The organism is Okeania sp. SIO2C9, from assembly GCF_010672455.1.
Taxonomy (GTDB): Bacteria; Cyanobacteriota; Cyanobacteriia; order Cyanobacteriales; family Microcoleaceae; genus Okeania.
Map to the genome: position 1 here is coordinate 34,063 of NZ_JAAHGO010000020.1, position 57,671 is coordinate 91,733.

34 protein-coding genes and 1 tRNA gene are annotated in these 57,671 nt (G+C 35.5%); 23 read left to right on the forward strand and 12 right to left on the reverse strand.

Annotated elements, in window-relative coordinates; translation table 11 throughout:
• Positions 1-126 precede the first annotated feature (126 nt).
• The 3 genes from F6K23_RS17550 to F6K23_RS17560 form a co-directional block, all read right to left on the reverse strand.
• Positions 127-294 (reverse strand): hypothetical protein, encoded by a 168-nt coding sequence (locus tag F6K23_RS17550; RefSeq protein ID WP_293158118.1) that lies wholly within the window; start codon positions 292-294, stop codon positions 127-129.
• A gap of 381 nt (positions 295-675) precedes the next feature.
• Entirely contained in the window at positions 676-1,104 is a 429-nt protein-coding gene (locus F6K23_RS17555; protein ID WP_293158121.1) for a KGK domain-containing protein, read from the reverse strand.
• Between the two features lie 353 nt (positions 1,105-1,457).
• Positions 1,458-3,950 carry a dynamin-like GTPase family protein gene (locus F6K23_RS17560; RefSeq protein WP_293158304.1) on the reverse strand — a complete coding sequence of 831 codons (2,493 nt, stop codon included), beginning with the start codon at positions 3,948-3,950 and terminating at the stop codon, positions 1,458-1,460.
• A gap of 2,979 nt (positions 3,951-6,929) precedes the next feature.
• On the opposite strand from F6K23_RS17560, the gene F6K23_RS17565 reads away from it, so the two are divergent.
• Positions 6,930-7,610 carry a glutathione S-transferase family protein gene (locus tag F6K23_RS17565; RefSeq protein WP_293158124.1) on the forward strand — a complete coding sequence of 227 codons (681 nt, stop codon included), beginning with the start codon at positions 6,930-6,932 and terminating at the stop codon, positions 7,608-7,610.
• 565 nt (positions 7,611-8,175) lie between these two features.
• Complete coding sequence (locus F6K23_RS17570) at positions 8,176-8,865, forward strand: glutathione S-transferase family protein (RefSeq protein ID WP_293158127.1); 690 nt, start codon at positions 8,176-8,178, stop codon at positions 8,863-8,865.
• A 1,046-nt stretch (positions 8,866-9,911) separates the two neighbouring features.
• Here the strand turns inward: F6K23_RS17570 and F6K23_RS17575 are convergent.
• The 3 genes from F6K23_RS17575 to dnaK all read right to left on the reverse strand — a co-directional run bounded on the left by F6K23_RS17575 (position 9,912) and on the right by dnaK (position 14,573).
• Entirely contained in the window at positions 9,912-10,055 is a 144-nt protein-coding gene (locus F6K23_RS17575; protein WP_293088335.1) for a hypothetical protein, read from the reverse strand.
• Between the two features lie 996 nt (positions 10,056-11,051).
• Entirely contained in the window at positions 11,052-12,050 is a 999-nt protein-coding gene (locus F6K23_RS17580; protein ID WP_293158130.1) for a J domain-containing protein, read from the reverse strand.
• A gap of 507 nt (positions 12,051-12,557) precedes the next feature.
• Positions 12,558-14,573 (reverse strand): molecular chaperone DnaK, encoded by a 2,016-nt coding sequence (dnaK, locus tag F6K23_RS17585; protein WP_293158133.1) that lies wholly within the window; start codon positions 14,571-14,573, stop codon positions 12,558-12,560.
• Between the two features lie 1,076 nt (positions 14,574-15,649).
• Here dnaK and pds point away from each other — a divergent pair.
• Entirely contained in the window at positions 15,650-17,107 is a 1,458-nt protein-coding gene (pds, locus tag F6K23_RS17590) for a 15-cis-phytoene desaturase (RefSeq protein ID WP_293158136.1), read from the forward strand.
• On the forward strand, positions 17,091-18,029 hold the full coding sequence (gene crtB / locus F6K23_RS17595; RefSeq protein ID WP_293158307.1) for a 15-cis-phytoene synthase CrtB: 939 nt from the start codon (positions 17,091-17,093) through the stop codon (positions 18,027-18,029). The genes pds and crtB overlap by 17 nt, the downstream gene beginning before the upstream one ends.
• Positions 18,030-18,678: 649 nt before the next feature.
• Here crtB and F6K23_RS17600 read toward each other — a convergent pair.
• From F6K23_RS17600 to F6K23_RS17610, 3 genes are all read right to left on the reverse strand, one after another.
• Positions 18,679-19,146: an RNA-binding protein gene (locus F6K23_RS17600; RefSeq protein ID WP_293158139.1), complete on the reverse strand. Its 468-nt coding sequence runs from the start codon at positions 19,144-19,146 to the stop codon at positions 18,679-18,681.
• A gap of 2,693 nt (positions 19,147-21,839) precedes the next feature.
• The gene (locus F6K23_RS17605; protein ID WP_293158142.1) at positions 21,840-22,025 is read right to left on the reverse strand and encodes a hypothetical protein; all 186 of its coding nucleotides are present in this window, start codon (positions 22,023-22,025) and stop codon (positions 21,840-21,842) included.
• Between the two features lie 321 nt (positions 22,026-22,346).
• Positions 22,347-24,905, reverse strand: a complete 2,559-nt coding sequence (locus tag F6K23_RS17610) for a M48 family metalloprotease (protein WP_293158145.1) — start codon at positions 24,903-24,905, stop codon at positions 22,347-22,349.
• An 811-nt stretch (positions 24,906-25,716) separates the two neighbouring features.
• On the opposite strand from F6K23_RS17610, the gene F6K23_RS17615 reads away from it, so the two are divergent.
• Complete coding sequence (locus F6K23_RS17615) at positions 25,717-26,523, forward strand: putative nucleotide-diphospho-sugar transferase (protein ID WP_293158148.1); 807 nt, start codon at positions 25,717-25,719, stop codon at positions 26,521-26,523.
• A gap of 399 nt (positions 26,524-26,922) precedes the next feature.
• On the opposite strand, the gene F6K23_RS17620 is transcribed toward F6K23_RS17615, so the two are convergent.
• Positions 26,923-27,963, reverse strand: coding sequence for an acyltransferase family protein (locus F6K23_RS17620; RefSeq protein WP_293158151.1), 1,041 nt, complete (start codon positions 27,961-27,963; stop codon positions 26,923-26,925).
• 154 nt (positions 27,964-28,117) lie between these two features.
• Between F6K23_RS17620 and cysS the strand changes: the two genes are divergently transcribed.
• From cysS to F6K23_RS17700, 17 genes are all read left to right on the forward strand, one after another.
• Positions 28,118-29,587: a cysteine--tRNA ligase gene (gene cysS, locus F6K23_RS17625; RefSeq protein ID WP_293158154.1), complete on the forward strand. Its 1,470-nt coding sequence runs from the start codon at positions 28,118-28,120 to the stop codon at positions 29,585-29,587.
• Positions 29,588-29,804: 217 nt separating this feature from the next.
• Complete coding sequence (locus F6K23_RS17630; protein WP_293158157.1) at positions 29,805-30,914, forward strand: AI-2E family transporter; 1,110 nt, start codon at positions 29,805-29,807, stop codon at positions 30,912-30,914.
• 1,122 nt (positions 30,915-32,036) lie between these two features.
• On the forward strand, positions 32,037-33,167 hold the full coding sequence (locus tag F6K23_RS17635) for a transposase (protein WP_293158160.1): 1,131 nt from the start codon (positions 32,037-32,039) through the stop codon (positions 33,165-33,167).
• A 153-nt stretch (positions 33,168-33,320) separates the two neighbouring features.
• Positions 33,321-33,698, forward strand: a complete 378-nt coding sequence (locus tag F6K23_RS17640; RefSeq protein WP_293158163.1) for a response regulator — start codon at positions 33,321-33,323, stop codon at positions 33,696-33,698.
• Positions 33,695-34,753 carry an adenylate/guanylate cyclase domain-containing protein gene (locus F6K23_RS17645; RefSeq protein ID WP_293158166.1) on the forward strand — a complete coding sequence of 353 codons (1,059 nt, stop codon included), beginning with the start codon at positions 33,695-33,697 and terminating at the stop codon, positions 34,751-34,753. Before F6K23_RS17640 ends, F6K23_RS17645 begins: the two co-directional genes overlap by 4 nt.
• A 457-nt stretch (positions 34,754-35,210) precedes the next feature.
• Positions 35,211-35,741, forward strand: a complete 531-nt coding sequence (locus F6K23_RS17650; RefSeq protein WP_293158169.1) for a Ycf51 family protein — start codon at positions 35,211-35,213, stop codon at positions 35,739-35,741.
• 57 nt (positions 35,742-35,798) lie between these two features.
• Positions 35,799-35,951, forward strand: a complete 153-nt coding sequence (locus F6K23_RS17655; protein WP_293158172.1) for a hypothetical protein — start codon at positions 35,799-35,801, stop codon at positions 35,949-35,951.
• A gap of 333 nt (positions 35,952-36,284) precedes the next feature.
• Positions 36,285-37,631, forward strand: coding sequence for an AAA family ATPase (locus tag F6K23_RS17660; protein ID WP_293158175.1), 1,347 nt, complete (start codon positions 36,285-36,287; stop codon positions 37,629-37,631).
• A gap of 1,155 nt (positions 37,632-38,786) precedes the next feature.
• Positions 38,787-39,752 carry a tetratricopeptide repeat protein gene (locus F6K23_RS17665; RefSeq protein WP_293158178.1) on the forward strand — a complete coding sequence of 322 codons (966 nt, stop codon included), beginning with the start codon at positions 38,787-38,789 and terminating at the stop codon, positions 39,750-39,752.
• Complete coding sequence (locus F6K23_RS41895) at positions 39,753-40,058, forward strand: tetratricopeptide repeat protein (protein ID WP_367267739.1); 306 nt, start codon at positions 39,753-39,755, stop codon at positions 40,056-40,058.
• Complete coding sequence (locus tag F6K23_RS17670; RefSeq protein WP_293158310.1) at positions 40,059-41,102, forward strand: tetratricopeptide repeat protein; 1,044 nt, start codon at positions 40,059-40,061, stop codon at positions 41,100-41,102.
• 466 nt (positions 41,103-41,568) lie between these two features.
• Positions 41,569-41,712: a hypothetical protein gene (locus F6K23_RS17675; RefSeq protein WP_293158181.1), complete on the forward strand. Its 144-nt coding sequence runs from the start codon at positions 41,569-41,571 to the stop codon at positions 41,710-41,712.
• Positions 41,682-41,819, forward strand: coding sequence for a hypothetical protein (locus tag F6K23_RS17680; RefSeq protein WP_293158184.1), 138 nt, complete (start codon positions 41,682-41,684; stop codon positions 41,817-41,819). The genes F6K23_RS17675 and F6K23_RS17680 overlap by 31 nt, the downstream gene beginning before the upstream one ends.
• Before the next feature lie 635 nt (positions 41,820-42,454).
• Positions 42,455-43,993 (forward strand): carboxypeptidase M32, encoded by a 1,539-nt coding sequence (locus F6K23_RS17685; RefSeq protein ID WP_293158188.1) that lies wholly within the window; start codon positions 42,455-42,457, stop codon positions 43,991-43,993.
• A 2,397-nt stretch (positions 43,994-46,390) separates the two neighbouring features.
• Positions 46,391-47,233, forward strand: coding sequence for a peptidoglycan-binding protein (locus tag F6K23_RS17690; RefSeq protein WP_293158191.1), 843 nt, complete (start codon positions 46,391-46,393; stop codon positions 47,231-47,233).
• 825 nt (positions 47,234-48,058) lie between these two features.
• On the forward strand, positions 48,059-51,688 hold the full coding sequence (gene amt / locus F6K23_RS17695) for an ammonium transporter (protein WP_293158194.1): 3,630 nt from the start codon (positions 48,059-48,061) through the stop codon (positions 51,686-51,688).
• 207 nt (positions 51,689-51,895) lie between these two features.
• Positions 51,896-51,977: transfer RNA gene (locus tag F6K23_RS17700), tRNA-Leu, on the forward strand.
• A 547-nt stretch (positions 51,978-52,524) separates the two neighbouring features.
• Here the strand turns inward: F6K23_RS17700 and F6K23_RS17705 are convergent.
• Positions 52,525-53,214, reverse strand: a complete 690-nt coding sequence (locus F6K23_RS17705; RefSeq protein WP_293158196.1) for an SDR family oxidoreductase — start codon at positions 53,212-53,214, stop codon at positions 52,525-52,527.
• A gap of 876 nt (positions 53,215-54,090) precedes the next feature.
• Between F6K23_RS17705 and F6K23_RS17710 the strand changes: the two genes are divergently transcribed.
• Entirely contained in the window at positions 54,091-54,996 is a 906-nt protein-coding gene (locus tag F6K23_RS17710; protein WP_293158199.1) for a glutaminase, read from the forward strand.
• Positions 54,997-56,017: 1,021 nt separating this feature from the next.
• On the opposite strand, the gene F6K23_RS17715 is transcribed toward F6K23_RS17710, so the two are convergent.
• Positions 56,018-56,500, reverse strand: a complete 483-nt coding sequence (locus F6K23_RS17715) for a PleD family two-component system response regulator (protein ID WP_287239426.1) — start codon at positions 56,498-56,500, stop codon at positions 56,018-56,020.
• Positions 56,501-57,671: the final 1,171 nt, after the last annotated feature.

Genomic DNA, 57,671 nt, shown 5'->3' on the forward strand with positions numbered 1-57,671 from the left:
AGTTGTGAGACTATCTGAATTTTTGACGGAATATTTTGGTTATATTATTTCTTGTCTCCTCCAGAATCAGAAATTTATGGAGAATTATCTGACAGATATAAATGTAGTTTTTGCCAAGAAGATTTACTACTGATTATTTTGACTAAAGTTTGGCAGTAAGTAATTGAGCGGGAATGTTCTTAGTTCGAGATATTCAGAAATATTATGGTGAGTCAAATTCTGGTTTTTGACCAAAATTTCATGGTCGTAAATAGAGAAAAGTAGTTCTTGAGCTAGAAATGTTTTTTGATTCATTATTATTGAGTATCTGCGCACCTTACAAGAAATTTATGAGTGGAGTTCGTTGTGAAATTGTCTGAATTTTTAGCAGAATATTTTGCTTGTATTATTTCTTGTCCTTTCCAGAATCATAAATTTATAGACTAATTATCCGACGGATATAAATCAAGTTTTTGTCAGTCAGATTTACTACTGATTATTTTGACTAAATTTTGGCAGTAAGTCATCTAAGGGAGACACTTCAGTTTCGATACTTTCTGAATTATTATCCCCAGAATTTTCTATCTAACTTGATTCAACTTCTTCAGTTTCTGTTTCAGCTTCATTGGGACAAAATTATACAGTAACTTTTACCTTTATTTTCTCTGACTGCCATAATTTTCACCCAGAAAGTTTCTACTTATTTTCCTGATTAAATTTTTGTCGTAAGTCATCAAGTGGCGATACTTCATTTTCCAGTTCTTCTGAATTATTATCGCCAGAATTTTCTGCTTCATTTTCTTCTATTTCTTCTTCAGATTCATCAGGGTAAAATTTGACAGTAAGTTCTACCTTGATTTTTCCTTTTTGCCAACTTTGAACGCCTAATCTCAAAACTTCACACTCTACACCATCATAATCATCATAAAATAGTTGATTTTTTATTTTCTCATCCCGAATATCTACTCTACTAATAATTGCTGATTGTAAGTTGGAAATTATCATATGTAAATATTTAAAGTTGTTTGAATTCAGAGCTAAATATGTACCGACATTTGCATCAATTTCAACAACTTCGTCCCAGTTTAATACAATAAATTCTTGATTACCTGAATTGTCTGCCATTTTTTAATTCCTCTATTTCCAATAAATTCTTCAGTAGGGATATGTAGGGTATTTCAGCAAGACACCCTACATTTTTCTGGGTAAGACTATCCCTAACTATTCAACTTCATCTGCTGAGGTAAGTGATCAAGTGGGGATACTTCAATTTACATATTTTCTGAATTATGATTGTCAGAAACTTCTATTTCATTTTCTGACTGATTTGATTCAGTTTCTTCAGGTTCATCAGGATAAAATTTATCAAACTGGTATTACTTTTAACTTTTGACTTTTGACTTTTGCCTTGCGCGAAGCATTATAACTGTAGGATGCTTCAACAACACACCCTACATTTTTCTGAAATAAAGCTACCCCTAACTATTCAAATTCATCTGCTGTTTTAAATCATCAAGTGGAGATACTTCTTCACTCTCCAATAATTTCTCATTTTCATCACTTACTACATCCAAATCATCCTCACCTTTCCCAAAATTAAACCCAGAAATAATTGGCAATTTTCGCTCATTCAACAACATCGTATGTAAACAACTATTAATACTAGAAACCGACTGATTATAAACTCCAATTTTCTCCTCAACCTCAGTTTGTAAACGTAAATTTAGTTGAATTTTATCCGCAGCTTCAGTCTCCAAACTTTTCTCTAAATATTCCCGCGCTTGATTATATTGCTGCATAATATTTTCCCCTTGTTTTTCCGCCATAGGTAATAAATTAGTCTTCAAAGTTTGATTCACAGTCTGACGAAAAGTCTGCCGAATTGTCTTAGAAACTTTAGGCTCAAAATCCAACTTCAACAATTGCCTAATTGCCGGTTCAGCTTCTACCATACTGCTACAATCAAAACTTTGAGAAGTCTGCAACAAAGTCTGCCGAAACTGATAGATAGAAAAAGTTCCTTCATCATAAAAACGGGGACTTTCTCGCACAAACCTGTCACATTCTATCCGCGCGGCACTTATTAATGCCGTAGTAACTGCTTTTTCTACTTCCTTTAAATGTTGTTCGATACCTCCATCATTTCCCAACAAACGATAAAGTTGCCGATAATATTCTGACTTACGAACTCGGTCAATTAAACGTTGGAAAAATCCACTTACCACTGACTGGGTAGAATCAACTAAAATATCCTCCAATTGATTCGCTAAATAATAAAGTGCTTCGACCAAAACTGCTAATAAAGGTGCCGTTGCATTCCGTGGATGATTAATAGTTGCCCGACTATAAGCAGCTTCTACAGAAAAAGTATCTAATAATTCATCTAAACGACGAATCATCCGAGATTGGAGTTGATTAAAATCTGCTTCAAAACCATCACATTTATTTGTGACTAGGAAATTTACTTCCTCAGAAATATGCTCGCTAAACTCCTCCCCCACTTCCTGAAGTTGAGAATTCAACAATGATAATTCCTGGATTTTCATTGCCTCTATTTCCTGGGGTTGACTTGCCAAGTTTTGTTGAGTAGCTAAATAATTTTTCTGTAATTGAATACAGATATTTTGCAAATCGTCTGCCAAATTTGCAAATAATTGTGGACGTTTTTCCTCCTTCAGATACCTAGTAACTCCATCCCTAAATTCTTCTATTCCACTATCTTTTATTAATTGTTCGATTAACGGTTTTCCCCACTCACCTAAAATCCGGACATAATTTTCATTAGGTGACTCAAAACCATTAATACTTATCCGAAAATTACTCGGAAGTTTGCGAGAAGTACCACAATAATTGTTAAAAGCATAGACAAATTGTGGCGTTTCCTCCTCCTCATCTAAACCTTTAACACTATTAGCAAATATACTATCTAAACCAAAGCGATCGCTTGAACTTGCTTCTTTAATTAAACTGCCATAAAAACCTAACAACCCACTGGTTTTATAAATCCTTTCTGTATCCCGAAAATCAGAAATAATCAAACTTTCTAATCGTTGTCTGAGTTGAGAATTGTACCAAGTTTCATCAATACGATTAAACACATAAAAAACCCGGTCTCTAATTCCAGGATTTTCTCGCATTTTTTCCAGTAATTCTGTTTCTTCAGTTGTCATATCTCCCGCAGCAGCAGCTTTTAAAACACAAACAACCGCAGAAATTTCTGGGTTTTCTATTTTGTCATAAGTAACTTGAGCATCTTTCTCAACTGGTGCATCAATTCCTGGCGTGTCAATAATCACATTTCCATCTTCTAAAAGAGGATGATGACAATAATATTCTACCCGCTTCAACACAGCACTATTCATCCCTCGTCGTGCATAACTTGCTGCTTCTTTCAGGTTAGAAAAATTAAACTGCTCCATAGAATAAATAGCATTTTCAGCAGAATGAATACATTCTTTATTCGCCTCAAAACCATCTACTAATAATTTCAATGCTTTTGCTTGTTTAGCCCGCTCCGATTTATTTTCGCCACCTTCATTTTTAATAATTGCGTCGCATTGTTCCCGAATAATTTCTATTACTTCTGGTTGTTGAATTTTAGCACTGGGGTCTAAGCCTAATTCCTTTCGTAAAATTGCTACTTGTTCTTGAATTTCTGCCCCGCTTAAAAATGTTAAAACTACTCGTTCTTTTTCAGGTTCGGCATATTCAATATAACATTCTGTTCCTGTAGCGTGTCCCTCTGCACTATAAAGTAATTCCCGCCCTAATAAAGCATTAATTAACATCGACTTACCCGCACTAAAAGCTCCCGCAAATACTATTTCAAATTTGGGATAAATTACTTTATTTAAAGAAGCACGAACTGCTGTTGTATCTTGTTGTCTAAGAGTAGATTCTTGATGCAATAATTGAAGTAAATTTTCTACCTGATTTTGTAAGTCTTGACATTGAGTAGGAATTATATTCATTTCTATTTTATGGCGTGAGTAAATTTCTGTTATTTTATTATTAATTATTTCTCGATCCACAACAATAGTATTTTCACTGATTAATATTTCACTTGAATCAGCATAAGACCTTCATTAATGGATAATTGATAATTGATAATTGATAATTACCTCTGGTTAAAACCGTTCTTGATTGAATATAAGGAAATATTATTTCTTTTCTTGGTCGATTGGATATAGTTAGGAAACCCATCCATCCCACCCTTGGGGAAGCTACGCTAACGACCGCTTTTTTCCCCTTAAAAGAGGAGGCTTCAAGGCGCGAATTATTTAATTATTAATTATTCGGTAATTTGAGGGATAAATCAAAAAAATATTCATTGGTAATTTTTAAACAAGGAAATGTATATAGTAATTATCGAGTAAGCATTCAGCCGTCAGCTATCAGCTATCAGCTATGAATTATTAACTCATTTCTTACCAAAAATTGCATGGGTTCACAACTCAAGCGAGTCTTTCTTGTACTTCAATACTCTGGTTAAAAATGTAGTAGAAGTTAAAATAAAGTTGGCTTCATTCATTAAAAAAATGTTTGTGTAGCATTCCGAAAGAAGAGCTGACTACTCATAGCTAAATGTTTATAATACTCTGGTTAAAAATGTAGTAGAAGTTAAAATAAAGCTGGCTTCATTCATTAAAAAGCTGTTTGCGCAGCATGACCTAGGAAGAGCTGACTACTAATAGCTGAATGCTTACATTCTCGACGCAGTTTTGTAGAAAATATAAGTACTTGTGCAAAATTAATTCAAAATTTGTAAGTAGATAGTAGGTAGTAGGGAACAAAAAATATACTTGTCTACTTCAGCAGTTAATCTAAAAATACTTTTTCCGTAAATATTCAGCTAGCTCGCATTCAGCTTTTAGCTGTTTCATAAATAATGAATATACACTGCTAAAGTCAAGGTTAGTTATTTTTTCAATACTTTGAATTCTCCTTAAACCGTTCAATACTAACTCCTGTTATAAAGGCAGTGAATTAATAGCTAATTGCTAAATGCTTACTTTTTCCTATCTATAGCAATCCTAAATAGGTTGCGACAAATCAAAAAGTAGATAAAAAAGTTGAAACTCTTACCTGTTACCTGTTGCCTGTTGTCTGTTGCCTAAAAAGCAGTAAGATTTTTGCCACGAATAAAATAGGATTGCTATATTTAACCAGACCATCAAATAAACAATTAATTTGGCTTAATTAGGGTTTGCCTATCGAAAGTCTTTTTGCTCTTTGTAGGAGACAGGATAAATGGATCGGGAGCGAGGAGGTAGGAGTAAGAATTGTCTCTCAATTTTTATGCCATAATCATCCCAAGATACTACAGCAATATGGTTTGAGTTGTGAGATATTGGAGATTTTTAGGCAACAGACAACAGGGAACAGAGAAGAAGAAAAAAACGAATATATATAAGTAAGATAACTGCGATACTCTATGCTTTAAAAGAACATCTCAATTCTCACATCTGATTCCTGATTGCTATAGCTTTTTGAGCTTTTTCCACCGAAAATCTGGTACTTTTTTCAAAAGTAAAACGCTAAAATATTTATCTGTAAATACTTTTATAATTAATCAGTAAGCCCTAATTATTTATTTGCAAAAAAGAACAGCACCCCAAAATTAATATAGACTTTAAAGCCAACTTTGGTAGTAAGATTTACTGAATAATTAATAATTAATAATTAAATAGGGCTTGCTGATTAAATCTAAAAGCATTGACATATAAAGGTTGAGCGCATTTTTTAGTAAAAAAAAATCCAAATTTTTAGGTCGTAATGGTTGAAAAAATCAGCATTTTAGGCGGATAGTTGTGCAGAATAATCAAAGGATGATTCTTTCTCCTACCTCCTCTATAATTCCCCGTTCCTCCTGTCTCCTGTCTCCTACCCTTACCTATAATACTTTTTCAGCAAACCCTAAATAATTCGCGCCTTGAAGCCTCCCTTTTTAAGAGGAAAAAAGCGGTCGATATTCGCAGCGCACCCGTTGGGTGGGATGGATGGGTTTCCTAACAATATCCAATCGAGCAAGAGAAGAAATAATATCTCCTGATATTCAATTCCGTAGCGGTTTTAACCAGAGGTAATTATCAATTATCAATTATCAATTAATGAAATCTACCTCAATTAGTAAAGCTTTGATCTAAAGCTAAAAGCAATAGCTGTTTGCGTAGTATATCGTAGGGAAGAGCTGATAGCTGACTTCTAAATGTTTACTAATAAAGTCATTTATATCTGACTAATTAGGGCTTGCTAATTAAATATCAAAGCATTGAATGATATTGGTTTTAGTATTTTTCGGGTCGAAAAAAGTGCGTCTGTTTCAGTCTAAAACGCTCAAAAAGTTAGTATTTGAGGCAAGAATTGGGCAGAAAAATAAAGGGACAATTATTATTCCTACCTCCTCGCTCCCAAGCCATTTCTCCTGTCTCCTGTCTCCTGTCTCCTTACCCCTACTAAAATACTTTTTCAGCAAACCCTAATTATGATTGTGAAATCGACTTAAATCACCAACAATTTCTTAACTGATAAAAATGATTGTTGGAAAAATTTTGCCAAACACCATACTCGCATCTCTAAAATTATCTCCATCTCTCTTTTATCAAGAATAAGAAAGATTTACCTTCTAAAAGATAAGCATTTCCTGCGGAATACTGCGCAAACAGGAGTCAGCTATAATTTTTATTACCTTTCAAAGAGAAAAAAGTAATTTTATCAAAGCTTCAGAGTACGAATATCTCGCTGAGAATGTAGTAGAAGTTAAACGAATGCTGGCTTCATTTACAATCCAAATAAAATCTAGTATGACTTATTTATAATTACCTAAAAATAGTTAATTCTTGCTGTAAAAATAACTCAATTTTGACAAAAAATATTATTTATTAACAAGCAAAAAATCTGTTATCCTTAATAGAGCAGTTGCAAGTATGATGCCATCCATGAAAATCAAAATGTATGATCTAGTAGGGGCAGAAAATAACAGAGCTTTTAGCCCCTACTGCTGGAGAATTCGTATGGCTCTAGCCCATAAACAACTAGAAGTAGAAAGAATTCCTTTGCACTTTACTCAAAAAGAAACAATCGCTTTCTCAGGTCAAGAAAAAGTACCAGTAATTGTTGATGGCGATCAAGTAGTTTTTGACTCTTGGAATATTGCCAACTACTTAGAGGAAACCTATCCAAATCAACCTTCTTTATTCGGCTGTTCCCAAGCAAAAGCTCAAACTTTATTTATCAAAAATTGGGATGAAAAAGTTTTGGCTCCAGCCTTACTACCAATACTCATCTACAATGTATTTGAACATATAGATGCCAAAGACAAAACCTATTTTCGAGAAACTCGCGAACCAAAATTAGGCAAACCACTAGAAGAATTTAAAGATGTAAAACAATCTCAAATTGATAATTTTAGAACCATCCTCTCTCCTTTAAGAGAAACTTTAGATAGGCAGCCTTTCTTAGCAGGAGAAAAACCAAACTTTGCCGATTACATTATATTTGCTAAGTTTCAATTTGCTCGTTCCATTTCCCCCATTAAATTATTAGAAACCAACGATTATGTTAATATGTGGCGGGAAAAAATGCTCGATTTATTTGACAGTCTGGCACGTCAAAGTCTTGGTTACAATTAACTAGTGCAAGATGGCGGAAATAACTAACCAGTTACAAAATCCTAAAACAATTACAAATTAAAAATGATTGACTTTTAACTTCTGTGTAGCGACACTAGCTATCAGCAATTAGTTATCAACTATCAGCCTAAAAATTTGCCCATATAATTAGGACTTGCTGATTAAATATAAAAGTATTTACAGATAAAGGTTTTAGCCTTTTTGGAGCTTTGAAAAAGTACGCCTGTTTCAGCTCTTCACGCTCAAAAAGGAGCGTATTTTAGGCTCATAGTTGGGCAAAACAATATTGGAACAATTCTTACTCCTATCTCCTCTAAATTCCCCGTTTCTCCTGTCTCCTACCCCTACCAACAGACTTTCCATACGCAAACCCTAATTAGGTATCTGTTTGTGGAGAATTCCGGAACAGAAAAGCTTGGGTTTAAATCTCCGACTTCTATTAAGTCGCTTAATTTTAGGAATAATTTAAATCCCCTTATCAAAAGCTGACTGCTGATTGCTGAAGTACTTAATTGCTAAAGGCTTTTTAATAGCAAACTCAAGAAAAATTGGAGCTTTTTAAACTATGACTATCGACTTATATTATTGGCCTACTCCTAATGGCTGGAAAATTTCTATTATGTTAGAAGAAACAGAAACCCCTTATAACTTAATTCCAGTTAATATTACCGCCGGAGACCAATTTCAACCAGAATATCTGAAAATTAGCCCTAACAATAAAATGCCAGCCATTGTTGACCCCAATGGACCCAATGGCAACCCTATTTCTCTCTTCGAGTCAGGAGCTATTTTGCTTTATTTAGCAGAAAAAACAAGTCGCTTTATTCCCCATAACCCAAGCGATCGCTACACAGTCATTCAGTGGCTAATGTTTCAAATGGGAGGTGTTGGCCCAATGTTAGGGCAAGCTCATCATTTTCGTCAATATGCACCCGAAAAAATTCCCTATGGAATAGAAAGATACACCAATGAAGCATCGCGTTTGTATGGAGTATTAAATCGACAATTATCTCAAGTAAAATATGTCGCGGGAGATTATTCTATTGCCGATATGGCAATATATCCTTGGATAGTACCCCACGAAAAACAAGGGCAAAATTTATCAGACTTTCCTCATTTAAAGCGATGGTTTGAAACTATTAGTCAGCGACCTGCAGTGAGTCGTGGTTTAGCAGTTTTGAGTGAGAGTCGGACAAAGAAGTTTGATGAAAAAGCCAGGGAAAATCTTTTCGGCGCTCGTCAGTTTCAGCAGTAATTAATAACTATTAAGTAGAAAATGGTAAATTTTGGATGCTATTTATCAAATTGTAAATTAGCTAAAAAGTTTATATTAAATAGCTTTAGGGGTTTTTTGATTAAATATACAGTGTCTTTTTTTTAGTCTGCTCTACTTAGTTTTAGTAGGGTAGGTAAAAATTTACTTACCCTACCTAACCTAGTTTTGATAGTAGAATTTGGTACGGTACTATTTGACTACTCCCCGCAGCTATTGCCGAGGGAATTCTAAGTTGATACTACGCAACAGGATCAATCCTTGTTGCTTTGTTACTCCTTAGCTGACCAAAGATATATTCTTTGGGGACAATTTCCGCGGTGCCACTACACAGTCGGCATAGCGTCTAAGCCATGCTTTGCTGCTTACTTTTGTCTAAACGTTTGTATATCCAGATAATAGCACAGGAAAACTTTAGAAGTCTTGTCTAAACGACTCGCTTGTTTTCATCCCCCGGTTAAAACACGGGGGCTTTCAACGTCGCTTTTCGGTAATATTTTCACCAGTTCAATTTTATGGCTAGTTTAAAAGGAGAAGTATTTATTTTTGAGGTAGTTACTATCAACAACTCTGGCAAAATAGTCAACCGCACCTCTACCAGTGCTAAACAAAAAATACCACAAGCAAGTTTCTAATACAGACTTCCAGCTACTTACCACAAAACAGTCAATCTATCAATCTACCGAAAAATTAGGAGAGAAAAATTAGTCATTCATCGTCAAATAAATTCAGGCGATCGCCTCTAAAAACAACGACACAATAGGTATTTGCAGCCTCAAAATTCTTTTAAGTAATACTTACCCTTGGATTTTTCTACCATTTAGAGTATCACACAACCGAGTAAAAGCGCTAAAAATATTGAAACTTCGTTAGCTAATTGGGAAAACTTCTCTCTGATTTTGTCAGAGGTTGATGACAAAATTCAAAATTTTTAAACTAAAATACTAAAACCTATAATTAAAACTTACCGAATAATTAAGGTAAATGCTGACTTTGACATCCTCCCCGGCCTAAAGGCGCGAGGATTCCTACTGAGCCGTAGCTCTTCGGCGGGTTGACGCTTCACAGGGTGCTGCTTCCTTGGCGGTAGTCTGATGCTTCCCTCCACGTCCGTTTAGAGTTTCCGAGTGCCCCCCGGCAACTAATAAGAGTTTAGCATATATCCAATTCACTTGCAAATCAAATAAAAAGTCGCCCTACAAGGGCGAGGCTTTAAACCCAATTTTTCGGTAAATATTGGATTAAAAAAAAACCTGAATGAGTTTACCCCGCACAGACTCTTAGGCATCGCTAAGGGTCAAAATTGACGTGAGGAAAGTCCGTCAAATTCATTCTGATTAAGAGTTCCCATGACTTTAGTCTGGGGAGAAGTCAATTAGCATTTAGATTAGATAAACAATATAGTTATAGCTCTTCAACAGTCAAAATAAATAAACTATTAATTATTCAAAACACCTACGACGTGATTATCTGGTATGTACCGATTGATTATTAGTATTAGAGGAAAATTATGAAATTAGAAAGCAAGAATACAAAGCCTTAATCAACTCATTAGCTGTTGTCAGAATGTTACGTTTTATCGAACAATTTGAAGCAGGTTAGGTCGATTATACTAAGGAAAAATATCAATTAGATAGAACTTACATTAGAGGAATTTCAAGAGTTTGTTAGACAAAAAAACAAAACAAATAGTATAGCAGTCGAAGCAAAGGTTAGGACATGAATAGAAGCTGAAACCCTTTTGTATTACCCTATTGCCTGTTGCCTTGCGCGTAGCGCTATCAGCCGAAAAACCCAGACCCCCATCAACATAGATGCGTTTTGGAAAAGGTTGTCTGAATTTCTTTTCCAAAACTTCCCTCCGCTGCAAAAAAAAAATCATCCTCAATAATAGAAATATTGCCCGATCGCTTCCTATGAGTATAGATAGTCAAAATATTGAACCTTGTCATCTTATGGAGCTCAAAAAAAAATCTGAGGAAAATGAGGTTGCATTCGCTCAAAAACTCCGATATAATTTATATATTGGGAGTTTTTCGCCCCTACGCATGATTTTTTATTCAACAAAAAAAAGGAAATCCAAACGTATACAACATAAAGTTAGAACATATCAAAAGCTCAAAACTCAGACAAAGCAAACTTCTTGCTTCGCACAGCCAAAACTCAAATTAAACAGGCAAATCCTTCCTCGGCTTAAACCTCTCAACCTCCCGTAACCTCTGATAAATCTCCAACTCCTCCTGACTAGGCTCCTTCGGAGTCACAATCTTAATCTCCACCAACTGGTCACCACGCTCACCCTTCCCATCAGGATACCCCTTACTCGCAAGTCGTAAACGTTGACCAGAAAAAACCCCCGCCGGCAACTTCATCTTCACCCAACCATCCAAAGTCGGCACCTCAATATCCCCACCCAAAACAGCCTCCACAGGAGTAATAGGCAACTCACAAAAAATATCCGGTCCCTCCAACTGATAAAAATCATGAGGAGCGATCGTAATCTTCAAATACAAATCTCCCCCACCCAGACCTTGATTTTTCAGACGAATTCTTTGACCACTAACCATAGCCATCGGCATATTCACCTCTATCGAACGGCCATCCTCCAAACGTATTTTTTCAACCCCTCCCACATAAGCCTTTTCCAAAGGTAAAGTTAATCTAGCCTCAATATCCTTCTTTACTTCCCGTTCTGTAGCTCTATAAGTATTCTTTTTCTGACCAGGACGATAAACATTAGAAGTCTGAGTTTTTGGTGCTGTCGAAGCAACTGGAGTTCTAACTTCACGGCGACGACCCAATAGTTGGTCTACAAAAGTATTAAAATCTGAAAAATCACTAACATCTGAATTTTTTTCATTTTTTCGCCCATTTTCATCACGATTATCCCAATTCCTAAAATCAGGAACTCGTATCCCTACCCTACCCCCAATTCCTTTAGGCTTCCAATATCTAATAAACTTATCGTACTCTGTTCGTTTTTCTATATCCGATAAAATATCATAAGCTTCATTAATATCTTTAAATTTTTCTTCTGACTCCTTATCACCAGGATTTACATCTGGATGAAACTGTCGTGCCAGTCTCCTATATGCTTTCTTAATTTCATCCACCGAAGCATCTTTAGAAACATCTAAAATCTGATAATAATTCCGAAAATTTTGCATGTGTTAACTTAAACTTATAAGTTTTAACTATAAATATTTTCTATAACTCTTTAAGGCAAAACGGTAGGATACTTAAGAATTCTTACCGAAAAATTTTGGTTATGCGCCTCCCCTTTCAAGCTATGCTTTATAAACATCTTTCTTAACATAAAAATTGACAAAATAGACAAGTTATGTATAAGTATTTAAAAGGTTTTTGCCAGAGAAAAAATGTATTAAAAAGTACATTTTTTTTGATGACTTAAGTAGTTTTTCCTATCTACTATAATCCTTTCTCCCTTCTCCCCTGCTCCCTACTCCCCTGGTCCCCACAAAGTTTTCAGGAATTCCCAATCGGGGATAGCCTTTTAAGGGGATAAAGAAAGAGAAGATTCCAAATTTCAACCCCAATGCTTTCCTAGGTCATGCTGCGCAAACAGCAAGAGGTACTGATAACTGATAACTGACTATTGATTAGCTATATCTTGCAACTAAATAACAAACTATCTCCCGTCAAATCTAAAATAATTACAACCAATCATCATCATCATTCCAATCATCACTCTGATAATAACGATTAGGTCTAGTCGGTCTGTTATAATTAACTCGATCCGAAGACCTACGATCTATCCTACTATCATAATCATAACGTTCCCTGCGCTTGCGGTCATCTCCAGAAATACTCCGACGCACAGACCCAAAGAAATCATCATCCTCAGATTCAGAAGTATAAATTGAAACTTCACGATTCAAATCGTACAGAGCATCCTGTAAATCAACTCCCACCCGATCGATACCCCGCTCATCATCCCTCTCCAGGCTATCCCGCAATTCTCTAATCAACATCTCAATCCGTTGACGACTCCTAGCAGCAAATTGCATACCATAATCCAAGGCCACCTCCCGGAGTTGTCGTTCAGCTTGAAAGGCCAAAGCCTCAGCACGATTACGCTTTTCTACTTGCTCCCGTCTAAGTCGGTCTGTCTCAGCAAATTTTTCAGCATCCCGAATCATCTGACTAATTTCTTGCTGAGTTAAAGTCGATGCTCCTTGAATAGTAATACTTTGAGCCCTACCAGTAGTTTTGTCCATTGCAGTCACCTGCAAAATACCATTAGCATCAATATCAAAAGCCACCTGTACCTGTGGCACACCCCGTGGAGCAGGAGGAATACCCGTCAGCTTAAATTTTCCCAGAGACTTATTCTCCGCCGCAATTTCTCGTTCTCCCTGAATAACATGAATCTCAACAACAGTCTGGTTATTTTCTGAAGTAGAAAAAATATCAGAACGTCGTACCGGGATAGTAGTATTTCGGGGAATAAGTTTTTTCATCACTCCACCAATAGTTTCTAAACCAAAAGATAATGGAGAGACATCCAAAAGCAGCACATCTCGTACATCACCAGCTAAAATTCCCGCCTGAATAGCAGCTCCCACTGCCACAACTTCATCAGGATTAACCCCTTGATTTGGTTCCCTATCTATCAGAGAGTAAACTAAATCTTGGACAAAAGGAATCCGAGTTGAACCGCCCACTAATACTACTTCATCAATCATAGAAGGACTAATACCCGCATCTTTTAATGCCATTTTCACAGGGCGTCCAATTCTAGGAATTAAATCCCCACAAAGTCCTTCAAATTGAGACCTAGTCAATCTAGTTTCCAAATGTTTAGGACCCTCTTGTGTAGCCGTAATAAAGGGTAGGTTAATTTCAGTCACTCCAACCCCAGATAATTCTATCTTAGCTTTCTCTGCAGCCTCCATCAAGCGTTGTAACGCCTGGCGATCGCTTGTTCTTAAATCTATTCCTTCTGTCTCTAGAAATTGTTCTGCCAACCAATTTACTATTCGTTGGTCAAAGTCATTACCCCCTAGTTGGGTATCTCCACTTGTAGATTTAACTTCAAATACTCCATCTCCCACCTCTAATATTGATACATCAAATGTACCTCCACCCAAGTCGAAGACCAAAATCACCTGATTATCTGTATTCTCTAATCCATAAGCCAAAGATGCAGCCGTTGGTTCATTGAGAATTCTTTTAACTTCTAAACCCGCAATTGTCCCTGCATCGCGAGTGGCCTGTCTTTGGGAATCATTAAAATAAGCTGGTACGGTAATTACTGCCCCTGTAACTTCTTCTCCCAGATAGCGACTTGCTTCATCCGCCAACTTCCGCAATATCATTGCTGAGACCTCTTCCGGAGCAAAATCTCGTTTCATCCGAGGACATTTAATTTTGACATTGCCATATTCATCCCGGCGAATTGTATAGGGAACCCGCTTTGACTCTGGAGATAGTTCAGAGTATTTACGTCCAATGTATCGTTTGACCCCATAGAAAGTGTTCTGAGGGTTCAGAACAGTTTGTCTTCTGGCCATTTGTCCTACTATTCGTTCTCCTTCCTTGGTGAAGCCAACTACAGATGGAGTTGTCCGCATTCCTTCTGAATTGGCTATCACGATGGGTTTTCCGCCTTCCATGACGGAGACTACGGAGTTTGTTGTACCCAGGTCTATGCCGACTACTTTGCCCATGCCTTAGTTTTCTTTATTCTGTCCTGTTGTTGATTATTCTATCGTTTCAAACTTCTCAAGCTTTGAGGATAGCCTCACCCTCTCAAAGGAAGACATAAGGCCAGAAGCAATAGATAGGAGTCATCAAATATATTTTTGCCTTCTGTCTGCCTATATAGTTGTTTTCAACTAAATTTATTTATGAATTATGGACCAAGTTAACGAAGTCAGAAGTCAGAAGTCAGAAGCGGTGCGACCCCGCGTCGGCGACAGACGCAAGGGAACGCGCACCAAGAGAGTCAGAAGTTATTTTTGTAACGGGGATTTAAGCCCCGCTCCAAAAATATTACGCCTTAAAAGGCGGGGTTGCGCGACCCATATTATTTTGATAATTTTTTTGAGATACACAACTATGCTCAAGATTCCCTTGCTCACACCCTCAAATTTATTTAATTTATGGGGTTTACATTCTTCTCTCTGTCGCCTTATTCCTTACTTGGCCTTTTTTTCTATGGCTACATACTTAACTTAAGATTTTTGACATCCTCATCCAGTTAAATCAAAGATTATAACGGGAGATTCCCAAACCTCACGATTTAAGTTTACTGCTTGAATGGCACTTATCTAGACTGTTGGGGGCTGGCAACAGTACGCCAACGAGCGTCAATTTATTCTACGATCTGCAAAGGCCGCAGTGAAACCTCAATGATGGAGTGCTGATTGTTTGTTTGGTCGCGATTCCGAACCCGGTAAATCAGAGATTATACCGGAAGTCCTCTCGCTCCATTTTTGATAGATTTAATTTTTTTTGATGATCGCCTCTTACCCTTAGTCTGTTAATCTTAAATCTGTTATTGATATTCAAAAGCAAATTTAAGTATATATTTTTAAATTTTATTAAGATAATCAGATTATATTACTTATTTTGCTGTAACATTACCACACTTGTCTAGTTTTTGTCAAAAGTACATATAGCAAAAATTGAGACAAATGGAATTAAAAATAACAAATGAGATGTTGCTGAAATTTGTAACAACTTGTAAAGTAATAATAATAAAAAAGAAGTAAATTGAATTAAAGAGGTTTTTACCAAGTAAATGCGAGTTGCGATCGCGGGAGCGGGACTAGCGGGTCTTTCTTGTGCCAAATATCTAACAGACATGGGTCATACTCCAATACTCCTAGAAAGGAGGGATGTTCTTGGAGGTAAGGTAGCCGCCTGGAAAGACGAGGAAGGAGACTGGTACGAAACTGGTCTACATATATTTTTTGGAGCCTATCCAAATATGTTGCAGCTATTCAAAGAACTAAATATAGAGGATAGACTGCAATGGAAAAAGCACACGATGATTTTTAATCAGCCAGAAAAACCAGGAACATACTCTAGATTTGATTTTCCTGACATTCCAGCACCTTTGAATGGAGTAGTGGCGATTCTCCGCAATAATGATATGCTAACCTGGCCAGAAAAAATTAGATTTGGCATAGGTCTGATTCCAGCTATGCTTCAAGGCCAGGAATATGTGGAAAAAATGGACAGATACACCTTCTCAGAATGGTTGAAAAAACAGAATGTTCCTCCCAGGGTAGAGAAAGAAGTATTCATCGCCATGTCAAAAGCATTGAACTTTATTGGGCCAGAGGAAATATCCTCAACTGTAATTCTCACAGCTTTAAACCGTTTTCTCCAAGAAAAAAACGGATCTAAAATGGCCTTTTTAGATGGTTCGCCGACAGAGCGATTATGTCAACCTCTGGTAGATTATATTGCTAAGGGAGGTGGAGAAGTAGAGTTAAATGCACCGATCAAGGAATTTTTACTGAACGATGATGGTAAAGTCAGTGGATTTCTCATCAGAGGATTAAATGGAGCAGAAGATCGAGTCATAACTGCTGATGCTTATGTATCAGCAATGCCAGTCGATCCCCTAAAAGTAATGTTACCCAAACCATGGCAGCAGATGGAATACTTCCAAAAGCTCAATGGTCTTGAAGGTGTACCAGTAATTAATCTACATCTATGGTTCGATCGCAAACTAACAGATATAGACCATTTACTGTTTTCACGCTCACCTCTACTAAGTGTCTATGCAGACATGAGTAACACCTGTCGTGAATATGCTAATCCCGATCGTTCCATGTTGGAATTAGTATTAGCACCCGCCAAAGATTGGATTAATAAATCCGACCAAGAAATAATCGCAGCCACAATGGCAGAGTTGGAAAAATTATTTCCCCATCACTTTAAAGGAAATTCTCCAGCTAAGTTGTTGAAATCTCACGTTGTCAAAACGCCGCGCTCTGTATATAAAGCTACCTCCGGTCGCCAAGATTGTCGCCCTTCCCAAGTAACACCAATTGCAAATTTCTTCCTTACAGGAGACTATACTATGCAGCGCTATCTAGCTAGCATGGAAGGAGCTGTACTTTCTGGAAAGCTGACAGCGCAGGCAATTACTAAGGCAAGTTCCGCTAACGCTTCTACTCACCTTGAATCTCATGCAAACCTGCAACCAACAACTCCAAAGCCAGCAAAGAATGCTGCAACGGTCTAAATTTTCTCAGCGCATGACTCGTTCATCCCTGGTATCACTAGAAGAGTCTTATGAGCTGTGCCGTCAAGTCACAGCTACCCATTCTAAAACTTTTTACATGGGTACTCAGTTAATGCCAGAAGCTAAACGTAAGGCGATATGGGCAATATATGTCTGGTGTCGTCGTACAGATGAACTGGTTGATGGACCCATGTCAAGTACTACAACTACAGAAACTCTCCAAGAGTGGGAAAAACATCTAGAATCTATCTTTGCTGGCTATCCACTAGAAGATACAGATGTAGCTTTAGTAGATACTCTATCCAGGTTTCCTGTAGATATACAACCATTTCGAGATATGATCGCGGGTCAGCAAATGGATCTGTACCGCAGTCGCTACGAAACATTTGAAGAACTGGAACTTTACTGTTATCGAGTGGCAGGTACAGTTGGTTTAATGACTATGCCAGTAATGGGAGTTGATCGCTCTAGTTTTGCTGCTCCCTGGAATAAAAACCAACAGATGAAATCTCCCACGTCAGAGGCGATCGCTTTGGGAATTGCCAATCAACTTACCAATATTTTACGAGATGTAGGAGAAGATGCTCGTCGGGGTCGGATTTACATTCCTCTAGAAGAATTAGCTTTGTTTGATTATACCGAAGAAGATTTATTCAATGGTGTAATCGATCGACGCTGGCGAGAATTAATGAAATTTCAGATTAACAGAGCACGCAAGTTTTTTATTGATGCAGAGAAAGGTATTAGGCGTTTGAATCCTGATATTCGTTGGCCTGTTTGGTCAGCTTCCATGCTTTACAGTAAAATTTTAGATGCTATTGAACGCAATCAATATGATGTGTTCAACCGTCGAGCTTACGTTTCTACCCCTAGAAAGTTAGTATGTTTACCCATAGCATTACTTAGATCGAAAGTGTTATAAGTTTTTGAATTTTTTCTTATAACATATAGTTATTTTGAATCATAGACTGTCTTAAGTGTGGTATATCTATCTATAGATCGTGTATGAGATGCAAGTATTAATTTAAGGGCGTTGCACAGTGACGAATGATTTTAGATTTTTGATTGAATTGAATTTTGGATTAATCATTCTAGCAATTGATTAATTAATAGTTTTTTAGTCAAAGTATAAACTAATTTTTGGCAATATCATTCCATAATGTGCAACCCCAATTTAAGAAATGCGGTTGGCTTGACCGTTGCGTTGATGTCTGTGGACGGAGTGCTGCCGACAGTTCCGTAAGAAGCAGGAAGTAAACATTAAAAAGTCACTTGTTTTGACGTTTTATATCAGTTTTATGAAGCAGGTAAGTTTAGCTACAAAGATAGTGGTTCCAAACTTATTAAATATCAAAGTTACGATCGTGAAACCGATAACTAATCAACTGAAATCTTTCTTGTCTTAGTCAAAAATTAAACTATAAAAAAAGCCTTTGATTTAATAATAAATCAAAGGCTTCAAAGTAATTGTATAAACTTTTTGAGATTGTAGATATAAGTACAGTTGCTTGTAAATCTATATCTACAATCATCTTAAATTGATAGTCTGATTGCTTTAGTTATTTGTTTTCTTAAGAATTAGTAGTAGCTGCTAAACGCTGCTTCAACTCTGCTAAGGCATCTGCCCAACGGGGGTCTGGCTGAACTGCATCATTTCCACTAGGAGTACTGCTGGTAGTTTTAGATGCTCCTTTATCCTTTTCACGACGAGACTTTTTGATCTTACCGCTACTTTTGTTGGCTGGTTTTGACTCATCCTCAGTCTTTTCTAAATCGCTCTTATTCTTAGAGCGGGGCAAAGCCTTTTCAATTTTCAAAGGACTTTCTTTAAACTGATAACCATTATACTTTTCAATAATTTGGTCAGCTTGTTCATCATTTTTGACTGTTACAAAGCCAAAACCACGACACTTTCCAGTTTTACGGTCTGTAATCAATTTAGTGATCACACTATCACCTTCTTCGGCAAAAACTTCTTGCAGTTCTTGACGTTCCATTACTTCTTTAGGTAGATTACCTATATACAAACGAATTGACATACTAATTTCCTCCAGACTTTGACTTGCTTAATGACAATAAAACAAAAACTTTGTTAACTGAGATTGACTGAACACAAACAAAAGAAGAGGGCGCTCAAAAAAAACTGCTCCTGACTCTGAAGTGCGAAAAACCTGAGACAAATATTACTATTTACCGTTCTACTAAACTTACCCAAACTTACCCAAAAGGGTTTTAGAGCTAGCTTCCTGCTTTGCTGACGCAATACTGCGCGAACATTGAAGACCACTGACAGCAGTCTGTAACTTATCTTGTCCACAGGCTTAAAATCGGCGGGAACTCCACCTACTAAAATCTATTAATCTACTATGAAAACTTTGCTACTTGATATTTTCCGGACATTCACTTAAGGTTAATGGATTTCTCAATCACCTTTTTACAGGCCACCTACTCTTAAGAGTTTTGTATAGGGTTTCAAGCCTTGATCTAAATTAAATTAGCTTTATTTTTGCTTTTATGTACCCTACCAGACAATCAGTTTTTTGTCAAGATTTATTGAGATTTGTCCAAATTTATCCAAATTATTTAACTTCAGTAGTTAGCCCTTAATAAAAAGTGAAATGATCTCCCATTTTCCAATTTGGTTAACTTTAGCAGATAATCTGATTTTATCAGGTTGTTTTTAAACTCTTTAGTCACCACTCAGTAAACAAGGCTATAGGTCTTGCTAAATTACTTCTTTTTGATATTGATTTGCTAAACGCTTATAACCCTAACTTATAAATATAACTTTAAAGCCTGCTAAATTCAAGCAACTCAATTACTATATATTACATTTATTTTTAGTATACTCCCTACTATTGAAGATCAACTCTTAAGCATAATTTTTACCTTATTTTCCAAGCAAACCGGAAATGTTCATATTAGATATTTTACTTTTTAGCACACAACATTATATCTGACTAGTATAAACTTATCACAACCCTAAGTCAATAATCTACATATTTTTGAAAAATTTGGCTACTCATATTTTCTTACCAAAAAATTCGGTTTAAAGCCCTATCCTAAAAGAAAAGTTCTATATTATCATCAAGAATGGCTTGAATTGTCTGAGTGTTTCATTAAGATTAACATTAGGATTGACATACCAAAATCCAAAGTCTTAGACTAAAGATACATCAAGATTTATTTATCGTGATAATCAAGAAAAACATACTTGACATATTTTAAATATAGGAGTTGTCTGTTCAAGATCAGATTCACTAGCGCTAACGCTAAAAAGCTAGAGAAAAAATGACGTTATATTGTCATGGTAATTATGAGGATAAAACTCAAGCTAAGGAAAAGGCAAGTTAAGTTAGAATGATCACACATAATACCGCAAGTATGCAAAGTCAAGAAAAATCAAACAGCTAAACTATTAAGCAATGTCCACTTTTAAGATCGCGAAGGTTCTTAATTTAAAAAAAACCAGCCACAAGAACTAGCTGGCAGAAATTACTGTGTTGGGATATTGACACTTACCATGCAAGAATTTTAGCCGACAATGAATTTTAGAACTTTGCTGCTGATTCACTAAACCATTATATAGAACCCCTGATCGTATCTTTTGGGGAAAAAGTATATACTTAAGCATCAAGTAGCCTACACCAATTATCATAACCAAGACCAGGGTAAATGCCAGTCTTCAACTAGTTTAACAGACAAAGAGTGGGTTCTGATTGAGCCATCCCATACCAAAAAAAAAGAAACCTTGTCCCACAAAGTGGAGCAAAAGAGAAATATTAGATGGTATTTTGTATCAATTAAAGAATGGTTTTCATTAATGGATAATGGATAATTGATAATTGATAATTACCTCGGGTTTTAACCGCTACGGAATTGAATATCAGGAGATATTATTTCTTTTCTTGGTCGATGGTCGGACAGCTCCGAGACCTCGCCATCCCTCGACCGCTTTTTTCCCCTATCCAAGGGGAGGCTTCAAGGCGCGAATTATTTAATTATTAATTATTAATTATTAATTATTCGGTAATTGGTGTGACTTACCCTGCATACTTGCCCCCTTATTCAACAGTATTTTGGCAGCTACATTCGGTAGCGAGCATCAGAGGTAACCCTTGAATATTAGAGATGTATTGCACTCTCAAGTACGCTGCTCAGGTAAAAAAAAGCGATCGGGGACAACTCTAATAATTATTGATTCACTTATCTGTAAAAAATACTTGCAATGCTGGTATCAAGTCAATCATAATTTTGTTTTGACAAAGCTACCAACGGCATTAAAAGACCGGAGTGCAGTTTTATTGTCTCGGTTTTCCTTCTTGCTCCGTCCTTACTCTGAGGAAACCGAGAGAGCGGGCGGTGCGCTTTTTTTACCGAAAAATTGTGGGTATGCGCCTCCCCTTTTAAGGGGATAATAAGCGGTCGTTTGCGCAGCATGACCTAGGATGGGATGGCGAGGTCAAAGGAGCTGTCCGACCATCGACTCCTGTGAAAAAAATTTTCATGAATTTGTCAATCCTCTTCAATTCATAGAGAGGTAATTATTCATTATTCATTATTCATTATTAATTGTTGAACCATTGTCAAATGGCATCAGTATGGGATGATGTCGGAAGTATAGAAATGTGATCAGACAATATTGACTACTTTAAATCTCAACCTGTAAACATTCCTAAAATTACTATTTTACTTGCTCATGGATACCAAGAGCGAAAAAATCATACAGGAGTTAAAAAAAATCTATCCTGGGATTATGACCAAAATTCGGATTGTATCTATCACCAAAACAATCATTGGCACAGAAAAAACAGGGTAAGTTCGGGTCAAAGCAAGGTTGGTCATTGAAAGAACCAATTCCTGGATCAGCAGATGTAAAAGCTTGAGCAAAAACTTTGTTTGCGTTTGCTTGGTGCATCCCGTAGGGAAGCATTCGGCAGGAAAAGAACTCTGGAAAATACTACTGCCAAGATTAATATGCCGTTTGATTCGACTAATGCTCAAGAGATTAGCGATCGCCTAAGTTTTAAAAGATATGATCGGGGATTCCATAATATACTAAAACTATACTTACTATTAAATAGCATAAGCTTATACATTTCAATAGACGTAATATCTCTTCTAACAAATTAATAGAAACCTAAATCCTGAAGTTACTTTAGTTAAGCGAATTTAAATTTATAGATAAACGTAACATTGTTTGTTTAATAGTGCAACCTTTCTTTACATAATCTAATAATTAAAATCTGCCTACATATATCATATAAACTCCCCATATAGAAAAAATACAAGCTACAATAGTTGACCAGACTGGATGGCCATTATTAAGAGATTTACCAGAATCGCCTTTTAAGTTATGGATATCTATCCAAGGAATAGCTCCTCGCCTCCACCAACCAGTCACAGTTATAGACTTACCAACAAGATCGCCAGGATTAGTTATTGCAGGCCAGAAGTTACCAATAGGACCTAATTGAGAAGAATAATGTAACTTTATCAGTCCTTGTGTTGTTTGTAGAATTAAATCTTGTCCCAAAAAATTACTTATCCCACTCTTGCCGAGAAGTTGGCCTTTGAGCTGAATTGGCTGACTATCTAATGGCAAAGCTTCTAGATCGGTTAGCAATTCTAGCCAATTAGGATTTTGCAGGATTTTAGCTGGTTTAATATCGGGAAAAAAGTAATTAATCCTAATAAAAATACCAATACTAAAACCTATGGCTAAAGAGCCAACTAAAATCGAAATATCTCCCAATAACCAATCCAGTCTCCAAAGACCAACAGCAGATGAAATTCCACCTATTAACCAAAATAAACCAGCAAAAAATAAACCTATTAACATTCCGAAAAAAGGCGCTCCCTGAAGCAAAAGTTTTTGTAAATCAAAAGTTGGTGGAGTTAAATATTTTTCTTTTTGATTCTTACTTAACTGATTTTTTTCAATGGCATTAGCATTGATATTTTCTAAATTTATTTCAGTTTCTAGCTTCCAGAAATTCGCATATAATTCTAATATTTTTAACCGTTCGCCAAGCAAAGGATGGCTATCATTAATTGCTAACCAATGACGATATGGGTTAGTAATATCCCAGTTAAAAATTGATGCAAAATTATGATGGGAACAAATACTACCTACAGTAATAGCTTGATTTATTCCCACTGGCATTAAAAGTTCAAAACTTTCTAATAAGTTTCTAATCTTGCCTTGATTTTGTATATCATTAGCCATGCCAATTGTAATTTTCAGAATAGCTCGTGTTAGACCATTAGGATTTCCTGTTAAATTACAAGCTAGGCGATCGCTATGATAGGCACTCCGACGAGATAACCATAAAGTTGGCAATTTTAGCAACCAATATAAGCCATAACTAAGAGTGGAAATTATTGCAGCAAAAACTCTAAAACCGGATACTAAAATAGGTAAACAAGATTTGATAAATTCTGGTAAAAAATCGGGTAATCTGTGGTCTACAAAGTCTAATAACCAATCAGCCCAAAAAGTTAATTGCCAATAAATTGTGTAAGGAATTTGAAGCGTCAAAGTAGCCATAGACATTAGCCAAAATGCTCCTGTTTTAAAATGACTAATTTCCCTGGCATAAATAGTGGCAATTTCATCTGCTGCTAATTTATCTAACAATCCTTGACTAACCACTATTCTAAATTTGAAAAAACGAGGCAAGCATCCATAACTGAATGCTATAGGAACATCTATTGGTAAAATTTTCAATTTAATCCCTCGTATTTTTCGTTTTTGGCAAAAGCTACGGAGTAGTTTATTGGCTTCTTTACTGTAATTAATTAGAGTTGTTGTTGGTAAGTTTTGGATACCATAACCAAGAATTAATAATCCATCAATTAACCAGGGAGAGAAGACAAATAATACTGTGATAAAAATTATAAAATTTCTAGTTGGGTCTCGGTAAAAAATTTGAATTGGTCGGAAATAAGGCAGCCAAACTAGGAAATCATTAGTAAGGTCTAAACTCAACTTTAATATAGTCAGACTTAGCCAAAACAGACCAGCAAGCACAGCTATTTTTTCTAGCCAGAAAATAGTTAAGTTAGGAGATTTAAGATAACTACCTCCTTTTGCTCTTTCAGCTTCACGCCATATTATTTTCGATGAGCGATCGCCTGTATCTTTAGCAACATCTGTTGATTTTTTATGGGGTTTATTTAAAGGTTTTGGATTGGAGTTATTAATTTCTGTTGATAAAGGTTGTGTTTGATTTTTTTCTGTATCTATATAATTTTGATTTGACTGAGGATGTTCTACAAAATCTGAGGGTTGACTAGATTTTTTTACCGAGTTATTTATGTTCGATAAATTAATATTTTTTTGAGATTGTTTTTGATTATTTTTTGCCGATTCATCTCGATCTGAAGTGGGATTAAATGGAACAAATCCTGTTTGAATTTTTTGTTGTTGATGTGGGGGAGGTAATGGTGGGGGTTTAGGAGTAGGAATAGTTGATTTTTTAGGATTTTTTTGCGGATATTGTTTTAATAATTCTTTGAGATGACTATGAGCAAAAGTTTGAATTTCATCATTAGATATTTTTGTTAAATTACGGCATAGGGTAATGGCTTTATCTATTTGTTTAGTTTGTTCATAAGCTACTATTAAACCCATCTTTGCTTTTAACTTTTGCTTCAGGGATTCTTGTTGAGAAATTATTTCTAGATGAGCGATCGCCTGTGGATAATTTTTTTGTTTAAGAGCAAGTAAGCCAGCTTTTAGGGATGGTTTTTCTGGCACAAAATCACCTATAGCAGAGGATGTATTATCTATCATTTACTTGATTTTTGATGTTCATCTTTTTATGAATTAGTCATATCAAAAGGAAATCCAATAAAATGATATGACTTTAAATACAATCCTAATCAATAATTATCGCCAAAAAGTGGAATTATTATAATATTTTATTATTTCCATTCCTGTTTCTGACTTCTACTCTTAAGTATAGCAATTACCATAAGAAATAAGGTAGAAAATTAGTTGGTTTGAGGGAGCAGAGAATAGAGCTTATTTGGCAAATATGCCAAAATTCACGTTTTTTGCATAGGATTCAGAACTCAGGAATCAGAATTCAGGAGATAGAGGGATAAAATACAGGAAAAATTTTGAAAAATGCTCTTATACTCGCCATTTAACCTAACATGATATTTCATTAATTGATAATTGATAATGGATAATTGATAATTACCTCGGGTTTTAACCGTTACGGAATTGAATATAAGGAAACATTATTTCTTCTCTTGGTCGATTGGATATGGCGAGGGGACCTCGCCATCCCTCGACCGCTTTTTTTCCCGAACAAGGGGAGGCTTCAAGGCGCGAATTATTTAATTATTAATTATTAATTATTCGGTAAGTATTTCCTCCGGAATGCTGCGCAAACAGCCGTCAGCTATTAGCTATCAGCTATTAATTTTGAGGAATATAAAAGCAACCTTTGAAATTGAAAAAGAATAAAAAGTTACTGCCAAAGTCCCTGGACAAAACCTGAGAAGTAATTATTCATTACTAATTGCTGATAGCTTAATGCTTACCATGATATAATAGACACAACCACTCTAGATACCTAAGCGTATTTAATTAAATTATGACAATAGAAAATTATGGCGTTTTTTATGTTGCTGCAGGTAAAAAATATGTTGATGAAGCCTGTACATCCGCTCAAAGTCTCAAGAAAATCAACCCCTATTTGAAAATATCTATTGCTTGTAATCAGCAGCCAAAAACTCCAGATTTGTTTGACAATATAATTGTAATTGACGAATCTGTGACATGTAGAAATGAAGGTTTACTATTTAAAACTAAATATTTATATACTTTATCTCCCTATGAAAAAACTCTTTTTGTAGATACTGATACATATTTTATAGGTGATATTAAGTCAGGTTTTGCTATCTTGGACTACTTTGATGTATCGATGACCTTAGATCCTCCTGATACTTACTACCCCGTTTCATCTGATGGTGAAAAAATATACTGTAAACCTGTAAATACTGGAGTTATCTTTTATAGGAAGAATGAGGCTAATGATCGCCTGTTTCAAGAGTGGTTGAAAATTTATTCGGAAAAATTATCTCAAAATAGTCAATTACGACAGAGCGATCAAACTTCATGTACAGAAGCATTAATGAGCTCAGAATCAAGATTTTATCCTTTATCTAGTGAATGGAATACTCGGTTTTGCTTTATTAATACTCTTCAAGAACCTGTGAAAATTCTACACGCTTACTCAAGTAATATTGAAAAAATTGCCGAGGGTGTTAACTTGGAACCAAATAAACTAAGAGCTTGGGTTCCTCATCTCAGAAGATGTATTGTTTTTCGTCCTTATACTTGGAGACATAGACTGGGAAAAATTAGGGACACAGTTGTTAAATGGTTGCCTAGTTCTTGAGAGTGTAATTAAATTTTGACAAGTTAAGCACTATATTTTGGTAAATTTGAAATAATAATTATGCTACAGCAAGCAACATAGTAAAATTCATTCACAAAAACATTTTTTCAGTGTAAGTTATGAAAATGTGACAATTAATTTTCAATATAGAGGGGCATCTTAATTTATAGTCTATAGCAGTACCCATTAAGATTAAGATATCTCTATGTTTCCTTTTGCCTATTACCTACTACTGCTCAACCCAAATTTATTGTTTTAACTAATTAACCTAATCTATATATCTATCTTGTTCGCCCCTCTATGAACTGTGAAATTATACACAAATTTACGAAATAATCTCAAGTATCAACCGCCATATCACAAAAATCACTAAAATAACTTCATTGACAAGCAAAATTCTTAAACTTGATTATTTCTATTTCTAGTTAAGAAAATTTGCTCAAAATCTGAATAACTTCCCAATAAAACAGCTCTCGTGAAGGAAAACTTTAAAATTATTGAATGAATGATAAAAGATAATGCTGTACTTAACACAAATAAATTGAAATAAGAGATTCCTGAATCTAACCCCTTTAAAGCATAAATAAAAGCTAGGTGAAGATAGAGAATGCTCATTGATGCTTGACCTAATGCTCCAATAATTTTAGATAGTAAAGGTGCATTTTTAACCAGTAATTTAGAGATATCAATCAACAACAAAATTAGTCCAATTGCTAACAATAAACTAAACACTGGCATACCATAATTAGCTCGTTTCATGTCCATAGCTAAAAAAGACCAAGACCAGAGATTAGAAGTTTGATTTGAATATAATGTCATACATAATACAAACAACAAAACAGAAATAGAAATAATAGAATGGTTTCTCTCACTATATAGTTTTCTATATAAAAACCCGATTAGAAAAATCGAAGTTCCGGCTATAGCAACATGAGCGTTTTGAGGAAGAAAAAATTGCTTAAAAACTAGATAATTTAAATAGCTTAAGCCACTCAATCCAATAATATAGAATATGACCTGCTTAGGATTAACCTTCCTAATTATAAAATTTGCAAGTTGCTGAGTAATAAAAAAACAGGTAGTAAACCAGAATGCTGATGTTAGCCCCCATAGGAAAGTTCCTCCGATAATGGGATTCACAATCAATTTCAGGATATCAACAAAAGAAAATCCCTGTCTTTGTGGAAGAAGAGCAATCAATTGTATAGGATATAATAGAAGAATAAAAGCAATATAAGGAACAATTAAATGAACAATTTTCTTCTTAAGATAGACTTGGTTATCATATTTTGATGAATAGAGAAATCCTCCAATAAAGAAAAAAAGGGGCATACTAAATATGCCAAGAAAATATCGTATTTCTCCAGTGTAAATATGACTAGCTACTACAAGAGTAATCCCAATTCCTTTTAAGGTATCAATCCATTCAAATCGTTTCATATTCATAAATTATGCAAATACGATAATACATATCATATCAAATTTGTTGCCTTGTGAGTAATAGAACTCCTAGCAAACAAAGTTTTTGTTTTTGGTTAAGCTTTTAAATCTTTCCATATAATTACAATTAGAAAAAACTTGTTGAAATTATTTTATGACCCTGAAACTATACAACACCCTGACTCGTCGCCAAGAAAATTTTGAATCCCTAGAACCAGGCAAAGTTAAAATGTACTGCTGTGGTGTTACAGTATACGACTACTGCCATTTGGGTCATGCTCGTTCGTATATTGCCTGGGACACAATACGTCGATATCTAATGTGGCGGGGCTATCAGGTACGATATGTGCAAAATTTTACTGATATAGATGATAAAATCCTTAATCGGGCCAGAGAAACAGGTACTTCTATGGAGTCGGTGGCCGAACGCTTCACTGAGACTTATTTTGAGGATATGAAGCGGTTGAATGTGCTAGAAGCGGATGAATATCCTCGGGCAACCCAGACAATAGATGGAATTCAGCAGTTAATCAACGACCTGGAAAAAAAAGGTTTTGCCTATTCTGCGGGAGGGGATGTTTATTATCAGGTGCGGGAATTTACCGAATATGGGAAATTATCTGGCCGTCGTTTGGAGGAAATGCAAGCTGGTGCAAGTGGCAGAGTTGGAGGAGAAAACTTAGAGACCTCTAAAAAGAAAGATCCATTTGATTTTGCTCTATGGAAAGCAGCAAAACCGGGAGAACCTGCGTGGAATTCTCCCTGGGGAGAAGGAAGACCAGGTTGGCATATTGAATGTTCGGCAATGGTTCGAGAGTGTTTAGGAGAGACTATTGATATTCATGGTGGTGGGGCGGACTTAATTTTTCCTCACCATGAAAATGAAGTTGCCCAGTCGGAAGCAGCAACTGGAAAGTCTTTAGCTAAATATTGGTTACATAATGGCTTTGTCACAATTAATGGGGAAAAAATGTCAAAGTCCCTAGGTAATTTTACCACGATTCGGGATTTATTAGACAAACCTGTAGACCCAATGGCTGTAAGAATGTTTGTTTTGACTGCCCAATATCGAAAACCTATTGATTTTACCCCTGAAGCGATCGCTTCAGCTGAAAATGGTTGGAATACGATTAAAGAAGGTATATTATTTGCTTATCAATATGGTTCTCAGTTGGGATGGGAAACGCCAGAAAAAGTATTATCTGAAAATACAAATTTATTAACTTCTCAAGTCGAACAATTTCAGAAAGCAATGGATGATGATATTAATACTCCTGGTGCTTTAGCTGTTTTATTTGAATTAGCTAAGGAGTTACGTAGAGAGGGTAATATATTAGTACATGAAGGTCAAACTGAAACATCTTTAGAGGAATTACAAAAACAATGGATAACTCTTGTAAAGTTGTCACAAGTATTAGGTTTAGAATTTCAACCAAATGCAGAAATTAATGGTGAAATTGGAGGTTTAAGTGATGCTGAAATTGAGTCTTTAATTCAGCAACGTTTAGCTGCAAAAAAAGCCAAGAATTATTCTGAAGCAGACCGCATTAGAGATGAATTGCAAAACCAAGGTATTAAACTAATAGACCAACCTGGTGGAGTAACACGCTGGCATCGAAATTAGTGAATTTATCTTTTCTTTTGCGGATTTAATACCCTACCGTCAATGGGGGTGCTTAAAATTGCTTGAGGTTATAAGACATGAAGTGGGGTGTTGAAGACTATCCATAAGTAATTTTCCCTTCTGCCTTCTACCTTCTTCCTTCTGCCTTCTTCCTTCTTCAATGACAACTGAAACTAAGCCAGACTAATGTCAAATTTTCACTCGATCAATTATTAACATGAAACCCGAACAAAGGATTTCTATTTCTCTATCTAATATCGTATTAATCATTAGTAGTTTTTTACTACTAATTCTGCTATGGCAAGTGCGAAGTCTAATTGTGCTTTTAATGGTTGCAGTAGTTTTAGCTGCATCAATTTCACCATTAGTAAGCATCACAGAACAAATGAAATTACCCCGCTGGTTAGGGGTAATTATAGTTTATTTAACCCTGATTTCTGCACTGATCAGTGTAGCTCTAACTATTGGTCCACCAGTATTCGAGCAAATTGAAACACTTTTGCGACAATTACCACTATTTTCTGAAAGTATTGGGGATAATATTGAAGATTTTATTAGTTCCTTAATTCAAAGTCCTCCTGATTGGATTAATCAACTTTTTGATACTAAATCTGTCACCAGTTGGGTGATTCGTTCTAGTCAGCAATTATTACTACGTTCTTATAGTTTAACAAAAGGTGTATTGGGAGGAGTAGTTAGTTTAATATTAGCTTTATTTATTTCAGGCTATATGTTAGCAGATAGCAAAACTTTGATTAATGGTTTAGTAAAACTTTTTCCTCAACCTTGGGACACAAGGCTGGAAAATCAAGTTTTTCCTGTTACTCAAAGAATGGGAAGTTATATTAGGGGACGTATCATAGTTTCTGCCATTTTAGGTATAGCAACTACCACTGGTTTAGGATTTTTAGGATTGAAAGATTTTTCCCTAGGTTTAGGAGCAATAGCTTCTGTTACAAACTTAATCCCTTTTATCGGCCCAATTTTAGGTGCTATCCCAGCTTTAATTGTGGCTATTGCTAAAGGTGGATGGTTGTTTTTGTGGGTAATAATTTTGTATTATATTATCCAAAATGTGGAAACTTATGTACTCGATCCTTTACTTGTTGGCTCCTCTGTTGGAATACATCCTTTATATCAATTACTATCAGTTTTAGTGGGGATTCAATTATTAGGAATTATCGGCGCTTTGATTGTTCCACCTTGGTTTGCTGGTAGTGCTGCTTTAGTAGAAAATTTATACTTAAAACCTAAATTAGAAGCAGAAAATATGCAAACCCTAGTTACGAATAATGGTGATCAAAATTCACCACCCGTGACTTCTTGATTTTAGTTTTGAGGTGTTAAGTAATAGGTTATAGTTTGATAAATAAAAATTAGGGCAGCTGATGTTTCCTTCAGAAAATCAATCTGAAAAGAGCGCAAATCACCTATCAACAGACTTTCTAAAATCTGCTAAATTTTAACTTTAGTGATATTTCAAAAAAATTGGTAACACTATGTCGCCGAGGCGAGGTCGCACCGCTATTCCTTAGTTAGTTTCCCGAATTACTACTGCCTACTCCCTAGGTTCTAGGGACGTTGCATGCAATTTTCCTACGTAAAACAAACGAATTTTGTACCTCACGCTTTTTGGGAATTGCTATATTACTATGAGTATTTAAAATTCATAAATTAGTAGTGCTAAACAAGTAATAATTTTTGAATTTTTAGGAGTTAAAATTCAATTTAAGGAATATACTAAACAATATTCTTACGTCTTTCGGACTACCCATAAATTTAGCTCTTCCTATACCAGCACTCCTCGTAGCGGTTGTGCAGAAAATATCTGAGAATTAGTATATCCTGGAATTGGAGTAAGACTTTCAGACTTTTTACACAGAATAAGAAAGTTTTACAAATCATTTAGGATTGCTATATAATTGACCGACTATAGTAATTAAAAATAAGAATGAAACACTTTTTAGGCTGAAAGTCTTTCAAGGCAAGAAATGCTTGTCTCAATCTAAACTTAAATGACTATATATTTTGTTTGCCATATAGTATTAAAAATATTTATGAAGATAGTCAAGACGCTCAATCCATAAATTTTAAGTATAGCAACCAATATAATATGAAAGTAGCAAAGATTGACAAGGATGTGGTCAAGAAAGTATTTTGCTTTCTGAATAATTATGTATAGTTCTATATTTTTATAATAAGACAGCTCTTAACTAGGGAAAATCAGGGGGTAAATACAGAAGGTAAAAACTTATCTAAAGTTGATGAAACTTACTCATAACTATAGCTATCAAACTAAAATGAGTAAGTCTATTCAGTTGTCTATCTATTGAGTCGTTATCAGCTACAATTTAAGATATGAAGCTAGTTGAACGTCATGTTATTACCAAATCACATAATTTATGGTTAGCTTGTGACCACAAGGCTTTTTTGTCAAAAAATCTGTTCAATGCACGCTAATTATTATTATCGCCAATATTTCTTTGAAAACAAAAAGAAATTAAATTTTAATGAACTGTATCACCAGGTATCTAAAAGTGACGATTATCAAGCTTTACCTACCAAAGTTAGCAAGCAAATAATCAGAAGATTAGACTCAGCTTGGAAAAGTTATTTTTCAGCCTTAAGAGAGTGGCAAAAACAGCCAAATAAATTTTTAGGGAAACCAAAAATCCCCAAGTATAAACATAAGACAAAAGGCCGAAATATTCTGCCCTATCCTTATGAATCAATTTATAAGAAAGCCTTAAAAAAAGGAATTTGTCACTTATCAATGAGTGAAATAAAAATTTCCACCTCACAGGCAGAAATAATAGAGGCAAGAATAGTCCCAAAAAGTAGTTGTTATATAATAGAAATAGTCTATGAAAAAGCGGAGTCAACAACAGAAAATCAACAAGTAGCAGGAGTAGATTTAGGAGTAAATAACTTAATAGCTGTAACGACAAATCAAACAGGAACTTCACCTCTATTGATTAAAGGCAGACCATTAAAGGCAATTAATACATTTTACAATAAACAGCTCTCTAGTTTACAATCTCAATTAAAAACCAACCACAATAAAACTAATTCTAATCGGTTAAAAAAAATAACTCACAAACGAAATTGTCGAGTAGAAAACTATCTCCATACCGCAAGTAAAAGAGTAATAGATTGGTGTATTAACCATGAAATAGGAACCTTAATTATTGGGCAGAATCAGACTTGGAAACAAGAGATAAAATTAGGGAAAAAGAACAATCAACAATTTGTGAATATTCCTCATTATAAGTTAATAGAGATGTTAAGATATAAAGCCCAACTAAGAGGAATAAAAGTAATAATTACAGAAGAATCCTATACATCTCAATCGAGCTGTTTAGATGGGGATGATTTACCAAAATATGGAGAAAAAAAACCGAAGTTTAGTGTAAAAAGAGTAACGAGAGGATTGTATCAAACCAGGGAAAATAAATTATTAAATGCAGATGTAAATGGGTCATTTAATATAATTAAAAAAGTAATTCCTGATGTCTTAGACCAAGGAATAAAGGGTTTGCCGTTTAACTCTGTGGTGGTCGATCCACTTGCGTTCAACTAAACTTTCAGGCTTTTGATTAAGTTTGAGTAAGTTTAGTTGAGCGGTAATAAATAGTTTTTGGTATCCTTCTCCCGCAGAAAAAAAATGTAACTCTGTTCAATAAAATTTCGAGGCAGGTGGAATGGCGACATTATTTCACAAAGAAGGAAAAAAATGGTTAAGATTCTCTTAGTTGAAGACAATGAGATGAACCGGGACATGTTGTCTAGGCGTCTCATGCGTAAAGGTTTTGAAGTAATTATTGCTGTTGATGGAATTGAAGGTATTGAGATGTCTAAATCAAAATCACCAGATTTAATTTTAATGGATATGAGTTTGCCAGTCTTAGATGGGTGGCAAGCAGCAAAAAAAATTAAAGATAACTCAGAAACTAGCCATATTCCAATCATAGCAATGACTGCCCATGCTATGGCAGGAGACCGAGAAAAATGTATTGCTGCTGGATGCAATGATTATGATACAAAACCAGTAGAACTTCCCAGACTATTAGACAAGATCAAAAATCTTACAGGTAAAGAACCAAGGAAATGAAGCATGGCCAGGGAAAGATACTGGTTGTAGATGATAATCAAGTCAACCGAGAGCTTTTAGTACGACGACTTAAACGAGAAAAACATTTAGTCACTGCTGTGACTAATGGGTTTCAAGCTCTAGAAATAATACAATCCCAACCGTTTGACTTGGTACTACTAGATATTATGATGCCACAAATGAACGGTTATGAAGTCCTCGAAAATCTCAAGTCTGAACCTAAACTACGGCATATCCCAGTAATTATGATTTCAGCAGTGGACGATATTGATAGTATAGTCCGCTGTATCGAATTGGGAGCAGAAGATTATTTGTCCAAGCCTTTTAACCCTATACTGCTAAAGGCCAGAATTAATGCTTGTTTAGAGAAGAAAACATTTCGAGACCAAGAACAGGCCTATTTAAAGGAATTGGCTGAGGAAAAACAAAAGTCAGAAAGGTTGCTATTAAATATTTTACCTGAGGCAATTGCCCAACGTTTAAAGCAGGGAGAGGAAACTATCGCTGATAGTTTTAGTGAAGTAACAGTTTTATTTGCAGATTTGGTAGGGTTTACGAAAATTTCAGCCAACTTATCTCCTGCTGAACTGGTAGAATTACTCAATAGTATTTTTTCTGCTTTTGATGAATTGGCGGACAAGTATGGACTAGAGAAAATCAAAACTATTGGTGATGCTTACATGATAGTGGGTGGACTGCCAGTTCCAAAAGAGGACCATGCAGAGGCGATCGCAGATATGGCTCTTGATATGTTAACTCAAATCGAGGAGATTTCTATCAAAGAAGGTAAGTCTTTGCAAATTCGTATTGGTATTAATACAGGAGCAGTGGAAGCAGGAGTTATTGGGACAAAAAAATTTGCTTATGACCTTTGGGGCGATACAGTAAATACAGCCCACCGGATGGAGTCTCACGGTATTCCGGGCATGATTCAAGTGGCCCAGGCTACTTATGATTGTTTGGCTGACAAATACAGATTTAAGGATCGAGGGATAATTGATATTAAGGGTAAGGGTAATATGAGGACTTATCTACTTCTGGGTAGAAAAGATTAGAATTTAGAATGCGCGAATTTAGAATGCGCGAATTTAGAATGCGCGAATTTAGAATGCGCGAATTTAGAATTTAGGAGGAAAGGCAAATACATCATTTATTTATAGTCAAACTGTGTTTTTAGTTAAACCGACATTTCTAGGTCAAGTCTTTTCAGCAGGGAAATTATTAGAAGTCAAAAGTCAAAAGTCAAAAGTTATCAGTTATAAGTTATAAGTTAAAAGTTAAAAGTCAGTAGGAATAGCCTATATATCATTCCATCCAACAGCACGCGGTGTGTGAGATGTAAAATTGACAATTATTCTATAAATAGTAAGGGTACTGTCACAGACTCTACTTAATTTTTTGTTGACAAACAGTCTCTAAGAAATACTATCAAAAATTGAATTTAGTAGTTTACTAATTACTAGGAACTAATTACTATAAAATATAATTGTCAACTAAAATAAACTAGAAAAAATGTTATCAACTACAGAAATACTGATTGGTGCTAAATGGTTTGGTATTGCTACTATTGGATTTTTTATTCTGACAATTATTGGCTTTATTTCTAAATGGGGATTTAGATTTAGATTAGTCGGAGTAACAGGTTTTATGGGGGTGCTAACTGCTGGTTTATTTGGTTTAAGTTTAGGATTATTTACTCGTGTAGAAATTCCGGGAGCTGTTCCATATTCATTGGTTTATGATAATGGGGGAACTCAAACGGTAATAGCTGTTTCTAATACTATTACAGAATCAGAATTAGCAGCAACAATAGAGCAAGCTGCTGGAGATTTATTTTCCCCTGGTCGCCTGGGTACTGGAGGTAAATTAACTATTAGAATTAGAACAATTATTCATCCGGAAGCAGGTGTTTCAGAACCACTTTATTTAGGGGAAGTAAAACGTTCTCTTTCTCAACGGGAAGATGAAAATCTAGATATTAAAATATTTCCAGAAATTTTGGCAAAGTTGGAAAATTATCAGAGTCAAAATGTGGAAAGTTAGGGTTAAAAAGTAGGGGAGTAGGGGAGTAGGGGAGTAGGGAAATAGGGAAATAGGGGAGTGGGGAAGTGTGGGGAAGTGTGGGGAGTGTGGGGAGTGTGGGGAGTGTGGGGAGTGTGGGGAGTGTGGGGAGTGGGGGGAGTGTGGGGAGTGTGGGGAGTGGGGGGAGTGTGGGGAGTGTGGGGAGTAGAGGAGAAGCAAAAACATCAATAATTCATACCAATAGGACTTATGCAAATTAACCTTGAAAACGAGGTACTGATAACTGATAACTGATAACTGAAATGACTTTTAGGTATAGTAGTTGAAGGAAAGGTTATACCATTTCTCCATGAAGTTGCACTTAATATAAAGATGAGAATAGTAAGTTTAATAAGGTCTGAGCAACAATTATTAAGCGCATTTTTACAGAGAAATGGTATTAGGACAGATCGACAGCTTAAAACTCAGAAAACGTAAGATTTTGCCTTCTTATTTCTTATTTCTTATTTCTTATTTCTTCCTTCTTCCTTTTTCCTTCTGCTAATTTAAGGAGATTTTTAACAGATGGTAAAACAGGGAGATTTATTAAAAAGATTATTCAATGCTTTTAAGCCTTTTGAACCTTTGAAACCTGGTAGTCCTGTATATGTTGATTGTCGGGAAGTTCGCGGGGATGGAGATGTTATTATAGACTTAGCTGAAAATATTAAATTATCTGATAATAATACCTATCAACTTTATGCCGGACATCGAGGTGCAGGTAAATCAACGGAACTTTTACGATTGAAAGAACATCTCGAAAATAACGGATATTTTATTGTTTATTTCGCTGCTGATGAACAGGATATTAATCCAGAAGATACAGAATATGCTGATATTTTGTTGGCTTGTACAAGACACTTATTAGAACATTTGAAACAGGCTAATCCTCAGCCTTTACTTGATTGGTTAAAAGGGCGGTGGGGAGATTTAAAAGATTTAGCAAATACGGAAATATCTTTGGAAAGTTTGGCAGTTCAATCACAAATTAGTCAGTACGCTAAACTTACAGCAAATATTAGAGCGGAACCGACTTTAAGGAGAAAAATTAGAGATAAAATTAATCCTTATACTGAGAGTTTAATTGAGGCTCTGAATAGTTTTATTCGTGATGGTAAAAATAAACTTAGTTCTGGTTCTGAACTGGTAATAATTGCTGATAGTTTAGACCGAATTGTACCAATTGTTCAGCCGGACGGACGTAGCAATCATGATGAAATTTTTGTAGACCGCAGCGCTCAATTGAAGGGTTTAGATTGTGATACGATTTATACAATTCCTATTTCAATGGTCTATTCTAATCAGGCGCCAAATCTCAAAGTTGAATATGACGATCCACAGGTTTTACCTATGATTATGGTGGAGACTCCGGAGGGGGAAGTTTTCGATTTGGGAGTGGCTACAATTAGGGAAATTATTGATAGAAGAGTTAGTGAAGTTAATCCAGATTTATGTTTAGAAAGGGATGTATTTGAAAGTCGAGAAGTTTTAGATAGACTTTGCTTAATGAGTGGGGGTCATGTCCGGGATTTAATGTTATTAATGCAAAGTGTAATTAAACGTGCGGGAGGTAAATTACCGATTTCTGCCAAAGTAGTACAAAGAGCTATTACGGAAGCAAGACTTCCTTATAAAAGATCGGTTCAACAGGAAGAATGGCAAATATTAGTTGATGTTTTTCGTTCTAAAAGTATATTGAATAATCAGCAACACCGGGATTTATTGTTTAATCGTTGTTTGCTGGAATATACTTTCTTGGATGAGGAGGGAGAAAAGCAAACTTGGTATGATGTTCATCCTTTAATTAAAGGAGTTCGTGAATTTAAGGAGTTGTTGGAATTAAGCTTTAAAGAAGTCAGAAGTCAGATTTAGATCCCCCCTAACCCCCAGATCCCCCCTAACCCCCCTTAATAAGGGGGGAACTGCTTAATAAGGGGGAACTTGCTTAAAAAAGGGGGAACTGCTTAAAAAGAGGGGAGGTTTCAAAGTCCCCCTTTTCAAGGGGGATTTAGGGGGATCATAAATGTACTTCATCTTGATGAGAAATGCGATACTCAAATAAATTAATTTTTACCCACCAGAGCATTTTTCATCACAGGATTTCTCCAATTTATAGGGGGAAGGTTTCAAAGTCCGGAACCGCTTAAAAAGAGGGGAACTGCTTAAAAAGGTGAGAGGTTTCAAAGTCCCCCTTTTCAAGGGGGATTTAGGGGGATCGTAAATGTACTTCATCTTGATGAGAAATGCGATACTCAAATAAATTAATTTTTACCCACCAGAGCATTTTTCATCACAGGATTTCTGGAAGCTTAAAAAAGGGGGAACTGCTTAAAGAGGGAGGAGGTTTCAAAGTCCCCCTTGAAAAGGGGGATTTAGGGGGATCGTAAATGTACTTCATCTTGATGAGAAATGCGATGCTCAAATAAATTAATTTTTACCGACCAGAGCATTTTTCATCACAGGATTTCTCGAATTTAATTTATAGGGGGAAGGTTTCAAAGTTCCCCTTTTAAAGGGGGATTTAGGGGGAACGTAAATTTACTTCATCTTGATGAGAAATGCGATGCTTAAATAAATTAATTTTTACCGACCAGAGCATTTTTCATCACAGGATTTCTCGAATTTAATTTATAGGGGGAAGGTTTCAAAGTCCCCCTTTTAAAGGGGGATTTAGGGGGAACGTAAATGTACTTCATCTTGATGAGAAATGCGATGCTTAAATAAATTAATTTTTACCGACCAGAGCATTTTTCATCACAGGATTTCTCGAATTTAATTTATAGGGGGAAGGTTTCAAAGTCCCCCTTTTAAAGGGGGATTTAGGGGGAACGTAAATGTACTTCATCTTGATGAGAAATGCGATACTCAAATAAATTAATTTTTACCCACCAGAGCATTTTTCATCACAGGATTTATCGAATTTATAGCGGTTTTTACAAAAGTAGATTACAAAACTTCTGTCTTCTGCTTTTAAGCCAAAATCTCTATATTTTATGTTAATGAAAACTACTATAAGGAGTTGCTGCAATGAAAGGAGAAAAAGTTGTTTGGGAAGAGGATATACAGTCAACTTTTGCAGAGGAATATCAAGACCTATTGAATGTTGTCGGGTTTATTGAAGGTTTTGGTTTATTGTTTGTAGAATGTTCGCCTCCACAGGGAACGGAAATTATTGAAAAAATTCGGCAGGATATTCCCCAAGAAAGGGTAGAAGTTTTGCGTTTGGATAAGACTACTTATAATTTTTATGCTCTGGTAAAAGATTTGCCAAATTTTGCAGAGATTGATGTTTTATTTGTGACTGGTTTGGAATATTCTCTGTATCAATATGAGGAGGAAATGAAAGAAAAGGGTTGGGATAGTAATGAGATTATTTCTATTAGTAGAAGGGGAGTGCCTCCTGTTTTGATTAATTTGAATCAGCAGCGAGAAAGATTTAGGGATGATTTTGATATTTGCTTTGTGTTTCTGTTACCAAGGTTTGCTGTAGATTACTTGATTAAACTTGCCCCAGATTTTTTTGATTGGCGTTCTGGGTTATTTCTTTTTCCTATAAATGAGGAATATTTACGACAGGAATCTTTAGATGTTTGTGCAAAAGAATTAGATGATTATATAGAGCTTACTCGGCAACAACGTAAGTATGAATGGTTGAGAATTAAAAGTTTGGTTGATGATGAGAGACTTCCTATTGAACAAAAAGCTAGTTTGTTAGTTAGGAAGGCTTTTTTGGATAGAAAGTTTCAGCACAATGAAGAAGCAATATTAGCTTGTGATGAAGCATTAAAAATTCAAGCCAACAATTATGAAGCTTGGAATAATAAAGGTAATGCACTGAGAAATTTAGAAAGATATGAACAAGCACTGGCAGCTTATGATAAAGCTCTAGAGATTAAGCCAGATTATCATTATGCTTGGGAAAATAAAGGCGTTGCATTAGAATTTGTAGAAAAATATGAACAGGCATTAGCTGCTTATGATAAAGCTCTATAAATTCAACCAGATTATCATTATGCTTGGGAAAATAAAGGCGTTGCATTAAAAAATTTAGAAAGATATGAACAGGCAGTTGCTGCTTATGAAAAAGCTCTAGAAATTCAACCAGACTATTATTATGCTTGGAATAATAAAGGCATTGCACTGGGAGAATTAGAAAAATATGAACAGGCAGTTGCTGCTTATGAAAAAGCTCTAGAAATTCAACCAGACTTTCATTATGCTTGGAATAATAAAGGTAATGCACTGAGAAAATTAGAAAGATATGAACAGGCAGTTGCTGCTTGTGAAAAAGCTCTATAAATTCAACCAGACTTTCATTATGCTTGGAATAATAAAGGCGGTGCATTGTTTTATTTAGAAAGATATGAACAGGCAATTTATGCTTGTGAAAAAGCTCTAGAAATTCAACCAAACTATCATTATGCTTGGAATAATAAAGGTAATGCACTGAGAAAATTAGAAAGATATGAGCAGGCAGTTGCTGCTTATGATCAAGCTTTAGAAATTCAACCAGATTATCATTCTGCTTGGAATGGTAAAGGTAATGCACTGAGAAAATTAGAAAGATATGAGGAGGCAGTTGTTGCTTATGATAAAGCTCTAGAAATTAAACCAGACTATTATTATGCCTGGGATAATAAAGGCGATGCACTGAGAAATTTAGAAAGATATGAACAGGCAGTTGCTGCTTATGATAAAGCCTTAGAAATTCGACCAGACTATTATTATGCTTGGTCTGGTAAAGGCAATGCACTGGGAAATTTAGAAAGATATGAACAGGCAGTTGCTGCTTATGAAAAAGCTCTAGAAATTAAACCAGACTATTATTATGCCTGGGATAATAAAGGCGATGCACTGGGAAATTTAGAAAGATATGAACAGGCAGTTGCTGCTTATGAAAAAGCTCTAGAAATTCAACCAGACTACCATTGTGCTTGGTGTCGTAAAGGCAATGCACTGAGAAATTTAGAAAGATATGAACAGGCGCTGGCTACTTATGAAAAAGCCCTAGAAATTCAACCAGACTCTCATTGTGCTTGGAATAATAAAGGCGATGCACTGAGAAATTTAGAAAGATATGAACAGGCAGTTGCTGCTTATGAAAAAGCTCTAGAAATTAAACCAGACTATTATCAAGCATGGTATTTAAAAGCTAGTGCGTTGATGAAACTGCGCCGTGTTAAAGAAGGTTATGCCAGCATAATAAAAGCCTATGAAATAAACCCTGATTTTGTTGAAAAAATGTATAGTCAAAACATAAAAAATATTCTCACTCAAATAGGGTGGTATAAATTGAAAGAAATTTTTACTAAAGTTTTGAGAATTATAGGTTTAAGAAGCTGAGTCAAAGAAAAATCATAGGTAAAGTGCATCTAGTCACCAAACAAAAACCTAATTAAATTAGACAAAAGTTGGGGAAACCTGCAACGGCTCAAAAAAGAAAATTGGAGCGATAAACTATTAACAGATGCAGAAAAATTATTAGAAAATCCTCAGATAAAAATATTACTCTCTCAGACAGTTGAAGAAGAAAGAAGCAACAAGAAAGAAGCAAGAAGAAAAAATGGATGGGAACTCAAACCCCAACCAATTATAAACACCCTGTAGACGGCGGGGAATTAAACTCAAAAAAAAAAGATAATTCCGCAACAAAAACTCAACAATAAACCATCAATATTACCTGTTGAAGAAGGAAAAAGTAGTCGTAGGTTGGGTTAAACCACAGTGCAACTCAACACAAAATTCTATCTACATATTCTGTGCTGCGGATAAGTTCCGAATATCATACCTCAACCAAACCTACTAAAAGTTGGGGAAACCTGCAACGCCTCAAAAAAGGGTGGTGGTGCATAGTAATGCTAGAGAGAGTGTGGGGAGATGGGGACCCACCCCTAACCCCTCCCAGGAGGGAAATTTGGGGAGATGGGGGGATGGGGAGTATGGGAGAAATTAAAAAATATATCTCTTCACCATTACCATGCAGGACTACCCAAAAAAGAACTGTGGGGAAATAAACTATTAGCAGATGCAGAAAAATTATTAGAAAATTCTCAGATATAGCAATGTGCGCTGGCACATTTACAAATTCCAGGAGGTGTCCAATAGCTAAAAGTCTTATATTATCGGCAATTTATTCCCTCTATTGCCTTCCGGAGCTGTTACCTGTTGCTTGCGCACAGCACTATAAAAACTTTACCAAAAAATTGTGGTCTAAAGTCTCCCCTTTTAAGGGGATAAAAAAAGAGAATATTCCTGATGTCAAACCTCCTGATTGCAGAGTTACTGAAGTCCGCAGTTCCTCAGTTAGGAGGCTAACTGATAACTGAAATGACCCACCGCCTTCTGTGGGATTGTACGTTACCCCCGCACTAATACACCCTACTGAACTGAAATGACCCACCGCCTTCTGTGGGATTGTGCGTTACGCTACTGAACTGAAATGACCCACCGCCTTCTGTGGTATTGTGCGTTACCCTCGCGCTCACACACCCTACTGAACTTCTGACTTATGAATTATGACTTCTGACCTCCGTGAAGAGCATCACGGAGGCTTTAGACCCAACTTTTTGTGAAAAACTTGCGTATACTTAATTAGAATTAACTAGAAGACTCCTGATGATTGGCTAATATATAATACCCCACCGAATAAGTAAAAACATTAAATAAGTCTACAATATTAATATCATCTAGTCATCATGTCAACCCTCAGTCCTTGTGAACCAAAATATCTAGAACTCAAAAACAGTCTCATCCAAATACGAGACCTAGAAGCCGCTGTCTCCATACTAAACTGGGACCAAACCACCTATATGCCCACCGGAGGCACTTCTGCCAGAGGACGACAAATAGCCACTCTCAAAGAACTTGCCCATGAAAAATTTACCGACCCATCCATAGGTCAACTCCTCGAAGACCTCCGCCCTTACGAACAAAGCCTCCCCTACGACTCCACCGAAGCTAGCCTGATCCGTGTTACTCGCCGAGACTACGAGCGCGCCATCCGAGTCCCTTCAGAATTCATGGCCAAATTGTGCCAACATCAAGCTACCGCCTACGAAGCATGGGTCAAAGCCAAATCTCTCAAAAACTTTTCTCTAGTACAACCATATTTAGAAAAAACATTAGACCTAAGTCGGGAACTAGCCTCCTTTTTTCCCCACAAACATATTGCCGATCCTCTGATTGACTTTGTAGATGAAGGCATGACAGTCTCCATTCTTTGTCCTCTATTTAGCCAGCTGCGCCAAAAATTATTACCCATAGTTGAAGCCATTACCTCCAGCCCACCTGTTGATAATTTTTATCTCCACCAATATTACTCAAAAGAGCAACAACTCAAGTTTGGACGTACTGTTATAGAGCGTATTGGGTTCGACTTTCAACGAGGCCGACAAGACGAAACGCCCCACCCCTTTACTTCTAGCTTTTCAATTGGGGATGTTCGTATTACCACTCGTGTGTATGAAGATAACTGTACCGAAGCTCTATTCAGTACAGTCCACGAAGTAGGCCATGCTCTCTATGAGCAAGGTATTGCCCTAGAATTAGAGGGAACGCCCCTTGCTGAAGGAACCTCAAGCGGTATCCATGAAAGTCAATCCCGATTATGGGAAAATATGGTGGGTCGTAGTCGAGGCTTTTGGGAATGTTTTTATCCCCAACTACAGGGTATTTTTCTTAAACAACTTAGTTGTGTTTCTATTTCAGAATTTTATCGGGCAGTTAATAAGGTTGCTAAGTCACCCATTCGTACTGATGCTGACGAAGTAACCTACAATCTCCATGTAATGATTCGATTCGATCTAGAGTTGGCCATGTTAGAAGGGAAGTTAGCTGTTTGTGACCTTCCCGAAGCCTGGAATGATTGCTATAAAAAAGATTTAGGTATAGTTCCCACTAATGATAGTGAGGGAGTAATGCAAGATGTGCATTGGTATGGTGAAATGATTGGCGGAATGTTTCAAGGTTATACTTTAGGTAATTTAATTGCGGCTCAAGTTTATGAAACTGCAGTGAAATCTAATCCAGAATTTACTGTTGCTATTGAACGGGGTAATTTTACTCTTTTACATCAATGGTTAAAGCATAATATTTATCAACATGGTCGCAAATATAATGCGAATGAACTAATTGATAGAGTAACAGGTAAACCTTTAAGTATTGACCCATTTATTCGTTACATTCAAAATAAGTATAGTGATATATATTCTGTTAAATTAGCTCTTGTTGCTTGAGGGAAAGCAAATTTAAAACAAGGAATTGAAGTTAAAATTATTTTGGAAATAATCGAAATACTTTCTACAGTTCCTTGTTTTCATTATTCTCCAAATTTAATTCCTTCCCAGAAGGAAGATGGAAGATGGAAAAATTTTGCGTTGTCTAAGCTTTAAGATTTTGCTCTGTGTTAACCTTTCCTTCGATTGTTATACTTGTACCAAATTCAAAAAATAAATGCTAAAGTAGCTTACCGAAAAAATTCGAGAAGCTTAAATCCCCGTACTAAATAACTGGAATGAAAACTGATACTATTCCTTGTTTGTTCAAAGTCTACGATATCTTACGACTTAAATAAAATTGCTATATTTATTGTCATCATTGTATTGCCTTTCACTTAATCCCTGGGTCATTGTTTAACCACAGTAGCAAAGCTTCAGATTTATATTTTGATTCTAACTATCGTAAGCATTCAGCTATTAGCTGTCAGCTCTCATAAGAGGGTTTAAATGAATATAGACTTTAAAGCCGACTTTGGTAGTAAGTATAAATTCTGCCTCAATTAGTAAAGCTTTTATCTAAAACTAAAAGCAATAGCTGAAGTCCGCAGTTCCTCCGCAGGAGACTAGCTGAAGTCCGCAGTTACGACTATAAGAGGCTAGCTGAGGGCTGTTTGTGCAGCATGACCTAGGAAATGCTTACCGAATAATTAAGGTTTAAAGCCTCTCCTTGGCTGCGTGCGGCACCGCGAGCTGTCGCTCTATAAGGAGAAACAGCGGTCGATCTTCGTAGCTTCCCGAAGGGTGGGATGGCGAGGAAATCTGCGCCATATCCAATCGACCAAGAGAAGAAAATTTTTTCATGATTAGTCAATTCTCTTCTTTTCAAGGAGAGGTAATAATTAATAATTAATAATTAATAATTAATTATTAATTATTAATTGTTGAATAACTATCCGGGTGATCGGATTAATTCAAGTAAATGAAAATAATTAGGGCTTGCTGATTAAATCTAAAAGCACTGATAGATAAAGGTTTTAGCTTTTTTGGAGCGAAAAAAAGTGCAACTTTTTCAGCTTTAGCGACCAAAAAGCTAGGATTTTGGGCAGACAAGCACAGAAAGATAGAGGAACAATTATTCCTCCTACCTCCTCTGTAATTCCCTTAACTCCTGACTTCTGACTCGGTTCTCCTGACTCCTACTCTTACCAAAAGACTTATTCAGCAAACCCTAATTAAATCCGGTCAATTCAGTTAACACTTATCAGTTATCAGTTAGCCTCCTCCGGAGAAACTGCGGACTTCAGTACTTCCTACAATAGGGAGGCGAGAAGATGCAGAATTTTCTTTCTATTGGTCGATTGGATATGGCGCAGGTTTCCTCGTCATCCCACCCTATGGGAAGCTCCGCTTTTTCCTACGGAATGCTACCCAGATAGCCGTTAACGTAGTTGTGCGCTAGCAAAACGACCGCTTTTTATCCTCTTAAAACTATCCATTACCCACATCTTTCTTAACATAAAGCTTGACAAAATAGACGAGTTATGAGTAAGTCTTGGCTCGGCTTTCTCGGGAGAAAAAATGTATGGAAAAATACTTTTTTTTGACAACTTCAGTAGTTTTACTTAGCTACTATGATTTTTTCTCCTTTCTCCCCTGCTCCCTGCTCCCCTTCCCCTCCTGGGAGGGCTTAGGGGTGGGTCCCACAAGGGTTTCAAGACTTATGGGTAAGGGATAGCTCTTGACATACTCCCGACGTTGCCCTTACGGGACAACGCGGGATTCTTCAGTCTGGGAAACCCTGACCGCTGTTTAGACAGAGGTGATGTCCTCCCCCTGTGTTGGACCTTACAATAACAAAATGTACCTAGCTTGTCAAGGGCATATGAACGTTTAGCTTATGAAGGTATCCGAATCTTGGCCCTGGCTTGACCATACGACGCTAAAGGTGCGGGAGAGCGCGGGACTTCCCGCCAGGGAAGTTAAAAAGGAAGGCTTTAAACCAAAATTTTCAGTCAAAAAAATATACAAAGAAGAATTTTTGCTCTTATAGCAGTCGCCATTAGAGCTGATTTTTAACTCGCGCTAAAACCCTTATTTAATCTAACTCTCAGGCATTTAGGCATTATTGGACTATAACTCCCAAAACCCTTGTATTGCCAGAAATTCAGCCTCTTAATATTTACTTTATAAATCAGCTCTTACTGTATTTTACATATCAAAAGCTTAAAACTCAGACAACGCCAGATTTTTCCTTCTTTGGTAGATAACTAAACTCCTTCTACCTTCTACCTTCTACCTTCTACCTTCTACAAAGATGTTAATATTAATTATACAGTTATGATTAAATTTTTAGTCCCGCTAAATTTCAGCTAAAACTAGAACTGCAAACATCAGCAAAGTTATTGAAGATAGACCATGATTTTCAAACCAAAACTAAGTAATCATCACAATAATATTATTATGCGTATCCCTACTATTACTGCTCTATTAAGTTTAGTAGCCCTGTTTACTTTTACTCAAGGCAAAGCTGTTGCTTCCAAGAAAACAGAATCTTTAGTAACAGAAAAAGAAGAAGATTTAACTAGCAATTCTAATTTAGAGACTTCCACTTCTGGTGACAAAGATACTAACAAAATTCAACTGTGGCAAAGACAGAAAAACCACAACTTTCGGATACCCTTTATTGGTGGAAATATCAGATTTTTAGGTAAACCTGCTCAACCTGAATTATTCTCTAAACCATTCTATTCAGGTGCACTTCAAAAACAGAATAATCAAAAGAATATATCACAGGGTTCTCGAGGCGCAGAAGTCTGGGCAGTACAAAGACGTTTGCAAGCTAGAGGTTTCGACCCTGGAGCTGTAGATAGTGTGTTTGGTACTCGCACCAGAGAAGCAGTAAAAGCTTTTCAAAAGTCTGTGGGTTTAAGTGTAACAGGTATAGTTAATCAAGCTACTTGGACATCTCTGGGTAAACCCTCATTTGCTTCTCGTCAACCCACTCAAAGAGAAAAACCATCAATCTCAAGGCAAAACCCACCCATCCAAATAGAAAAGATATTAGCAAAAGGAGACAAGGGGTCTAAAGTTAAAACCTTACAAATTCGTCTAGAAACAATGGGTTTTAATCCGGGTCCAATTGATGGGGTGTTTGGAAGAAAAACCACAGGGGCAGTTAAAGAATTTCAAAAATATAAAGGAATTAAGGTTAGCGGTATAGTGGATCGAAAGACTTGGGAAGCTTTCAGCGAGAAGTAAAATACTCAAACTTTTACTGTCTTGTAATAGACTGCTTATCTAACCATAATTTTATCAACAATATGCCCACTTTATATCAAGCAATCAGCGAAAAACTAAAAATTGCTGATTGCTTTGTTTTATATATGAATTTATTAAGTAGGTAGGTAAAATGATTTGTATATTTACAACTAATACCAAATCCTATTTACTAAAGCAACATTTTAAAAAATTAAGGTATGTGCCTAGAGAGGACTTGAGTATTGAAATAATTAGTAGCTAATAATTAAATTTTACATCAAAAATACAACAACATATTGCAGATTTATGATCTACAGATTATCCAATTATGATTTTAATAAATGAATATTATTATTCTATCCTTGGACATTACTTACTTGAAAAGTACTGTATTTGGTTTTCTTTTCCCTACTTACAAATATTAAATTAATTTGGCACAGGTACTTACTTTTTCTGTTCCAAATCATATGAGATTCCTCTGTTTTCTATTATGTCAAACATCTAATTTTATTTTCAGCTCTCAAATGTAAATACTATTTTAGGCTAAAAATATGATAGGCTGATATAAAAATATCATAAACCATACTGCAAAACAGCAATTCTACCAACTAACTAACTCTCATACCAAGAGTTCCCTCTTCTTAAACATTAAAGATGTAATTTACTTGATAACTAAGTTGAATCAAGTGAAAAATTATCCACAAATTTATATATTTATAGATTTAAAATATTTTGTTTTGCCAAACCTCAAATATTTGCTACTAGCCATCAACCCCAAGGCTTCCTCTTCAAAACCAACCAAATAAAAGTCTAAGACCCGAAGCCATGCATCGAAAATCCATTTTAGGGATTATTTTATTCTTGCTGACCCTGGCATTAACTATTTTACATGGGTCACTAATAGATAAATATATACAAAATCATCAATTATCCAATCAGATAAAAAAAGGTACAATACAGCAAATTTCTAATTTAGACTTAGAAAATTCTTACTTTTATCAATCCCCAGAATTACAGTTTATAGAAGCCCAAAATTTCCATAATACTCAAACTGTTATTCCTAGAAAAAATCAATCCAGACTGAAAAATATATCAACTTCCCCATCTCAACCTACCTATGAAATAATTGATATCTTGTGGATATTACTTTGCTCTGGGTTAGTATTTATCATGCAACCTGGATTTATGTGTTTAGAGTCAGGACTCACCAGGTCAAAAAATAGCATTAACGTTGCTATTAAAAACTTCACTGATTTTGGTATTTCAGTTGCCTGCTTTTGGAGTTTTGGATTTGCCTTCATGTTTGGGTCTTCATCTTCTGGAATAATTGGCCATAGTAAATTTTTCCTGGCAACCGATCTACAACCTTTTGACGCAGCCTTCTTTTTATTTCAAGCAATGTTTTGTGGCACAGCTACGACTATCGTTTCTGGTGCAGTAGCTGAACGCATGAAGTTTGCCTCCTATCTATTTGTCGCCTCCCTAGTTTCAGGTTTGGTCTATCCCATATTTGGTCATTGGGTTTGGAATGGAGCTGACACTGGTCTATTAACAGGTTGGCTTGGGCAACGTGGTTTTGTTGACTTTGCAGGTTCGAGTGTTGTCCATAGCATTGGTGGATGGGTTTCTCTCGCGACTTTATTAATCATTGGTCCTCGAACAGGCAGATTTCCTCCTGGTCGTCCACCAGAAAAAATTCATGGTTCTAATTTACCCCTATCAGTTTTGGGGGCAATGCTAATTTGGTTTGGTTGGTTTGGGTTTAATGGTGGAAGCACCCTGGTATTAAATGGACAGGTAGCGGGCATTATTGTGAATACTGTTCTTGCGAGTGTAGGAGGAATGTTGACTACTCTTGGTATAGGTTGGTATATCAGAAGAATACCCAGTGTTGAACTACTAATTAATGGTACTCTTTCTGGTTTAGTTGGCATTACAGCAGCTTGTCATGCTGTTACAGCTTTTTCTGCCATTTTCATTGGTGTTATTGCTGCCATAGTCACTATGTTGGTAGAGCAAGCTTTAGAAAAAATTCGAGTCGATGATGCTGTTGGAGCTATTCCAGTTCACCTCGGTGGAGGTATTTGGGGAACTTTAGCAGTAGCTTTATTTGGGAAGGCAGAGGTTTTAGGTACTGGTCTTAGTTTGAGCCAACAATTGACAGTTCAGTTATTAGGAATTTTTGCGGCTTTTCTATTAGGATTTTGTTTGGTATATCCAATTTTATTCATTACAAATAAACTTTATGTTTTCCGAGTTTCACAAGCAGATGAACATATCGGTTTAAATGTTTCAGAGCATCGGGCTAAAACAGAAATATTAGATTTATTTAGAGTAATGGATTCTCAAGCTCGTACACAAGATTTAAGTTTGCGAGTGCCTGTAGAACCTTTTACAGAAGTAGGTCAAATTGCCAATCGCTACAATCAAGTAATGGATATTTTGGAGGAAGTTACTGCGAGAAATGATGCCATTATCAAAGTAGCAACAGATGCAATTATTACTTTTACTAAGCCAGAGCTTGAGATTATTAGTATAAATCCTAGTGCCTCGGCAATTTTTGGCTATGAAAATCAAGACTTAATAGGGAGGTCTATTTATCAAATATTTGACTTTACTATTAATCCATTAACTATGGAAAAAATGGATACCGAACATTTATTAACTGAAGTAGAAGAATTAACTGCAGAACAATTAAAACTATGGATTAATCCAGATTTGATATTTTATCAAAGTTTAGAAATTAAAAATTATTGTTATGTGTTTGATTTGCAAGATATTCAACCGGAAAATTGGCAATCTTTTTTTCCTAGCTTTTTGCATTTACGAGAGGAAAATTTAGTAGATATTCAAACAGAGTCGGAGCTACAAAAAAAAAGTGATCAACAACATTATTATATAGAACTACTGATATCTAAAATTGCTGACAGTGGGAACCTTTACGAATTAGTTGGTATCCGTGCAGATGGTTCCCTATTTCCCATGGAAATTGCACTCAGAGAAGCAAAATTTAATCAAAAAACTTTCTACACAGGAACTTTTAGAGATATTACAGATAGAAAGGAATCAGAAATAAAGCTCAAGGAAAATGAGCAAAGATTTCGGAGTTTATCTAGAGCTACCTTTGAAGGGATTATGATTCAGGAACAAGGAAAAATTGTAGAAATAAATATCGCTGCTGCCCAAATGTTTAGATATGAATTATCAGAAATGATTGGAATGAATACTTTTGATTTAATAACCCCAGAATATCAGGATTTCGTATTAGAAAAAATTGCTTCTGGATATGAAAAACCTTATGAAGTAGTTGGAGTAAGAAAGGATGAGTCTACTTTTCCTTTAGAAATAGAGGCTAAAATATTTTTTTATCGTGGTAATAAAAATAGAGTAGCGGCCTTAAGAGATATTACTGAAAGGAAACTAGCAGAGGCAGCATTGCGGGAAAGTGAGGAAAGATTTAGATCTGTAATGGAACAAGCTGCAGATGCTTTTATTATCTATGAAATGAATGGCAAAATTGTTGATGTTAATCAAAGTACCTGTAAAAGTTTGGGATATAAACGTGAAGAATTATTGAATTTATATATAGAAGATATTGAGGTAAATTTTTTATCAGAAAAGATGTATGAAAAGTGGCAAAATTTAATTCCTGATACACCAATGACTATAGAGGGAATTCATCGTCGCAAAAATGCTACAACTTTTCCAGTAGAGATACGTTTGGGTTTATTAAAAGCAGGGAATGGTAAATTAATATTGGCTCTTTGTCGTGATATAACTGAGCGTAAAAAAGCAGAAGCAGCTTTGCTCCTAGAACAGGAAAAGTCAGAAAAATTGTTGTTAAATATTCTGCCGAAACCTATTGCTGATAGATTGAAAGAAGGTGATAGTACAATTGCAGAAGGATTCGCAGAAGTTACAGTTTTATTTGCAGATTTAGTAGGGTTTACTGAATTAGCAGGTCGTGCCACTCCTCAAAGATTAGTTTATTGGTTGAATGAGATTTTTTCCAGGTTTGATTTATTGGCAGAAAAATATGGTTTGGAGAAAATTAAAACTATTGGAGATGCTTATATGGTCGTGGGTGGGTTGCCAAACCCAATGGAAAATCATGCTGAGGCGATCGCTCTGATGGCTATAGATATGCTTGAGGAAGTATCCTATTTTACTGATGAACAGAAACAAGACTTTAATATTCGTATTGGTATAAATACTGGCCCAGTCGTTGCTGGTGTAATTGGACGTAAAAAATTTATATACGATTTATGGGGTGATACTGTGAATATTGCTAGTCGTATGGAGTCTCACGGTATACCAGGTGTTATCCAAATAACAGAACAGACCTATGAGATTTTACAGCACAAATTTTTATTTGCAGAACGGGGTTTGATTGATATTAAGGGCAAAGGTTACATGAAGGCTTATATTTTGCAGGGGAAAAAAAAGTTATATTGAGGAAGTCAAAAGTCAGAATTAAAGTCAAAAGTTAAAAGTCAAAAGTCAGAATTAAAGTCAAACCTCCTTATTGCAAGAGGTACTGATAACTGATAACTGATAACTGATAATTGAAATGACGGTGGGGTATTAAACTTGCAAAAGATAAAGATAAAAAATTGTCAGTCATTGTGAAAATTTCTGATTTGTGTGCTATATTGAAATTATGCGGATGTGGCGGAATTGGTAGACGCGCTAGATTTAGGTTCTAGTTTCTTCGGAAGTGGGGGTTCAAGTCCCTTCATCCGCATTTAATTTAAGAAGGAAGAGGAAAGAAGCAAGAAGGGAGAAGACTTAAAAGTCTGAAAAAAACTTAAATTTCCCCTAGATATTTTCGCTATAGTAAATAAGGGTCAGATTAAATAGTACTTTAGAGAAAGAATATTCAGATCCTGACCTATTAAAAATGTTTAATCCAATTTAAAAAAAACTAAGCTGCTAAGTAAAGACAATTCTAGGTACACAAATAATTTGTAACTTTCTAGAAATATCAGACTCAAGACACACCTTCTAAAAATCTAGACAATCCTAGACACGCCCTTCATCAGTGACTAAGAGCGATTTTACGGCTCACCTGTCCACAAGTCTACTGGCAAAGAAGGTTAATGTTCCGCTCAAACACATTGAGTATAGGATTCCCTCTGGGGTTTTTGTCCTTATGAAAAGTCGAGTGCAAAACACTCCATAATAGTTGCTAAAATCCTCTGGTCTTAGCAGACATAAGTAATAATAACACAAATTAATGGCGCAAAAATATAGACATTTCTTAGATATTTGTCTAGGGTAGTCTATGTTTTTCAGCTCTGGCAAGCAACAGTTAAAGGCATTCCATTATCACTAGGTTTCAACTTCAACAAAAAAGGAACAGCTTTCTTTACCCAAGACTGCACAGGAGTACAAGACTTTGCTGCCTCCCCAAAACAAATATCTAACATATCAGTATGAATAACTCCAGGGTTGAGAGGAATAGCGGCCATTCCTGATGGTAATTCTTGGGCTAAAGTACGAGTCAAACCCTCAATTGCCCATTTTGAAGCACAATAAGGTCCAACTTGTGGAGAAGTGGAACGTCCCCACCCAGAACTAAAATTAACAATTATTCCGCTCTCTCTAGAAATCATAGCGGGGAGAAAATGACGCATCACATTTGCCACACCCTTAATATTAATATCAATTAATTGGGAAAATTCCTCACTATCAACTTCCCAAACAGACCCTGGTTGATTAATTATAGCGGCATTATTTATTAATAAATCTGGCGGTGAATAATTACTTAATGTTTTAGTTACCCACTCTCGCACAGAATTTTCATCTGCTACATTCACAGAAGTAAACTGATGTGGATTACCATATTTAGTAGTTAATTTTTCAACAGCAGATGCAGAACGAGCACAACCGATAATAGTATGACCTAATCTAATAAATTCATCGGTCATAGCTCTACCTAAACCACGGCTGATACCTGTAATAACAATGACCTTTTTCATCGGGTATATATATTTTTTTACTTAGCTCTTATTATAATTAAATTCTGTTCTAATTGAAGAAGGAAGAATTCATTAATTGATAATGGATAATTGATAATTACCTCTGGTTAAAACCGTTACGGAATTGAACATAAGGAAATATTATTTCTTCTTTTGGGCGATTGGATATGCTTAGGAAACCCATCCATCCCACCCAACGGGGAAGCTCCGAATATCGACCGCTGTCTTGGTTGATTGGATATGGCGAGGTCCCCTCGCCATCCCTCAACCGCTTTTTTACCCTTAAAAGGGGAGGCTTTAAACCAGAATTATTCAATTATTAATTATTAATTATTCGGTAAGAAGGAAGAAGTAAGAAGCAAGAAGGAAAAAATGTATAGGGATAGTCTTCTACACGCCACTTCCTGTCTACAAATCCCAACCAATTGCAAACACGGTGTAGACTGCGGTTCAACAATTATTGAAGAAGGAGACAGGAGACAGGAGACAGGAGACAGGAGGAAAATTACATGGGGATTCTAACCCCAAGTAATTTTGAACACCCCCGTTGACGGTGGGGTATTAAACCCACAAAGAAAATGATAATTAACAATTAACAATTACCTCTTATTTTCAAGGAGAGGATTGAATAAAAGGAATTTTTGTTCTTTTTTTTTCTTTAAAGGAGAGGCTTTAAACCTTAATTATTCGGTAATTCAACCCAAAATAAAGGGTGCATCTCAATTTTGAATAAAGCCAAAAAATTATCGCTTTTAGGCAACAGCTCTGAAAGGCAACAGGCAACAGGGAATAGATAAGAAAAAAGTATTTTTACAAATATTGAGATGCACCCAAAATAAAAAGATAACAATAATAAAACTAGATAATAATTTTATAATGTTAGCCATTGACGAACAACAATTATCAGCCTGGATAGAAACAGCATTAACTCAAACAAAATTAGGTACTTTGCCTACTTATATTCCTTCACTTGCTGAAGTTAACCCCAAGAATTTTGCCATAGTTTTACAAAGTATTGAAAATCAGATTATCTCATTAGGTCATGTAGACATAAATTTGCCTCTAATGAGTGCAATTAAACCTTTTTTACTCTTGTACTTATTATGTGAATTTGGCAGTGATTTTGTATTTAAAAGAGTAGGAATAGAATCTTCAGAAAAGCCTTTCAATTCTTTAGAACAACTGGAAGTTGATGGTGGATGGCCAAGAAATCCAATGATTAATAGTGGAGCGATCGCTTTATCATCTTTACTACCAGGAAATACTGCTCAAGAGCGCTGTGAAAATTTTTGTTCTTGGCTTAACAAGTATGGAAAATGTCAATTATTTTTAGATACAAATATATTAGCTTCTGTTGGGTCTTTACCTAATCATAATAATCAAGTTATAGCTGCAAAATTGGTAGAAGCGGGTTATATTCAAGACTCGAAAATTGCTCTAGATACTTATAATCAAATCTGTTGTTTATCTGGCACAATTTTTGATTTTGCTAATCTAGGAATGTTGTTAGTAAAATATCCTTACTCTAAGTGGAAAAAACACTGTTGTGCAGTTAAAGCGCTAATGACTACCTGTGGTTTGTATGAAGCATCAAGTTGTTATGCTGTAAAAATAGGAATTCCAATTAAGTCTAGTGTAAGTGGAATTGTTTTGGGAGTAGTTCCTAGTACAGGAATAATTGTTTGCTATAGTCCTCCTCTAGATCAACAAGGAAATTCTGTAGTAGGTTTATTTCTCTTAGAATTAATTTCTCAAAATTTACATTTAAGTGTCTTTTACTAATAAAAGTGTAATTAACGTCAGTTCGGATTAAGAGCAGTTATTTAACCTGGAATAATCTGAAACTATATAATCATGTTGAGCGGATGATAGAATTAGCAACTATAGAATCAGGCTTTTAATTTATCCTGAATTCAGGTTAATTAGTTTTTCGTAAATAAAAAAATGAATCTATTTATGACCGAGTATCTTATTAATCTAGTATAATTTGGCTGTTATGTAATTTCAATATATAGATAAAAGACCAAATTATATTCAATCTTAAAGCTTTATTCTATAAGCTTTTTTCGACTAAAATCTCAGTACATTTTTTGACAGTAAGTTTCATCGAAATATATCATGCAGGTAGAGGAGTAAATTTTTATTACCTAAAACTCTAAGTTTTGTCTCTCATTGAACTGAAAAAGACTATATATAGCAATCCTACAGCGGTTTTCCTTGCACGGTAGACCACAGTAGAGACGTTCCATGGAACATCCCTACAGGGGGCGTGATTATGACGATGTGGTTGATCAATATGAAAAGCGCTGTAAATCATCCTTGTTGAAGAAGCAAGAAGCAAGAATAAAAAAGGAAAAAGTAAAAAGGAAAAAGTAGATGGGTACTCAAACCCCAAACAATTGTAAACACTGTGTAGAAGGCAGGTTATTAAACCCAAAAGAAAAAAATAATTTTATTGCTTCGGTGTTTCTCATTCCCTAAAATCTACAATATTTCACAACTCAAATAAGATTGCTGTATATCAACCAACTCACTCCAACAAGTCCGGTCTAGAAAAGCGAAAAAGCTTATAGTTAAGGTGCTAATTGCTGCATATCAATTAATTTAGAGTTTGAATATTCATCTTGAGACGCTCCCTGTAATCTAATCATTTTTCAACAATAAATAAAAACTCTCCAATTATCTTACTTTGTTTCTTATGTCCTCAAGCATTTAATTCACTGTTAATATTTGAAATCTAAATGCTGAAGAAATCTTTGCTTAATTAATTAGCTGTCAATTTTTCGAGCAACTTATTGGCAAATTAAGTTGTACAAAATTCATAACAATTAGACTTAGATTCTATTTCTGGGGATAAAATTCTTATACAACCTTGTTTATAAAGAAACTGGTCGCTATATTTAGGATTCACATTGGCAATGATATTAAACCTTGCCATTATTGCCATTAACTCAGATTTTTTTATAGGTTTGCTAATATAACCATTAGCCCCTTGTTTCATTGCCCAATATACATCAACTTCTTCATTTTTACTAGAGCAAAAAATTACAGGTATATTCATAATTTTAGGTTCTGATTTAATTTGACGACAAACTGAATAGCCATTCATTTTTGGCATAATAATGTCTAAAAGCACTAAATCAGGACTTTCTAGTTTTATTTTTTCTAGTGCTTCTAAACCATTACTTGCCAGTATAATTTTTAATCCCATCTTGGCAAGAATATGTGCGCCTAGTTTTCTGACAATTGCGCAGTCATCTACTATTAAGATTGTTTTTTTTACCATGATTATATAGTGAAGCTAATGTATAGTTACCAAACTTAATTGAGCTGTAGATTTAGCACCCATGAATTGGGTGATTTAATACTTGCACTCCTGACTGTTTTCCCAATTGCAGGATTTTAAATTAATCGATTCAGTTAAAAATTTCATTATTAACTAAGAGAATATTAATATTATTAACCTAGTTTCATGATTTTTTGGTAGAGCATACAATCGTATCTACCTGTAATTATAATACACCTTTTAGATAGAATATCAGAAGTTTTACCAAAGTTTGTGAAGTTACGATGAAGTTTTGATAGCTAGGAGTTAATTAGCTAGAAAAAATTGAGTATTGAGATGAAAATTTCAAGTAGTTAGATTTATTGATAGAAGATTTTTCACTTTAGTGAAATACATAGCTTTTTCTATCTGCCCTTATAGCAGTTTTCAGATAGATAAACCACACACTCACGTATCACAACTATCGTAGAAACGTTACATGAAATGTTTCTACTGTGCTCTACCCAAATGAAAATGATTATATCAATAGACAGGTAATTACTTATTGTAATAGATATACATCGGACTTACGCAATGCCAGGGTATGATTGACACCAAATTTTATTATTTATTATAGGGTATTTACTTTACATCCTCCCATCCTCAAATTCAATACACCACCTTTGACTTTGACTTTTTTAAATATCAGCTTACTAAAGCACAATTGGTATGAGATTTGAAAATTGTTTCAGCTTTTGTGGTGTGTAAGTGCGGATATAATTTCTAATTAAACTTAAAATAAAAAATACTTTCCTTTGAATACATCAAGTTCTCAAGCTTTAGGAAGAAATAAAGCAATTAAATTGAGGTAAAAATGACAGTAAGCATTCAGCATTCAGCATTCAGTTATTAGAAGTCAGCCATAAAAATGAAAGACGAATTTGGCACATTAGTCAATATAATTCTTAGTGAAAAAATCTAGAGGTAGTCCTATAGGTAGTATTTATAGCAATAGCCAGAGCGGTTAAGACATAGACTAATGATGAATCTTAGACTAGGCAATGTTTTTCCCACTGTTCTGAAATCCGGTTTTCCCTGTTCCCTGTTATAGTTTGATGTATTTTTATCCAGACTTTAAATTATCATTCAGTCTCTGAATACTGATTTAAACTTAATTTCACCAAAAGCTATC

Coding starts and splice junctions, on each gene's coding strand:
- amt (WP_293158194.1), top strand. CDS start 48,059: ATGCATCGAAAATCCATTTTAGGGATTATTTTATTCTTGCTGACCCTG.
- F6K23_RS17710 (WP_293158199.1), top strand. CDS start 54,091: ATGTTAGCCATTGACGAACAACAATTATCAGCCTGGATAGAAACAGCA.
- cysS (WP_293158154.1), top strand. CDS start 28,118: ATGACCCTGAAACTATACAACACCCTGACTCGTCGCCAAGAAAATTTT.
- F6K23_RS17715 (WP_287239426.1), bottom strand. CDS start 56,500: ATGGTAAAAAAAACAATCTTAATAGTAGATGACTGCGCAATTGTCAGA.
- F6K23_RS17680 (WP_293158184.1), top strand. CDS start 41,682: ATGGGGGGATGGGGAGTATGGGAGAAATTAAAAAATATATCTCTTCAC.
- F6K23_RS17580 (WP_293158130.1), bottom strand. CDS start 12,050: ATGCAAAATTTTCGGAATTATTATCAGATTTTAGATGTTTCTAAAGAT.
- F6K23_RS17615 (WP_293158148.1), top strand. CDS start 25,717: ATGACAATAGAAAATTATGGCGTTTTTTATGTTGCTGCAGGTAAAAAA.
- F6K23_RS17570 (WP_293158127.1), top strand. CDS start 8,176: ATGACTATCGACTTATATTATTGGCCTACTCCTAATGGCTGGAAAATT.
- F6K23_RS17705 (WP_293158196.1), bottom strand. CDS start 53,214: ATGAAAAAGGTCATTGTTATTACAGGTATCAGCCGTGGTTTAGGTAGA.
- F6K23_RS17665 (WP_293158178.1), top strand. CDS start 38,787: ATGAAAGGAGAAAAAGTTGTTTGGGAAGAGGATATACAGTCAACTTTT.
- dnaK (WP_293158133.1), bottom strand. CDS start 14,573: ATGGGCAAAGTAGTCGGCATAGACCTGGGTACAACAAACTCCGTAGTC.
- F6K23_RS17640 (WP_293158163.1), top strand. CDS start 33,321: ATGGTTAAGATTCTCTTAGTTGAAGACAATGAGATGAACCGGGACATG.
- F6K23_RS17690 (WP_293158191.1), top strand. CDS start 46,391: ATGATTTTCAAACCAAAACTAAGTAATCATCACAATAATATTATTATG.
- F6K23_RS17635 (WP_293158160.1), top strand. CDS start 32,037: ATGCACGCTAATTATTATTATCGCCAATATTTCTTTGAAAACAAAAAG.
- crtB (WP_293158307.1), top strand. CDS start 17,091: ATGCTGCAACGGTCTAAATTTTCTCAGCGCATGACTCGTTCATCCCTG.
- F6K23_RS17600 (WP_293158139.1), bottom strand. CDS start 19,146: ATGTCAATTCGTTTGTATATAGGTAATCTACCTAAAGAAGTAATGGAA.
- F6K23_RS17550 (WP_293158118.1), bottom strand. CDS start 294: ATGAATCAAAAAACATTTCTAGCTCAAGAACTACTTTTCTCTATTTAC.
- F6K23_RS17620 (WP_293158151.1), bottom strand. CDS start 27,963: ATGAAACGATTTGAATGGATTGATACCTTAAAAGGAATTGGGATTACT.
- F6K23_RS17630 (WP_293158157.1), top strand. CDS start 29,805: ATGAAACCCGAACAAAGGATTTCTATTTCTCTATCTAATATCGTATTA.
- F6K23_RS17645 (WP_293158166.1), top strand. CDS start 33,695: ATGAAGCATGGCCAGGGAAAGATACTGGTTGTAGATGATAATCAAGTC.
- F6K23_RS17610 (WP_293158145.1), bottom strand. CDS start 24,905: ATGATAGATAATACATCCTCTGCTATAGGTGATTTTGTGCCAGAAAAA.
- F6K23_RS17560 (WP_293158304.1), bottom strand. CDS start 3,950: ATGAATATAATTCCTACTCAATGTCAAGACTTACAAAATCAGGTAGAA.
- pds (WP_293158136.1), top strand. CDS start 15,650: ATGCGAGTTGCGATCGCGGGAGCGGGACTAGCGGGTCTTTCTTGTGCC.
- F6K23_RS17605 (WP_293158142.1), bottom strand. CDS start 22,025: ATGCACCAAGCAAACGCAAACAAAGTTTTTGCTCAAGCTTTTACATCT.
- F6K23_RS17565 (WP_293158124.1), top strand. CDS start 6,930: ATGTATGATCTAGTAGGGGCAGAAAATAACAGAGCTTTTAGCCCCTAC.
- F6K23_RS17685 (WP_293158188.1), top strand. CDS start 42,455: ATGTCAACCCTCAGTCCTTGTGAACCAAAATATCTAGAACTCAAAAAC.
- F6K23_RS17555 (WP_293158121.1), bottom strand. CDS start 1,104: ATGGCAGACAATTCAGGTAATCAAGAATTTATTGTATTAAACTGGGAC.
- F6K23_RS17660 (WP_293158175.1), top strand. CDS start 36,285: ATGGTAAAACAGGGAGATTTATTAAAAAGATTATTCAATGCTTTTAAG.
- F6K23_RS17650 (WP_293158169.1), top strand. CDS start 35,211: ATGTTATCAACTACAGAAATACTGATTGGTGCTAAATGGTTTGGTATT.